Source organism: Marinobacter sp. (assembly GCF_041690455.1).
Classification (GTDB): Bacteria; Pseudomonadota; Gammaproteobacteria; order Pseudomonadales; family Oleiphilaceae; genus Marinobacter.
The window spans coordinates 1-52,491 of sequence record NZ_JAWLHI010000024.1; the positions used below are offsets into that span (position 1 = coordinate 1).

At 61.9% G+C, this 52,491-nt stretch carries 49 protein-coding genes; 30 read left to right on the forward strand and 19 right to left on the reverse strand.

All coding sequences use genetic code 11. The annotated features are described in order from the left end of the window. Positions 1-75 precede the first annotated feature (75 nt). The 10 genes from ACESMW_RS07555 to ACESMW_RS07600 all read left to right on the forward strand — a co-directional run bounded on the left by ACESMW_RS07555 (position 76) and on the right by ACESMW_RS07600 (position 9,130). Entirely contained in the window at positions 76-789 is a 714-nt protein-coding gene (locus ACESMW_RS07555; RefSeq protein ID WP_372986439.1) for a YggS family pyridoxal phosphate-dependent enzyme, read from the forward strand. 62 nt (positions 790-851) lie between these two features. Then, positions 852-1,685 (forward strand): pyrroline-5-carboxylate reductase, encoded by an 834-nt coding sequence (proC, locus tag ACESMW_RS07560; protein ID WP_372986440.1) that lies wholly within the window; start codon positions 852-854, stop codon positions 1,683-1,685. Between the two features lie 22 nt (positions 1,686-1,707). Next, complete coding sequence (locus ACESMW_RS07565; RefSeq protein WP_372986441.1) at positions 1,708-2,292, forward strand: YggT family protein; 585 nt, start codon at positions 1,708-1,710, stop codon at positions 2,290-2,292. A 254-nt stretch (positions 2,293-2,546) separates the two neighbouring features. Further along, positions 2,547-4,511, forward strand: coding sequence for a dynamin family protein (locus ACESMW_RS07570; RefSeq protein WP_372986442.1), 1,965 nt, complete (start codon positions 2,547-2,549; stop codon positions 4,509-4,511). A gap of 127 nt (positions 4,512-4,638) precedes the next feature. Continuing rightward, the gene (locus tag ACESMW_RS07575) at positions 4,639-5,787 is read left to right on the forward strand and encodes a homoserine O-succinyltransferase MetX (protein ID WP_372986443.1); all 1,149 of its coding nucleotides are present in this window, start codon (positions 4,639-4,641) and stop codon (positions 5,785-5,787) included. Further along, positions 5,784-6,389, forward strand: a complete 606-nt coding sequence (metW, locus tag ACESMW_RS07580) for a methionine biosynthesis protein MetW (RefSeq protein ID WP_372986444.1) — start codon at positions 5,784-5,786, stop codon at positions 6,387-6,389. Before ACESMW_RS07575 ends, metW begins: the two co-directional genes overlap by 4 nt. Beyond that, the gene (locus ACESMW_RS07585; protein WP_372986445.1) at positions 6,386-6,841 is read left to right on the forward strand and encodes a DUF4426 domain-containing protein; all 456 of its coding nucleotides are present in this window, start codon (positions 6,386-6,388) and stop codon (positions 6,839-6,841) included. Before metW ends, ACESMW_RS07585 begins: the two co-directional genes overlap by 4 nt. A 3-nt stretch (positions 6,842-6,844) precedes the next feature. Further along, positions 6,845-7,444: an RdgB/HAM1 family non-canonical purine NTP pyrophosphatase gene (rdgB, locus tag ACESMW_RS07590; RefSeq protein ID WP_372986446.1), complete on the forward strand. Its 600-nt coding sequence runs from the start codon at positions 6,845-6,847 to the stop codon at positions 7,442-7,444. A 4-nt stretch (positions 7,445-7,448) separates the two neighbouring features. After that, a complete protein-coding gene (gene hemW, locus ACESMW_RS07595) occupies positions 7,449-8,597 on the forward strand; it encodes a radical SAM family heme chaperone HemW (protein ID WP_372986447.1) in 1,149 nt (382 codons plus the stop codon). After that, complete coding sequence (locus ACESMW_RS07600) at positions 8,597-9,130, forward strand: hypothetical protein (RefSeq protein WP_372986448.1); 534 nt, start codon at positions 8,597-8,599, stop codon at positions 9,128-9,130. The genes hemW and ACESMW_RS07600 overlap by 1 nt, the downstream gene beginning before the upstream one ends. Positions 9,131-9,145: 15 nt before the next feature. Here ACESMW_RS07600 and trmB read toward each other — a convergent pair whose 3' ends face one another. The 3 genes from trmB to ACESMW_RS07615 form a co-directional block, all read right to left on the reverse strand. Next, the gene (gene trmB / locus ACESMW_RS07605) at positions 9,146-9,877 is read right to left on the reverse strand and encodes a tRNA (guanosine(46)-N7)-methyltransferase TrmB (protein ID WP_372986449.1); all 732 of its coding nucleotides are present in this window, start codon (positions 9,875-9,877) and stop codon (positions 9,146-9,148) included. Between the two features lie 70 nt (positions 9,878-9,947). Next, the gene (locus tag ACESMW_RS07610; RefSeq protein ID WP_372986450.1) at positions 9,948-11,480 is read right to left on the reverse strand and encodes a YifB family Mg chelatase-like AAA ATPase; all 1,533 of its coding nucleotides are present in this window, start codon (positions 11,478-11,480) and stop codon (positions 9,948-9,950) included. A 54-nt stretch (positions 11,481-11,534) separates the two neighbouring features. After that, entirely contained in the window at positions 11,535-11,786 is a 252-nt protein-coding gene (locus ACESMW_RS07615) for an accessory factor UbiK family protein (RefSeq protein WP_372986451.1), read from the reverse strand. A 381-nt stretch (positions 11,787-12,167) separates the two neighbouring features. On the opposite strand from ACESMW_RS07615, the gene glnK reads away from it, so the two are divergent. Continuing rightward, positions 12,168-12,506: a P-II family nitrogen regulator gene (gene glnK, locus ACESMW_RS07620; RefSeq protein WP_091997389.1), complete on the forward strand. Its 339-nt coding sequence runs from the start codon at positions 12,168-12,170 to the stop codon at positions 12,504-12,506. A gap of 72 nt (positions 12,507-12,578) precedes the next feature. After that, positions 12,579-13,850: an ammonium transporter gene (locus ACESMW_RS07625; protein ID WP_372986452.1), complete on the forward strand. Its 1,272-nt coding sequence runs from the start codon at positions 12,579-12,581 to the stop codon at positions 13,848-13,850. 111 nt (positions 13,851-13,961) lie between these two features. Here the strand turns inward: ACESMW_RS07625 and ACESMW_RS07630 are convergent, their stop codons facing one another. Both ACESMW_RS07630 and speE read right to left on the reverse strand, forming a co-directional pair. Then, the gene (locus ACESMW_RS07630; RefSeq protein ID WP_343814450.1) at positions 13,962-14,153 is read right to left on the reverse strand and encodes a DUF6316 family protein; all 192 of its coding nucleotides are present in this window, start codon (positions 14,151-14,153) and stop codon (positions 13,962-13,964) included. 104 nt (positions 14,154-14,257) lie between these two features. After that, entirely contained in the window at positions 14,258-15,139 is an 882-nt protein-coding gene (gene speE, locus ACESMW_RS07635) for a polyamine aminopropyltransferase (RefSeq protein WP_372986453.1), read from the reverse strand. Positions 15,140-15,340: 201 nt separating this feature from the next. Between speE and speA the strand changes: the two genes are divergently transcribed. The 3 genes from speA (at position 15,341) to ACESMW_RS07650 (ending at position 18,663) form a co-directional block, all read left to right on the forward strand. Continuing rightward, positions 15,341-17,251: a biosynthetic arginine decarboxylase gene (speA, locus tag ACESMW_RS07640; protein WP_372986454.1), complete on the forward strand. Its 1,911-nt coding sequence runs from the start codon at positions 15,341-15,343 to the stop codon at positions 17,249-17,251. Between the two features lie 177 nt (positions 17,252-17,428). Continuing rightward, positions 17,429-18,028, forward strand: a complete 600-nt coding sequence (locus tag ACESMW_RS07645; protein WP_343814442.1) for a sigma-70 family RNA polymerase sigma factor — start codon at positions 17,429-17,431, stop codon at positions 18,026-18,028. Continuing rightward, complete coding sequence (locus tag ACESMW_RS07650) at positions 18,025-18,663, forward strand: ChrR family anti-sigma-E factor (RefSeq protein WP_372986455.1); 639 nt, start codon at positions 18,025-18,027, stop codon at positions 18,661-18,663. The genes ACESMW_RS07645 and ACESMW_RS07650 overlap by 4 nt, the downstream gene beginning before the upstream one ends. 56 nt (positions 18,664-18,719) lie before the next feature. Here ACESMW_RS07650 and ACESMW_RS07655 read toward each other — a convergent pair whose 3' ends face one another. Further along, positions 18,720-19,457 carry an SDR family oxidoreductase gene (locus ACESMW_RS07655; protein ID WP_372986456.1) on the reverse strand — a complete coding sequence of 246 codons (738 nt, stop codon included), beginning with the start codon at positions 19,455-19,457 and terminating at the stop codon, positions 18,720-18,722. A 237-nt stretch (positions 19,458-19,694) separates the two neighbouring features. On the opposite strand from ACESMW_RS07655, the gene ACESMW_RS07660 reads away from it, so the two are divergent. The 3 genes from ACESMW_RS07660 to ACESMW_RS07670 all read left to right on the forward strand — a co-directional run bounded on the left by ACESMW_RS07660 (position 19,695) and on the right by ACESMW_RS07670 (position 24,294). Continuing rightward, positions 19,695-21,470: an acyl-CoA dehydrogenase C-terminal domain-containing protein gene (locus ACESMW_RS07660; protein WP_372986457.1), complete on the forward strand. Its 1,776-nt coding sequence runs from the start codon at positions 19,695-19,697 to the stop codon at positions 21,468-21,470. 135 nt (positions 21,471-21,605) lie between these two features. Further along, on the forward strand, positions 21,606-22,397 hold the full coding sequence (gene tcdA, locus ACESMW_RS07665; protein ID WP_091997406.1) for a tRNA cyclic N6-threonylcarbamoyladenosine(37) synthase TcdA: 792 nt from the start codon (positions 21,606-21,608) through the stop codon (positions 22,395-22,397). Positions 22,398-22,416: 19 nt separating this feature from the next. Then, complete coding sequence (locus ACESMW_RS07670) at positions 22,417-24,294, forward strand: cation:proton antiporter (protein WP_372986458.1); 1,878 nt, start codon at positions 22,417-22,419, stop codon at positions 24,292-24,294. 32 nt (positions 24,295-24,326) lie between these two features. On the opposite strand, the gene ACESMW_RS07675 is transcribed toward ACESMW_RS07670, so the two are convergent. From ACESMW_RS07675 to ACESMW_RS07690, 4 genes are all read right to left on the reverse strand, one after another. After that, positions 24,327-25,310: an NADP-dependent oxidoreductase gene (locus tag ACESMW_RS07675; RefSeq protein ID WP_372986459.1), complete on the reverse strand. Its 984-nt coding sequence runs from the start codon at positions 25,308-25,310 to the stop codon at positions 24,327-24,329. 85 nt (positions 25,311-25,395) lie between these two features. Continuing rightward, complete coding sequence (locus ACESMW_RS07680) at positions 25,396-25,869, reverse strand: acyl-CoA thioesterase (protein ID WP_372986460.1); 474 nt, start codon at positions 25,867-25,869, stop codon at positions 25,396-25,398. Next, entirely contained in the window at positions 25,866-26,954 is a 1,089-nt protein-coding gene (locus tag ACESMW_RS07685; RefSeq protein ID WP_372986461.1) for an SMP-30/gluconolactonase/LRE family protein, read from the reverse strand. Before ACESMW_RS07685 ends, ACESMW_RS07680 begins: the two co-directional genes overlap by 4 nt. Before the next feature lie 110 nt (positions 26,955-27,064). Next, positions 27,065-27,862, reverse strand: a complete 798-nt coding sequence (locus ACESMW_RS07690; protein WP_372986462.1) for an alpha/beta fold hydrolase — start codon at positions 27,860-27,862, stop codon at positions 27,065-27,067. A 391-nt stretch (positions 27,863-28,253) separates the two neighbouring features. Between ACESMW_RS07690 and ACESMW_RS07695 the strand changes: the two genes are divergently transcribed. The 3 genes from ACESMW_RS07695 to ACESMW_RS07705 all read left to right on the forward strand — a co-directional run bounded on the left by ACESMW_RS07695 (position 28,254) and on the right by ACESMW_RS07705 (position 31,518). Continuing rightward, positions 28,254-29,330 (forward strand): AraC family transcriptional regulator, encoded by a 1,077-nt coding sequence (locus tag ACESMW_RS07695; RefSeq protein ID WP_372986463.1) that lies wholly within the window; start codon positions 28,254-28,256, stop codon positions 29,328-29,330. Continuing rightward, the gene (gene cls / locus ACESMW_RS07700; RefSeq protein WP_372986481.1) at positions 29,330-30,760 is read left to right on the forward strand and encodes a cardiolipin synthase; all 1,431 of its coding nucleotides are present in this window, start codon (positions 29,330-29,332) and stop codon (positions 30,758-30,760) included. The genes ACESMW_RS07695 and cls overlap by 1 nt, the downstream gene beginning before the upstream one ends. 83 nt (positions 30,761-30,843) lie before the next feature. After that, complete coding sequence (locus ACESMW_RS07705) at positions 30,844-31,518, forward strand: GntR family transcriptional regulator (protein WP_372986464.1); 675 nt, start codon at positions 30,844-30,846, stop codon at positions 31,516-31,518. Between the two features lie 9 nt (positions 31,519-31,527). Here ACESMW_RS07705 and ACESMW_RS07710 read toward each other — a convergent pair whose 3' ends face one another. Both ACESMW_RS07710 and ACESMW_RS07715 read right to left on the reverse strand, forming a co-directional pair. After that, positions 31,528-33,609: a patatin-like phospholipase family protein gene (locus ACESMW_RS07710; protein WP_372986482.1), complete on the reverse strand. Its 2,082-nt coding sequence runs from the start codon at positions 33,607-33,609 to the stop codon at positions 31,528-31,530. Between the two features lie 140 nt (positions 33,610-33,749). Then, positions 33,750-34,352 (reverse strand): hypothetical protein, encoded by a 603-nt coding sequence (locus tag ACESMW_RS07715; RefSeq protein ID WP_372986465.1) that lies wholly within the window; start codon positions 34,350-34,352, stop codon positions 33,750-33,752. Positions 34,353-34,558: 206 nt separating this feature from the next. Here ACESMW_RS07715 and ACESMW_RS07720 point away from each other — a divergent pair, with 206 nt between their 5' ends. Beyond that, a complete protein-coding gene (locus ACESMW_RS07720; RefSeq protein WP_372986466.1) occupies positions 34,559-34,924 on the forward strand; it encodes a hypothetical protein in 366 nt (121 codons plus the stop codon). A gap of 11 nt (positions 34,925-34,935) precedes the next feature. Here ACESMW_RS07720 and ACESMW_RS07725 read toward each other — a convergent pair whose 3' ends face one another. Further along, a complete protein-coding gene (locus ACESMW_RS07725) occupies positions 34,936-37,725 on the reverse strand; it encodes an ATP-binding protein (RefSeq protein WP_372986467.1) in 2,790 nt (929 codons plus the stop codon). A 95-nt stretch (positions 37,726-37,820) separates the two neighbouring features. Here ACESMW_RS07725 and ACESMW_RS07730 point away from each other — a divergent pair, with 95 nt between their 5' ends. Beyond that, entirely contained in the window at positions 37,821-38,054 is a 234-nt protein-coding gene (locus tag ACESMW_RS07730) for a DUF2789 domain-containing protein (protein ID WP_372986468.1), read from the forward strand. Here ACESMW_RS07730 and xerC read toward each other — a convergent pair. The 5 genes from xerC to lptM are packed head-to-tail and all read right to left on the reverse strand — an operon-like array spanning position 38,048 to position 42,152. Continuing rightward, the gene (xerC, locus tag ACESMW_RS07735; protein WP_372986483.1) at positions 38,048-38,977 is read right to left on the reverse strand and encodes a tyrosine recombinase XerC; all 930 of its coding nucleotides are present in this window, start codon (positions 38,975-38,977) and stop codon (positions 38,048-38,050) included. The two genes, ACESMW_RS07730 and xerC, sit on opposite strands and share 7 nt — an antisense overlap. A 25-nt stretch (positions 38,978-39,002) precedes the next feature. After that, positions 39,003-39,749, reverse strand: coding sequence for a DUF484 family protein (locus ACESMW_RS07740; protein WP_372986469.1), 747 nt, complete (start codon positions 39,747-39,749; stop codon positions 39,003-39,005). A 17-nt stretch (positions 39,750-39,766) separates the two neighbouring features. Next, complete coding sequence (dapF, locus tag ACESMW_RS07745; RefSeq protein ID WP_372986470.1) at positions 39,767-40,681, reverse strand: diaminopimelate epimerase; 915 nt, start codon at positions 40,679-40,681, stop codon at positions 39,767-39,769. Positions 40,682-40,695: 14 nt separating this feature from the next. Beyond that, a complete protein-coding gene (lysA, locus tag ACESMW_RS07750) occupies positions 40,696-41,946 on the reverse strand; it encodes a diaminopimelate decarboxylase (protein ID WP_372986471.1) in 1,251 nt (416 codons plus the stop codon). 35 nt (positions 41,947-41,981) lie between these two features. Further along, positions 41,982-42,152, reverse strand: coding sequence for an LPS translocon maturation chaperone LptM (lptM, locus tag ACESMW_RS07755; RefSeq protein WP_372986472.1), 171 nt, complete (start codon positions 42,150-42,152; stop codon positions 41,982-41,984). A gap of 142 nt (positions 42,153-42,294) precedes the next feature. Between lptM and ACESMW_RS07760 the strand changes: the two genes are divergently transcribed. After that, a complete protein-coding gene (locus tag ACESMW_RS07760) occupies positions 42,295-44,736 on the forward strand; it encodes an EAL domain-containing protein (RefSeq protein ID WP_372986473.1) in 2,442 nt (813 codons plus the stop codon). Between the two features lie 21 nt (positions 44,737-44,757). Here ACESMW_RS07760 and argH read toward each other — a convergent pair whose 3' ends face one another. After that, positions 44,758-46,167 carry an argininosuccinate lyase gene (argH, locus tag ACESMW_RS07765; protein WP_372986474.1) on the reverse strand — a complete coding sequence of 470 codons (1,410 nt, stop codon included), beginning with the start codon at positions 46,165-46,167 and terminating at the stop codon, positions 44,758-44,760. Positions 46,168-46,222: 55 nt separating this feature from the next. Between argH and ACESMW_RS07770 the strand changes: the two genes are divergently transcribed. The 6 genes from ACESMW_RS07770 to ACESMW_RS07795 all read left to right on the forward strand — a co-directional run bounded on the left by ACESMW_RS07770 (position 46,223) and on the right by ACESMW_RS07795 (position 52,282). Further along, on the forward strand, positions 46,223-47,311 hold the full coding sequence (locus ACESMW_RS07770) for a sensor histidine kinase (RefSeq protein ID WP_372986475.1): 1,089 nt from the start codon (positions 46,223-46,225) through the stop codon (positions 47,309-47,311). A 13-nt stretch (positions 47,312-47,324) separates the two neighbouring features. After that, positions 47,325-48,101 carry a LytR/AlgR family response regulator transcription factor gene (locus ACESMW_RS07775; protein WP_372986476.1) on the forward strand — a complete coding sequence of 259 codons (777 nt, stop codon included), beginning with the start codon at positions 47,325-47,327 and terminating at the stop codon, positions 48,099-48,101. 78 nt (positions 48,102-48,179) lie between these two features. Then, entirely contained in the window at positions 48,180-49,121 is a 942-nt protein-coding gene (hemC, locus tag ACESMW_RS07780) for a hydroxymethylbilane synthase (RefSeq protein ID WP_372986477.1), read from the forward strand. Continuing rightward, entirely contained in the window at positions 49,102-49,914 is an 813-nt protein-coding gene (locus ACESMW_RS07785) for a uroporphyrinogen-III synthase (protein ID WP_372986478.1), read from the forward strand. The genes hemC and ACESMW_RS07785 overlap by 20 nt, the downstream gene beginning before the upstream one ends. An 8-nt stretch (positions 49,915-49,922) precedes the next feature. After that, complete coding sequence (locus tag ACESMW_RS07790) at positions 49,923-51,044, forward strand: uroporphyrinogen-III C-methyltransferase (RefSeq protein WP_372986479.1); 1,122 nt, start codon at positions 49,923-49,925, stop codon at positions 51,042-51,044. After that, positions 51,041-52,282 carry a heme biosynthesis HemY N-terminal domain-containing protein gene (locus ACESMW_RS07795; protein WP_372986480.1) on the forward strand — a complete coding sequence of 414 codons (1,242 nt, stop codon included), beginning with the start codon at positions 51,041-51,043 and terminating at the stop codon, positions 52,280-52,282. The genes ACESMW_RS07790 and ACESMW_RS07795 overlap by 4 nt, the downstream gene beginning before the upstream one ends. Positions 52,283-52,491: the final 209 nt, after the last annotated feature.

Genomic DNA, 52,491 nt, shown 5'->3' on the forward strand with positions numbered 1-52,491 from the left:
GCAAGCAGGTCAGTAATATCCATAGGGTTCCTCGGAGGGCTTTTTCTTTTAATCCATAAGCGGCAAACTCACAGTATGAGCAGCATAGCAGACAACATCGGGAGCGTAACCCGACGCATACAAAAAGCAACATTGCAGGCGGGGCGGGACCCCGGCAGTGTGCGCCTGTTGGCGGTCAGCAAGACCCGACCGCCGGAAGACCTGCGTGAAGCCTTCGCTGCGGGGCAGACCGCGTTTGGCGAAAATTACCTGCAGGAAGCGCTCGAGAAGATCGAGGCCCTGGACGATCTGGACGGCATCGAGTGGCATTTTATCGGGCCAATCCAATCCAATAAGACCCGGCAGATCGCCGCATCGTTTGACTGGGTGCACAGTGTCGATCGGCTGAAGATCGCACGCCGCCTCAGCGAGCAGCGTGCGGCGTCACTACCACCTCTCAACCTCTGCCTGCAGGTAAACATCGATGAAGAGGACACCAAGTCCGGCTGCACCCTGGAGGAGCTGCCCGAGCTGGTTTCGGCAATCGGCGATCTTCCCAACCTCAGCCTGCGGGGCCTGATGGCCATTCCGGATCCCGACCAGCCGGAATCGGAGCTCAGGTCCAGCTTCCGAAAACTGGCCAACGCCGTCAAATCCCTGAAGCAGGAATTTCCGGAAGCCGGCCCGCTGGACACTCTGTCCATGGGCATGTCCGATGACCTGGAAATGGCCATTGCCGAGGGCGCGACCTGGGTCCGGGTTGGCACAGCGGTGTTTGGAGCCCGGCCGCCAAAGGAGCCCCAGAGCTGAATCTCTCAGTTCCTGCTATCATCCGGTTCAAACTGTTAACCGATCAACCGTTGGAGTGAACCTTGAGCACATCACCCACTATTTCATTTATCGGGGCCGGCAACATGGCCAGCGCCATCATCGGCGGCATGCTGGACAACGGCTACAAGGCCGGTGATATCTGGGTCAGCGCCCCGGATGACGGTCATCTTCAGGCCATCCGCAAGCGTTTCGGCGTCAGCGTCACCACCGACAACCGCTACTGCGCCCAGCAGGCCGATATGGTCATCCTGGCAGTCAAGCCCCAGGTCATGGCCGATGTCTGTCGTGATATCGCCCCGGTCGTTCAGAACACCCGTCCCCTGATGGTCTCCATTGCTGCCGGACTCACTGCCGACACCCTGGACGAATGGCTCGGCGGCGGGCTACCCATGGTGCGGGTCATGCCCAACACGCCCTCGCTGGTGGGCAAAGGCGCTGCCGGCCTGTTCGCCAATAGCCAGGTGAAGGACGATCAGAAGAAGATGATCCAGGCAGTCTTTGAAAGCATCGGCTCCGCGCTTTGGGTGGACGACGAAAACCTGTTGCACGGGGTTACGGCCCTGTCCGGCAGTGGTCCCGCCTACTTTTTCCTGATGCTCGAAGCGCTTGAGGCGGCAGCCACAGAGGCAGGTATTGAACCGGCCACCGCCCGGGAACTGGCGATCCAGACCATGGCCGGGGCCGCTGAAATGGCCGCCCGCAGCGAACACGATCCCGCCCAGCTCAAGCGCAACGTCATGTCCCCCGGCGGCACCACCGAGCAGGCCATCAACACCTTCGAGGAAGGCGGGCTGCGAGACCTTGTCAAGAAAGCCTACGGCGCGGCATTCAAGCGTTCGGAAGAAATGGCCGAAGAACTGGCCGGCAAACAGTAACCGATAACGGAGACACAGCTTCATGCTGGCAGACATCCTGATCACCATCCTGCTGATCGCGTCCACCTTTTATCTGACGATTGTGCTGCTGCGTTTCCTGCTGCAGCTGGCCCGGGCCGATTTCTACAACCCGATTTCCCAGTTCGTGGTCAAGGCGACCAACCCGCTGTTACGCCCCCTTCGCCGCTTTATTCCGGGCTGGGGTGGCATCGACGGCGCCTCCCTCGTCCTGGCGGTCATCATCCAGGCGATCACATTCTTCTTCATCCTGGTCGCACTCAATGGTGGCATTCCGGCGATCAACCCCATCACCCTGATGGTCTGGGCGGTGCTGAACGTGCTCAGCCTGATCGTGAAAATCTACTTCTGGTCCGTCATTGCGGTAGTGGTGGTGAGTTGGATTGCTCCCCAGAGTGGTCACCCGGCCATCCAGCTGGTTGCCCAGATTACCGAACCGGTCATGCGGCCGGTGCGCAACGTGATGCCATCCATGGGCGGGCTGGATCTGTCACCGATCATCGTGTTCCTGATCCTGAACGTGATCTCGGTGGTGATCGACCACATGAAACTGGCTGCCGGTCTCGGATCCATCGGCCTCGGCATGTAAATCTGCCTTCCGGATATACATTCGGTAACACCCGGAAACGAAAAACAATGAAGCCAAGCCGCAAAATCATCTTGTTGATTTTGCGGCTTTTTATTGCCAAAAATTGTGACCTGTCCGGCGAAATGCCAAGGCAAGGTACACATGGATCGAGAAGACGGGATAGTATTACTACTTATTCATGAATTGCTGTAGTCCGCGCGCCCGGCTGGCAGCGGGCGCCGGTATACCGGGAAGTCGCGCAGAAGGAAACTCCAATGAACCCGCAGGGAACTCTGTCGCAGCAGGTAGAGGCTTACCATAACTGGAAAAAGGAACTGATCCGGCAGATCGGGCGCTATCGCCTCTGGCTGCAGGATAACGACCTGTTTTCCGACGACATCAGCACCCGCATTCGAAACGGTCTCGAACTGCTCATCGAGGATGAGCTGACCATTGCCTTCGTCGGCGAGTACTCCCGGGGCAAGACCGAACTCATCAATGCACTGTTCTTCTCGGAGTATGGTCAGCGCATGCTGCCCTCCCAGGCCGGCCGGACCACCATGTGCCCGACCGAGCTGTTCTTTGACCGTACAGCCAATCAGAATTACCTCCTGCTGCTGCCGATCGAAACCCGCACCGGCGAACTGTCCCTGCAACAACTCCGCAAACAGCCAGAACGCTGGGTCAAGCATGAACTCGATGAGCGCGACCCGGAAATCATGCGCGAAGTCCTGGCCGAGGTTGCCAGGGTCAAGAGCGTGCCACCACAAGAGGCACGAAACCTGGGCTTCGACGAAGCCATGCTCGAGCATGATCGCAACAACCCCGGTAACGTTCTGGTGCCAGCCTGGCGTAACGCCCAGATCAGCATCAGACACCCCCTGTTCGAACGCGGCCTGCGCATTCTCGACACCCCGGGCCTGAACGCGTTGGGTTCCGAACCCGAACTCACCATCAGCATGCTGCCCCGGGCCCACGCTGTGATTTTCGTGCTCAGCGCCGACACTGGTGTCACCGCCAGCGACATGACCATCTGGAAGGAGCACATCGACACCGAACACGCGGATCACCGGGCCGGCCGGTTTGCGGCCCTGAACAAGATCGACGTGCTTTGGGACGATCTGCAGGGTGAAAAGCACACCCAGGAGGCCATCGAGCGGGTACGCAGCTACACCGCCGACCACCTGGGCATCCGCCAGCACGACGTCATTCCGCTGTCGGCCAAGCAGGGACTGATCGCCCGTGTGCGCCGGGATGCCGACCTGTTCGAGCGCGCCAACATCGGCCAGCTGGAGCAGCTGATCATCAAGCGCATCCTGATGCACAAGGAGCAGCTGATCACCCAGAGCCTGATCAACGATCTGCTGGGTATGCTCCAGAACAGTCAGGCTGCGATGCAGACCCGGCTGGAGGCACTGGAAGAGGAACTCCAGGCCTGTTCCGGCGCCACTATGGACAAAGCGGCCCTGAGCCGGCTCGCGGAGCGGGCACAGAAAGATTATGACTTCTACTACAAGAAGCTCATTTCCCTGCGCTCCAGTCGCCGGCTGGTGGATTCCCAGGGCAAGACCCTCAAGAGCCTGGTCAGCGAGCAACGCTTCGAGGAGCATGCCGAAAAGATCCGGACTTCCATGTCGAAGAGCTGGACCACCGCCGGCATGAACCGGGCTATGGATCACTTCTTCGAGCTGCTGGAAGCTGACCTCACCAACCTTATGAGCGAAGGCCACCTGGCGGAGAAGATGGTGGGCGCCATCTACCGGCGCTATAACGAAGATACCCGGGCACGGCACCTGGAACCCATCCCGCTACGCGCAGGGCGGCATGTCATCGCTATCCGGGAGCTGCGCAAGAAAGCCAGGCGCTTCCGGATCAGCCCGAAAAACCTGCTGACCGAACAGTCCCTGCTGGTACGTCGCTTTTTCAATGTCATGGTGGGAGAGGCCCGCACCCTGCATAACCGGGTACGTAAGGACGTTGAACGCTGGCCCCACGAGGCCCTGCTCCCCATCATGCAATATTCCATGGAACAGAAGCAGCTACTGGAGCACCAGATCCGGCGCCTGCGTGACATGGTCAGAAGCGACCGGGACGGTCGGGCCGAGCGGGAGAAGCTGGAAACCACCATTGCCGACCTGCGTCGCCAGCTTGAACTGGCCGACGGCATGCAGCGGCAGATCCGCAAGCCGGCCCCGACCCTGATCCAGCAGAAGGTGGTAAACATTTCCGGGGTCGTTTAGGCCCTGCCTGCTGACACCCGCTCCCGGTTGCAGCCATCCCCACCCGGCTATAAACTGCTGGGCTGGCGATGGCTTTGCTGTCGCTGTTCCAGTTACTTACGGATCGAACCAGGAACCTGTCGCGCCGATGCCCGATTCCCTGCCCGCGGATTCTGTCGGGATAGTTACCCCACAGTCTTACCACTTTGACACTCCCATCGAGCTGGCCTGTGGCCAGGCGCTGGGAAACTACGATCTGGTGGTGGAAACCTACGGCGAACTGAACGCCGACGCCAGCAATGCCGTGCTGATCTGCCACGCCCTCAGTGGCCATCACCATGCCGCCGGCTACCACAGCATGGACGATCGCAAACCCGGATGGTGGGACAGCTGCATTGGCCCGGGCAAGCCCATCGATACCAACCGTTTCTTCGTGGTCTCCCTGAACAACCTCGGCGGCTGTCATGGCAGCACCGGCCCGAATTCGGAAAACCCGGCCACCGGCAAGCCCTATGGCCCGGAATTCCCGGTGGTTACCGTGAGTGACTGGGTGAAAAGCCAGGCCCTGCTCGCCGACCGACTCGGCATCCAGTGCTGGGCAGCGGTGGTTGGCGGCTCCCTGGGCGGCATGCAGGCGCTGCAGTGGAGCCTCGATTACCCTGACCGGCTCCGGCACGCGGTGGTGATTGCCTCCACGCCGAGGCTGACCGCCCAGAACATTGCGTTCAACGAGGTGGCGCGCCAGGCCATCACCTCCGACCGGGAATTCCATGGCGGCCGCTACTATGATTTTGACACCCTGCCCCGCCGTGGCCTGATGCTGGCCCGGATGGTCGGCCACATCACCTACCTGTCCGATGCCTCCATGGGTGAGAAATTTGGCCGGGAGCTGAGGGAAGAAGCCTACAAGTTCGGCTATGATGCCGAATTCCAGGTGGAGAGCTATCTGCGCTACCAGGGCGAGCGGTTTTCCGAGACCTTCGATGCCAACACCTACCTGCTCATGACCCGCGCTCTGGATTACTTTGATCCGGCCTATGAGCATGGCGGTGACCTGTCCCGGGCGATTGCCGCGGCCGAGTGTGAATTCCTGGTACTGTCATTCAGCACTGACTGGCGGTTTACGCCCCAGCGTTCGGAAGAAATGGTGAACGCGATGATTTCCGCCCGGAAGAAAGTCAGCTACGCCGAGATTGATGCGCCCTGGGGGCACGATGCCTTCCTGATCCCCACGCCACGGTATACGGACATTTTCACCGCTTACATGGATCGGGTAGCAAGGGAGGTAGGCGCATGAGACCTGACCTCGAAATCATCCAGCAGTGGGTCAAACCCGGTCATCACGTTCTGGATCTGGGCTGTGGTGACGGCACCCTGCTCGACTTCCTGCAGCGGGAACGCCAGGCCACCGGCTTCGGCCTGGAAATCAACCCGGACCACATCACCACCTGCATGAGCAGGGGTGTCGCCGTAATCGAACAAAACCTGGACACCCAGGGCCTGGACAATTTCGATGACGGCATGTTCGATATCGTATTGATGACCCAGGCCCTGCAGGCGGTGCGCCGCCCCGACAAGGTGCTGGATGAAATGCTGCGGCTGGGTCGGGAAGGCATCGTGACCTTCCCCAACTTTGCCCATTGGCGGCTGCGCTGGGGACTGGCCCTGAGTGGTCGTATGCCCGAATCCGAAGCACTGCCGTATAAATGGTATAACACCCCCAACATCCGCCTGTGCACCTTCAAGGATTTCGAGGCCCTGTGCCGTCAGAAGGGCATCAGGATCAAGAGCCGCCGGGTGGTGGACGGTCAGCACCAGAACAGCTGGTCTGCCCGATTGTGGCCTAACCTGTTGGGGGAGATCGCCATTTACCGCATCACACGGGAGAACGAGCAATGATCAAACAACTCCGGATTTTCACAAACTTTCTGGCGGGCATCCTCCTGACCATGGCAGCCTTGCAGGCCCAGGCTGCCGGCTCCAAGGACTTCGGCGACTACCAGCTGCACTGGAGCGTGCTTCCGAGCACCTTCCTGTCACCCGAAGTCGCCAGGGCCAACGACCTGCAACGGAGCAAGGGCATCGGCATCGTCAATATCTCCATCATGCAGGAGCAGGACAACGGTACCCTCAAACCTGTCGGTGGCCAGGTAGAGGGCAAGGTCAGTAACGATATCCAGCAGGTCAATTTCCTGGCGTTCCGGCGGATCCAGGAAGGCGATGCGGTCTACTTCATCGCCGAGTACCAATACCCCTCCGGTGAGCTGATGACCTTTAACATTACCGCCCATCCAACCGGCCACCAGCAGGACCTGTCGGTCCGGTTTGCCCACACCCTGTTCAGCGACTGAACCATGTCACAGCAACTCGTCATCGCCAGCAACAACAAGGGCAAGATTGCCGAACTCACCGAACTGCTCGCGCCCCTGGGCCTGACGCCAATCCCCCAGGGAGAGCTGGGTGTGGGTGAGGCCGAGGAACCGGCGGTTACCTTTGTTGAAAATGCCATCCTGAAAGCCCGGCATGCTGCCCGGGAAACCGGCCTGCCAGCGCTTGCCGATGACAGCGGCATTGCGGTGGACGCCCTGGGCGGCCTGCCCGGAGTCCGCTCGGCCCGGTTTGCCGGCGAGGATGCCACTGATCCGGACAACGTAGAGGCCCTTCTCGACGCCCTGAAGGGTGTCCCTGATGAAGATCGCGGGGCCCAGTTCCATTGCGTACTGGTCTATCTGCGCCACGCCGATGATCCGACCCCCATCATCTGCCACGGCCGCTGGCCGGGCCGGATTCTGCGCGAGCCCCGGGGCGACGGCGGTTTCGGCTATGACCCGGTTTTCCTCGCGCCAGAGCACGATTGCAGCGCCGCAGAACTCAGCCGGGCCGAAAAGGGCCGCATCGGCCATCGTGGCCGCGCCCTCGCCCAGCTACTCGAACACCTGAAGGCGGAGCTCTGAGGCCATGTCCGCCACTACCCCGGTGGCGGTAAATCCGCCCCTGAGCCTCTACATCCACGTGCCCTGGTGCGTGCGCAAGTGCCCCTACTGCGACTTCAACTCCCACGCGATCCGCGGCGACATCCCGGAAAAGGCTTACCTGGCAGCGTTGCTGGAGGATCTGGAGCAGGATTTGGCGCTGGTTCAAGGCCGGGCGATCCAGACGGTCTTTATCGGCGGCGGCACGCCCTCCCTGATGACGGGCGATTTCTATTTCCGACTGTTCGAAGCGCTTCGGGACAAGCTTGCTTTTGCTCCGGATGCGGAAATCACCCTGGAAGCCAATCCCGGCACCCTGGAACAGGGTCGCTTCGAGGCCTTCCGGCAGGCCGGCATCAACCGGCTCTCCATCGGCATCCAGAGCTTCAACCCTGAACACTTGCGAGTGCTTGGCCGCATCCATGATCGCAACTCGGCCCACCGTGCCGTGGAAGCGGCCCGAACTGCCGGCTTCGACAACTTCAACCTGGACTTGATGCATGGCCTGCCGGGACAGACCCCGGATCAGGCCCTCTCGGACCTGCGCGAAGCCCTGTCCCATGAGCCACCTCACCTTTCGTGGTACCAGCTGACCCTGGAACCGAACACGGAATTCTACAGTCGCCCGCCGGATCTGCCCGACGATGACCGGCTCTGGGACATCTACCGGGCCGGCGTTGACCTGTTACGGGAGAACGGCTTCGACGACTACGAAGTATCGGCCTGGTGCCAGCCCGGACGAGCCTCCCGGCACAACCTGAATTACTGGACTTTCGGCGATTACCTGGCGCTGGGTGCCGGCGCACATGGAAAGGTCAGCCTGGCGGATAGCAGCATCCGGCGCTACTGGAAAACCCGTCAGCCGGAGGCCTACCTCAATCGCATTGGCAGTCGCACCGCCGGCGTCGAAGCCATTGAACCGGACGAACGGCCGCTGGAATTCCTGATGAACGCATTGCGGCTGAAGGCCGGTGTGGCGGAATCGCTGTTTACGGAACGAACGGGTTTACCCCTGGGGTCAGTTAGGGTACAACTTGATCAATTACGGAAGGAAGGATTGCTGGAAAGCCACCGGTTGCAGGCAACGGAGCTTGGCCAGCGATATCTCAACAGCCTGCTGGAGCGTTTTCTCTGATGGACCCGGCACATGGATGGGCAGCCTTGCCAAAAACGCTGAAGACCAGTCTGATCACAACCGTAATCCTGCTGGGCGGCCTGATACTGGTCAATCAGCCACTTCAGACCGGCTCTGCGCCCCAGGGCATTGTCAGTTTCCAGTTCGCGGCCACCGCTGACCAGACCCATGCCATCCTTCGCAGCTGGCGGTCCGACGGCCAGTTCTGGGCCCGGGTTTCCCTGTGGCTTGATTTCCTCTTTATCGCGGCTTACCTGCTCGCCCTGCTGCACCTCACCCGCCACCTGATGCGGGACCGGCCCGGCGTCCGGGAGCGGGTCGTCGGGCGCTGGGTACGGGCGCTGTTTGTGGCAGCGAGCGCGGCGGATGTCACCGAGAACATCCTGCTGCTGAACAACTTCAACCCACCCACTGATGTGGTCAGCCTTTCCGCCACACTCTGTGCGCTGATCAAGTTTACCGGCCTGACCCTGGGCGTGGCCGGCCTGGTAATCATCCGGGCCGCCAGGCGACATCCCCTCGCCCACGGCTGACCCGGTAGCCGGGGATCAGTTGGTGCGGTGGAACAGCAGGTCCCAGACACCATGCCCGAGCCGCTCACCGCGCTTCTCGAACTTGGTAATCGGCCGGTCATCGGGACGCGGTGAGAACTCACCGGGTTCCCGGGCATTGGCAAAGCCTTCCGACTCACTCATCACTTCCATCATGTGTTCGGCGTAGTTCTCCCAGTCGGTCGCCAGGTGCAATACACCGCCAACCCGAAGCTTGTGCCGGAGACGCTGGACAAACTCCGGCTGAATCAACCGGCGCTTGTGGTGCTTCTTCTTGGGCCAGGGATCCGGGAAAAACACCATCACCCGGTCCAGGCGGGCATCCGGCAGGCACAGGTCGATGACATCATTGGCATCGATATTGTAGATGCGGACATTTTCCAGGCCCCGGTCCTCGATTTCCTTGAGCAGGGCACCAACGCCCGGCAGATGCACTTCCACCCCGATGAAGTCCTGCTCCGGTGCGGCCTCGGCCATCTCGGCCAGGGACTTACCCATACCGAAGCCGATTTCCAGGTTGAGCATGGCATCGCGGCCAAACACCTCACGGGGATCGATCATGCCATCCTCGCGGCTCAGGCCGTACTTGGCCCAGCCCCGGTCAAAGGCTTTCTTCTGGCCCTCGGTCATACGCCCCTGACGGAGCACAAAACTTCGAACACCACGGCGGGTGGTTACCGGCGAATCCGAGGCTTCCTTCTTGTCTTGCGGTTCATTCTGGTCAGTCATCTGGATTCCTTAACCGCAGGGTGCGGGTTGTGGTTGACAGTCTGGCCACAGTTTACCAGAGTCCGCCGGCTCAGGCGGATACCACCGAGTGCCGGCCCTGTTGCCGGTCGAGCTGACGGTAGCCAAGCGCTTCCACAAGGTGGGCGTAGGACACCGTGTCCACCGCCTCCAGGTCCGCCAGCGTGCGTGCCAGCCTCAGGATACGGTGCAGCGCCCGGGCCGACAGTCCCAACCGTTCCATGGCCCCGGCCAGCATCCGTTCGCTGTCGGCATCGAGGCGACAGGCATCCTGCAGGGCACGACCGGACAACAGGGCGTTGAGCTGGCCCCGTTCCAGCTGGCGCGCTCGGGCGCCTTCTACCCGGGCACGCACCGAGGCACTGGTTTCCCCTTCCGGTCCCGACTGCATCAATACCTCGCCGCTTTGCACCGGCACCTCCACGTGCAGGTCGAAACGATCCAGCAGGGGGCCGGATATTTTCGAGCGGTATCGCATCACCTGGGAAGGCGTGCACTGACAGTCGATGGAGGGGTGACCGCTGTAACCGCAGGGGCAGGGATTCATCGCCCCCACCACCTGGAAACGGGCGGGGAAACGCACCTGCCGGGCGGCCCGGCTGATGGCGATTTCGCCGGTCTCCATCGGCTCCCTCAGCACCTCGAGTACCCGGCGCTCAAACTCCGGTAACTCATCAAGGAAGAGTACGCCCCGATGCGCCAGGGAGATCTCACCGGGACGGGGGCTGCTGCCGCCACCCACCAATGCCACGGCCGAGGCGGTGTGGTGGGGTGCGCGGAACGGCGGCTCCCGCCAGCGTCCTTCCCGGACCGGCAATCCTGCCACCGAATGCACGCTCGCCACCTCCATGGCGGCCTCGTCCGTCAGCATGGGCAGGATGCCGGGCAAACGGCTCGCCAGCATGCTCTTGCCCGTCCCGGGCGGACCAAACAGCAACAGGTTATGGCCACCGGCTGCTGCCACTTCCAGCGCCCGCCGGGGCACCCGTTGGCCCCGCACCTCGGAAAGATCGGCCGCCGGCTGGCGGTCGTCCGCGGCCTGCGTCCGGGTCACACCGGGGACCGGAACCAGTCGCGCCCGGCCGGAGAGATGCTCGCTCACCGTCAGGATGTGGGCAGCCGCCAGCACATCATCCCGGCTCGCCAACGCCGCTTCTTCGGCGTTGGCCTGGGGCACCAGCAGCTGACGCCCCTCACTCCGGGCCGCCAGCACGGCCGGGAGAATGCCCTTGAGGGGGCGAAGCGCGCCATCCAGGGACAGTTCACCAACGAACTCGCAGCCCTCCAGGCTCTGCTCCGGAATCTGCCCGGAGGCTGCCAGGATGCCCAGGGCAATCGGCAGGTCAAAGCGCCCGCCCTCCTTAGGAAGATCGGCTGGAGCAAGATTGATGGTGATGCGTTTGGCAGGGAATTCGAAGCCGGCGTTCAGCAGTGCACTGCGCACCCGCTCCTTGCTTTCACGGACACCGGTTTCCGGCAATCCGACGATGGACAGGGCGGGCAGGCCGCCCGAGAGATGAACCTCCACGGTAACCGCAGGGGCCGACACGCCAATGCTGGCGCGGGAATGGACAACGGCAAGCATAATCACCTTCCATGGTTTGTTCCGGCGGGCATCCTGCCCACCAACAGGGCATTACTAGCCCTGGAGTTTCTGTTCCAGCTCGGCGACGCGGGATTCCAGTGCCTCCACCTTTTCCCGGGTCTTCATCAGTACCGCCTGCTGGGCATCAAATTCCTCGCGGGTCACCAGTTCCAGGCGCGACAGGACCGACATCACCGTGGCGCGGGCCTGGGTTTCAAAGTCTTCCCGGGCGGCACGGGCCATGTCGGGGACGAACTGACCGAATTGGCCCTGTAACTGAGCGAGTATATCCTGCGGACCTTTCACGTTTTACCTCACTGGTTCCCAAACTTGCGGATTCCGGCCTGGGCCGGACACCAAAAAGCAGTCCCGGGAGTGTATCACACACGCGGGCCTGCCATACTGTTGGCTGTCGGCTATATAATGGCTGCCGGCGCTGCGTGGCGAATGGCTCCAAAATGGACCGTCGGGCAGCGAGCCGCCCTGTTTTGGTGCACGCTTTTGCGCCAATCTGGGACAAGCAATCGATATCTTGTTGTTTTATAATTATTTTTTTGCGTTGGCATACCCGATGCTAGAACACTCGTACGCAATCCGCACAATTGGTGTGCGAGGTGGCAGCATCCCGAACTCAACAATCGGCCGACGGGCCCTCACTGTTGGGACGGCTTTACCAAGGAGAAAGCAATGAAACTTGTGACAGCGATCATCAAGCCTTTCAAATTGGATGATGTCCGTGAGGCACTATCCGAGATTGGCGTTCAAGGCGTAACCGTCACTGAAGTCAAAGGCTTCGGTCGGCAAAAAGGCCACACCGAGCTCTACCGTGGCGCTGAATATGTGGTGGATTTCCTGCCCAAGGTCAAGGTCGAGATCGCCATCGGCGACAACCTGCTGGACCAGGTTATCGAGTCGATCACCAAGGCAGCCAACACCGGCAAGATCGGTGACGGCAAGATCTTCGTGACCGAACTGCAACAGGCGATCCGCATCCGGACCGGTGAAACCGGCGAAGAAGCGGTCTGAACCTGATCTGACCAGACAGTCAGCCAACGCAAAAAACCTATAACCTGAAGAGCCTTGTGCGGAGGGCTTCAAATGGAAAGCAATCTTTTTCACCTGCAATACGCTATAGATACGTTTTATTTCCTGGTGTGTGGCGCATTAGTCATGTGGATGGCGGCGGGCTTTGCCATGCTGGAATCCGGCCTGGTGCGAGCCAAGAACACCACTGAAATCCTGACCAAGAACGTCGCGCTGTTCGCGATTTCCTGCATCATGTACCTGGTCTGCGGTTACGCCATCATGTATGGCGGCAGCATCTTCCTGTCCGGCATTGCCGACGTGGACGTTGCCGGTGTGCTGGGTGATTTCGCCGGCCGTGAAGACGGCTTCGAGGGTGGTTCCATCTACTCCGGCGCCTCTGACTTCTTCTTCCAGGTGGTGTTCGTTGCCACAGCCATGTCCATCGTTTCCGGTGCCGTGGCTGAGCGCATGAAGCTGTGGGCCTTCCTGGTCTTTGCAGTATTCATGACCGGCTTCATCTATCCGATGGAAGGTGCCTGGACCTGGGGCGGAGCCTCCGTGTTCGGCATGTACAACCTGGGCGACCTCGGCTTCAGTGACTTTGCCGGCTCCGGTATCGTGCACATGGCCGGTGCTGCTGCGGCCCTGGCTGGCGTACTTCTGCTGGGTGCCCGTAAAGGCAAATACGGCCCGAACGGCGAGATCCGCGCCTTCCCGGGTGCCAACCTGCCGCTGGCGACCCTGGGCACCTTCATCCTGTGGATGGGCTGGTTCGGCTTCAACGGCGGTTCCGTCCTGAAACTGGGCGACATCGCCAGCGCCAACTCCGTGGCCATGGTGTTCCTGAACACCAACACCGCCGCTGCCGGTGGCGCGGTTGCCGCCCTGATCACAGCCCGCCTGATGTTCGGCAAGGCTGACCTGACCATGCTGCTCAACGGTGCCCTGGCCGGGCTGGTGGTGATCACTGCCGAGCCCTCCACCCCGAGCGCCCTGACAGCCACCCTGTTCGGCGCCATCGGCGGCGTCCTGGTAGTGCTCAGCATCGTGACCATGGACAAGCTGCGTATCGACGATCCGGTGGGTGCCATCTCCGTACACGGTGTGTGTGGTCTGCTGGGTCTGCTGCTGGTGCCGGTCACCAATGGGGATGTCAGCTTCAGCGGACAGATCATCGGCGCGCTCACCATCTTCGTCTGGGTCTTCGTGGCCAGCCTGGTTGTCTGGGGCATCCTGAAGGCCGTCATCGGCCTGCGGGTCAGCGAGGAAGACGAGTACGAAGGCGTGGACCTGTCCGAGTGTGGTATGGAAGCCTATCCGGAGTTTGTCAGCGGCAAGCAGTAAGGCCGCTGTGAAGGAGGGGTCAGATGAAAGCGTTCATCAGACCCCGACGGTACCGCAGACTGGACGTGAATATGGGGTCGGATGAAAGCTTTCATCTGACCCCTTCTTTATTCAGACCCCCTGGAACAAGGCGTCGTCGGCATGGCGCAGATACAGCAGCAACTCCATCTCCGCTTCCCGCATGCTGTCAAATGGCCCCTCCATGGTTCCCTCCCGGGTCTGGAAGTACCACTGACCGTTGATCATTTCAAAGCGCTTACTGCGGAACCAGTTACGTTCCTGCTCTCCCTTGCGTACATCCATAACGACTTCCTCTGCAACTTCCTCTGGCTAGATCCAACGCGAATGATCGAAAGGCGATCACTGCCTAAAGTCTAGATCAGACTCCGGAAGTGTCTAATTTTGCGTCACGCTTCCTCTGGCGCAACCTGATCCTCCAGGGCATCCAGCATGAACTGCGGCATGGCCAGGGCACCGTGATGGACGCCCGGATTGTAATAACGGGTGACAAACGGACGATTCGCTGAATCCTCCTCGCGGAAATAACGCAACGGGTTGGCCTTGCTGGCCATGGTGCAACTCCACCAGCCGGTGGGATAGACCGGCTGGGGGAACGGCAGAGTCTGCACGTGTTCGAAACCGGCCTTGCGCATGTCCTCATGGATCGACTTGATGATGGTGTCGGTGTGCAGCAGCGGTGATTCACTCTGTTGCACGATGATGCCGCCCTCCCGGAGGGCCAGCATGGCATCCCGGTAGAAATCCAGGGCGAACAGGCCTTCGGCGGGGCCCACCGGATCGGTGCTGTCGATAATGATCAGGTCAACGCTGTTGGGCTCGATGTCCCGCATCCACTGGATACCGTCACCGAAAAAGAAGTTGGCGCGGGGATCGTCATTGGCCTCGCACAGTTCCGGGAAATATTTCTCGGACATGCGGGTCACCCGCTCGTCGATTTCCACCTGCCAGGCTTCTTCAACGCCCGGATGCTTCAGCACTTCCTTCAGGGTGCCGCAGTCACCGCCCCCGACAATGACGACCTTTTTCGGGTCCCGGTGGGTGAACAGGGCCGGATGGGTCATCATCTCGTGGTAAAGGAAGTTGTCACGGGTGGTCAGCATCACGCAGCCATCCAGCACCATCAGGTTGCCAAAGGTCTCGGTCTCGTAGATTTCGAGTTTCTGGAACGGTGTCTGCTCCTCATGCAGTTTTTTCTTCACCTGCAGGGAAAAAGCCGTACCCTGATCCTGAAAGACCTCGGTAAACCATCCCTCGTTCAATGCTGTCATCTGTTGCCTCCCGCTGTGCACCATGGGCTATGTTGAAAGGGGCGTATTGTAGGGCCGGGATCCCGGCAGCCAAAGTATTTATGGCTGCCCGGAAGCAGGTAATTTCCACATCCGGTTCTTTCAGCCTACGGAGGTTGGCCCTACAATGGCGCCCATATTTCCGGCACCCGTCCGGCCCGGTTTCCTGAAAGGATAGCAAGCATGAGCGAAGCCAGCGGCACCCCTGCCCACAAGGTATACAACATCGCCCACTGGAGCGACGGTTACATCGGCGTCAACCCGCAGGGTGAGGTCCTGATCAGGCCGGACCGGGGCCGCACCCCGGCCGCCATCAATCTGCCCGAACTGACCCGCAGCCTCGGCCAGTCGGGAGTGCAGCTACCGGTGCTCATCCGTTTCACCGACATCCTCCATGACCGGGTCAACACGCTCTGCAATGCGTTCAACCGTGTTGCAGCGGACCAGGGCTACCAGGGCCGCTACACCGCGGTCTACCCGATCAAGGTCAACCAGCAGCGCCGGGTGGTGGAAGAACTGCTGGCGGCAGAACCCGCTGCCTCCGCCGGCCAGATCGGCCTCGAGGCGGGCAGCAAGCCGGAACTGATGGCGGTACTGGCGCTGTCCCGCCAGAACGGCTCTGTGATTGTCTGCAACGGCTACAAGGACCGTGAATACATCCGTCTTGCCCTGATTGGCCAGAAACTGGGGCACCGGGTCTTTATCGTGGTGGAGAAACAGTCCGAACTGCCGCTGATCCTGGAGCAGGCCCGGGAGCTTGAGGTAACGCCACTGATCGGCGTGCGTGCCCGCCTGGCTACTATCGGCAAGGGCAACTGGCAGAATACCGGGGGCGAGAAATCAAAGTTTGGCCTCTCCGCCAGTCAGGTCCTGGATGTGGTGGAAACCCTTAGGTCTGCCGGCGCCCTGGAATCCCTGCAACTGCTGCACTTCCATCTGGGCTCCCAGATTGCCAACATCCGGGATATCCAGACCGGCCTGAAGGAATGCGCCCGCTTCTACGCCGAACTCCACAACCTCGGGGCACCCATCGGAACCGTGGATATCGGCGGCGGCCTGGGGGTGGATTACGAAGGCACCCGTTCCCGCAGCAGCTGTTCCATGAACTACAGCGTGTCTGAATACGCCTACAACGTGGTCCACGTACTCCAGGCCGAATGCGAGCGCCAGGGCATTCCGCACCCCGACCTCATCAGTGAGTCCGGGCGAGCCCTGACCGCCCACCACTCGGTGCTGGTCACCAACGTCATCGACCAGGAGCAGCCGGACAATCGCACCCCCAGCGAACCAGACGCAGAGGCACCGGCGCCCCTGCACGACCTCTGGCGGGACCTGGCCAGTCTTGAGGACAGCGAATCCCCCCGGTCGCTGGCGGAAATCTACCATGACGTGCTGCATGCCATGGCCGAAGTACACAGCCAGTTTGCCCACGGCCTGCTGTCCCTGACGGAAAGGGCCCAGGCGGAAACCCTGTATACCCGCTGCTGCCGGCTACTCAGGAGCCGGCTGGACAGCGCCAACCGTGCCCACCGGGAAATCATTGACGAGCTCAACGAGAAGCTGGCCGACAAGCTGTTCGTGAATTTCTCGTTGTTCCAGTCCCTGCCGGATGTCTGGGGCATCGACCAGATTTTCCCGGTGATGCCGATCAACGGCCTGAACCGTCCCCTGACCCGGCGGGCGGTCATCCAGGACATCACCTGCGATTCCGACGGCCGTATCGACCAGTACGTGGATGGCCAGGGCATCGAGACCACCCTGCCCCTGCCGGAGGAGAACTGCGACGGGCCGCTGCTGATGGGCTTCTTCATGACCGGCGCCTACCAGGAAATCCTGGGCGACATGCACAACCTGTTCGGCGACACCCACTCCGTGGACGTCCGCCTCGACGACCAGGGCGGTTATGCCATCGGCGACCCCATCACCGGTGACACTGTGGCCAAGGTACTGCGCTACGTGAATTTCGAGCCGGACCAGCTGCTGGAAGCCTATCGCCGGAAGTTCTCCGCCAGCGAGCTGCCTGAGAGCCAACAGAAGGCCTTGCTGGCTGAATTGGCCGCGGGGCTGGAAGGCTACACCTACCTGGAGGAATAGCGGTCGCCGCTGCGGCCCCGCGCGCCGGCCGCAGCGGAAAACTTTTCCGATTTTTTGTGGTCCCACTGATCCGGCATCTTCATGCCCTCGTAAATCCTGCGACTGACAAACCCGCGACGAGTGCATAGAATGATGACCAGAACAAGCTCAAGCCATGCGACTGTCAAGGAGCGTCCGGTGACAACACTGGATCCGAAACCAGCAAAACCCGAGGGCCGAAAGGACCCCTGGAGCCAGTTGCTGGACAAAGTGGGCAAACACCAGGACCGTGAGGCCTACCACGCGCTGTTCGAGCACTTTGGTCCGCAGATCAAGTACTACGCCATGGCCAACGGCCTGGCGAGCCACGCGGAAGAACTGGTGCAGGAAGTGTTTGTCTCGATCTGGCGGCGCTCCTGCCTCTATGACTGGCGGAAGGCGGCGGCCTCCACCTGGATCTTCACCATTGCCCGTAACCAGCGCATCGACATGCTGCGCAAGATGCAGAGATCCAGTGCCGAAATGCTGGTCGAGACCGAAGACCTCTGGCAGATCCCTGGCGATAACGAGGATGAACCGGTCACCTCTCTGCACCGTCTTATGTCTGAGCGGCGAATCCGCGAATCACTGAGTCATCTGCCCGAAGAACAGATCACAGTGATTGCCAAGGTTTATATGGAGAACAAGTCCCACCAGATGGTTGCGGACGAGCTGAACATTCCCCTTGGTACGGTGAAAAGCCGGGTTCGCCTGGCCCTGAACAAGCTGAAAGTGATTTTGCAGGATCAGAACGTATGACACGGCACCATCCCGACAGCCTGACTCTCATGGAGTACAGCGCAGGAAACCTGAGCGAGCCCCATGCCCTGTGTATCCGGCTCCACCTGGATAAGTGCCCGCACTGCAGGAGCCGTGTAGACACCCTGGACAGCCTGGGCGCAGTGATGATGGAAGAGCAGCCCAAGGTCAGTGTCTCGGAGAGCATCTTTGACAACATTCTGTCCCGCATCGACAGTGAGCCCGCCAGCGAACCGGTGCAACCGGCTCCGCCGAGGATGAGCGCACTGCAGAAGCTGCTTGGGGATGACCTGAACGAGCTGCCCTGGAAGCGACAACTGGGCGATGTCAGTGTATTGGACATCAGCGAGAAATTTCCCGGCCAGAGCGAACAGGTGGTATTACAGAAGCTGGCGGCTGGAGGCAAGGCACCCGCTCACACCCACCGGGGCAATGAAACGACGATTGTCCTGCAAGGTGCCTTTGCTGACCAGAACGGTGTCTTCAACCAGTGGGACTTTGTCGTGCTCAACGAGCAGGATGAACACAAACCGGTTGCGGTTGGCTGTGAAGACTGCATTACGTTGTCCGTTCTCAGCGCTCCGGTGAAGCTGACCGGCAGGTTTACCCGCCTTCTCAACCCATTTATCCGGTAGGTTGCTACTTTTGATTCTGCACCGCCCTGCCATTCGGGGCGGCGCAGAAGCTGACCTCACCAGGGCAACTCGCCCCCATCCCAGCTGAAGAAACGCCCGTTACTGCCCGCATCCAGTGTTCCGATCACCCTCAGCAAATTGGCCGCGGTTTCCCCGGGCTTGTGCACCTGCAGACTGGCCAGTGACTGCTGGAAGGGTTCGCTGAGCCCCGACTCGGTCGTTCCCGGATGCACGGCAACACAGCTCACCGGCCGACATCGCCTTGGCAACTCCACAGACAGGTTCCTGACCAGCATGTTGAGCGCCGCCTTGGAGCAACGGTAGGCATACCATCCACCAAACCGGTTATCTCCGATCGATCCGACCTTGGCCGAAATCGCGGCAATCCGCTTGAACCGGCGATGTCGCAAATGGGGCATGGCCGCGCGCATCACAGTGCCAAACCCGGTGCAGTTGACGGCAAAGGCGCGCGCCATCGCCCCGGGCTCAAGATCCTCGATCCGTTTCTCGGGAAAGATCTCGCTGTCGTGCAGCAAGCCGGCGGCATAGATTACGGTGTCCAGCTCGCCATCCGGACCCAGCATTTCCGCCAGGCTATTACCCACCTCTTCCACGCTGCCGGCTTCCGCATCCCACCGGGCCAGTCGCAACCGACTGTCCGGGATCCGCTCCCGCAGCGCCTCCGGGTTCCGGCACAGCCCAAAAACGGTCCGTTCGGGATCCGTATCGAGTAACTGGCGGGCCAGGGCGGAGCCTATCGCCCCGCTGACACCTGCAATCAAAACCTGCTTCATGGTGCGCTCCAACTGATTGAAAAGACTACCAAAGGGTTTTCAGAAAATCCCATTGATCGAACCCAACAGGTCGATACGTTTTTTTTTATGAAGTTGCGCCACTTTTTACCCGATTCGTGAAGACCAAAGTGTTCAAACAGCCGTATGAATCACCAGTTTGAAGACGAGAACCGGGTTGAGACGCCCGGGCCCATCACATCCAGGCTGACTGACCTGAAAACGACGAGGAGAGCGTCCATGCAATACCAGGCACCTGCGAATGACCTTCGCTTCCTGCTTTTTGATGTCTTGGGAGCAGACAAGCTGCACGAGCTGGAAAAGTACGCCGACGCCACACCGGATCTGATGTCTGCGGTGATTGACGAAGCCGGCAAACTGGCGGCGGAAATCATCCAACCCACCAACCAGACCGGTGACCGGCAAGGCTGTCAGTACGATCCGCAAACCCGGAGCGTGACGACTCCGGATGGATTCAAAGAGGCCTACCGCAAATTTGTTGACGGCGGCTGGACCGCCCTCGACGCGCCCCTGGAGTTCGGCGGCCAGGGCCTGCCTCACACCCTCAAGTTCGTGGTGGATGAAATGGTGTGCTCCACCAATCTGTCACTGGGCATGTATCCGGGCCTGACCCACGGAGCCATCAGCGCCCTTTATGCCCATGGTTCCGAAGAGCTCAGGCAGACCTACCTGGAAAAGCTGATTTCCGGTGAGTGGACCGGCACCATGTGTCTGACCGAACCCCAGTGCGGCACCGACCTGGGCCTGATCCGTACCCGGGCCACGCCCAACGATGACGGCAGCTACAGCCTGGAGGGGACCAAGATCTGGATTACCGGCGGAGAGCACGATCTGGTCGACAACATTGTGCACCTGGTTCTGGCCAAGCTGCCCGGTGCGCCGGATACCACCAAGGGCATTTCCCTGTTCGTGGTACCCAAGTTCCTGCCGGAATCCGGCGAGCGCAACCCGGCCTTCTGTGGCGGCCTGGAGCACAAGATGGGCATCAAGGGCTCCGCCACCTGCGTGATGAACTTTGAGGGCGCCAAAGGCTGGCTGGTGGGCGAACCCAATGACGGTATGCGGGCCATGTTCACCATGATGAACGAGGCCCGCCTGATGGTCGGCATGCAGGGCCTTGGCCTCGCCGAAATGGCCTACCAGGAGAGCCTCGGCTTTGCCCGGGAGCGCCTGCAGAGCCGTTCGCTCAGCGGCCCGAAAAACCCGGACGGCCCGGCCGACCCGATCATCGTGCATCCGGACGTGCGCCGCATGCTGATGCGCCAGAAAGTGCTGAACGAGGGCATGCGCGCCCTCGCCCTGTTCACCGGCCACCAGCTCGACCTGTCGGTGGCGCACCCGGATGCGGCCGTTCGTGAGTCCGCCGATGATCTGGTGCAGCTGTTGACCCCGGTGGTCAAGGCATTCCTGACCGACGAGGGCTTCAACAACGCCAACACCGGCTTGCAGGTCCTCGGTGGCTCCGGCTTCACCACCGATTGGCCGCTGGAGCAGCTGGTCCGGGACGGCCGGATTGCCCGCATCTACGAGGGCACCAACGGCATCCAGGCCATGGACCTGGTGGGCCGCAAACTGTCACTCAAGGGCGGCCAGCTGGTGCGTACCCTGTTTGGCACACTGACCGGCTACCTCAGGGACAACCCGGAGGCGCCCCATCGCGAGGAACTGAAAGGTGCGATCAAGGCATTGGAACAGGCCACTCTATGGCTTGCCAGCAACGCTCCCAAGGATCCCGAGCAGGCCGGTGCGGCCGCGACACCCTACCTGCGCCTGATGGCCCTGACCGTGATCGGTTACCTGTGGTCACGCATGGCCCGTGTTGCCGGCGAACAACTTGCCAGCGGCGAGGGCAACCAGCCGTTGCTCGAAGCCAAGCAGGTATCCGCCCGTTTCTATTTCCAGAAGCTGCTGCCGGAAATCGACTGGCTGCTCAGGGACATCGAGAGCGGCAAGGACAGCCTGATGGCATTTTCCGATGACCATTGGGCTGCCTGATGACCGGATAGCACCTCACGGCCACGCCGTCGGGCGTGGCTTTTTTGTCCCTGCTTTTCGTCTACCCTGGTTGCCTGGGTTACAATTGCCCCCTTTGATTCGCGCCGGCAAAGTCCGGCTACTGACGGAGGCTGAATGTCCGCGGACGATTACGCTTTTCGTTTCGGGGGAATCGAGCGGCTCTATGGCCGCCGTGCCCTGGACGCATTCCGGAATGCCCACATCGCCATCGTCGGCCTCGGCGGAGTCGGTTCGTGGGCGGCCGAGGCTCTGGCCCGCAGCGGTATCGGTACCCTCACACTGATCGACATGGATGACATCTGTGTATCCAACACCAACCGACAGCTGCATGCCCTGGAAGGACAATACGGTCGCACCAAGACCGACGCCATGGCCGATCGGCTGAGAACTATCAACCCCCATGCCGAGGTACGGGTTCATTTTGGCTTCCTGACCCCGAAAAATGCCGCCGAGCTGATTACCCCCGAGATGACCGGGGTGGTGGATGCCATCGACAGCGTCAAGGCCAAGGCCGCCCTGATCGCCCACTGCCAGCGACGCAAGATTCCACTGGTCTGTGCCGGCGGCGCCGGTGGCCAGATGGATCCCACACAGATCCAGGTGGCAGACCTTGCCAAAACCACCCAGGACCCGCTGCTCGCCAAGGTCCGCAACCTGTTGCGGCGGGAATACGGTTTCTCCCGCAACCCCAAGCGGCGATTTGGCATAGAGGCCGTATACTCACTTGAGCAGCTCACGTATCCTGCGGGAGATGGTGAAGTGTGCCTGCAGAAACCGGCCAGCAACGGCCCGGTCCGGCTGGACTGCGCCTCCGGCTTCGGGGCCGCCAGCCCGGTGACCGCCAGTTTCGGATTTATTGCGGCGTCGCGCCTGCTCAACCGTATTGCCAGGCGCGCCAACCTGTAATTCAAAGGACCTGAAACCTATGCCTCTCAGCACTGTCATGCTTCTCGCCAGCATCGGCGTCCTGTCCCTGTTCTGCCAGTGGCTGGCCTGGCGGGTCCGAATGCCGGCCATCCTGTTCCTCCTGGCCGGCGGTATCGCCGCGGGACCGCTCTTCGGCTTCCTGGTACCAGAGCAGGTATTCGGGGAACTGCTGTTCCCGGTGATTTCACTGGCGGTGGCCATTATCCTGTTCGAGGGCAGCCTGACCCTTCGCTACGAAGAGATTCGCGGCCACGGCAAGATGGTGCGTAATCTGGTGCCGGTCGGCTCCATCGTCACCTGCCTGATCGGCACCCTGGTGGCACGCTGGGCTCTCGAGGTGTCCTGGGAAGTTGCACTGCTGTTTGGTGCCATTTCCATTGTTACCGGTCCTACCGTGATTGCACCCCTGTTGAGATCGGTCCGCCCGAAGTCCAAGCTGGCCAACATCCTGCGCTGGGAAGGCATCATCATCGATCCGGTGGGGGCCCTGCTTGCGGTACTGGTGTTCGAGGGTATCGTTTCCTGGGGTCAGGGCAACGTCTTCAGTCATTCTCTTTATATTTTCGGCAAGACCCTGATGGTGGGTTTCCTGATCGGGGCGGCGGCCGGCTACCTGAACGGTCTGGTGCTGCGCAAGCACTGGATTCCCCAGTACCTGCACAATGCCGGCACCCTGACCTTCATGCTCGGGGTCTACGCCATTTCCAACGAACTGGCGCACGAATCCGGCCTGCTCACGGTCACCATCATGGGCATCTGGATGGCCAACATGAAGCGGGTACCGATCGAGAGTATCCTCGAATTCAAGGAATCCCTCAGTGTCCTGCTGATCTCCGCCCTGTTCATCATCCTGGCTGCCCGTGTGGAGTTCGCGGCCATTGCCGAGCTTGGCTGGGCCCTGGTCGTGGTCCTGGCCGCCCTGATGCTGGTGGCCCGCCCGCTGAGCATCTTCCTGTCGGCCATCGGCACCGACCTCAACCTTCGGGAAAAACTGTTCCTGAGCTGGATCGCGCCCCGGGGCATCGTGGCGGCCGCGGTCTCGGCGTTGTTCGCATTCCAGCTCCAGAAGCTCGGCTATGAAAGCGCCGGCACCCTGGTGCCACTGGTGTTCATGCTGATCATTGCCACGGTCACCCTGCAGAGTCTGACGGCGCGACCAGTGGCACGGCTGCTCAAGGTCGCGGAGCCGGCCGAATACGGCTTCCTGATCCTGGGTGCCAACAATGTCGCCCGGATGATTGCCCAGGCTCTGAAGAAGCATGAGGTCCCGGTCACCCTGGCCGACACCAACTGGGAGAATGTTCGCCAGGCCCGCATGGATAACCTTCAGGTCTACTTCGGGAACCCGGTGTCCGAGCACGCCTCAACCCACCTGGACCTGACCGGCGTTGGCAAGCTGCTGGTCATCTCACCCTACAAGCACATGAATTCACTGGCCACCTACCATTTCCTGGACTGGTTCGGGAAGAACTGTGTGTTCAGTCTGGCCGAGGGAGACCAGGACCAGAAGGCGCGCCACCAGACGGCAGAAAAAATCCAGATGACCCGGGGACTGTTCGACGGCGTCAGCTACGCCAAGCTGGCAAGCCTCGCCAGCCAGGGCTATACGGTACGAACCACCCAACTGAGCGAGGAGTTCAGCTACGAGGATTTCCTGGAGAAATACCAGCGCCAGGCCCTGGTACTGTTCGTGTTCGACAGCAAGGGTTACATCTCGCCGGTCTGCAAGATGGAAGACCTGAAACCGGAGCAAGACTGGGTGCTGATCAGCCTGGTACCGCCCCAGCCGCAGAAGGAACGCAAGGAGAAAAACAACGGAGGGAAAGCTGCAAAAGCGGCAGCCGAAAAGGCCGGGGACGCGGAAGATCAAGACTGAGGGCCGGAGCCCTCAGCGGTGGTAAAGAGCCCTCAGCGACAGTCCAGCACCAGCTTGCCCCGGACATGCCCACCTTCAAGCGCTTCGTGGGCTTCCCGCACCTGATCGAGGGTAAATTGGCCGTCCACGTGCACCCGCACATCGCCGTCCTCGATCAGCTCGGCAATCTCCTCCAGGTGGAAGACATCCGGGCGTACGGTCATACCGTGGGCCCGCAGCCCCATTTCTTCGGCGATGCTGATAATCTCGTCCGCGGTTACCGTGGGAATGGTCACCAGGACACCGTTTTCACCCAAAGTGTGCAGGGAACGCTTGCCCACATCGCCGCCCATCAGGTCCAGCACCATGTCCAGGCCGTAGCAGTCGTCGGCAAAGTCGGTGGTGTGGTAGTCGATCACTTCGTGAACCCCCAGCTCCGCCAGAAAATCGCGGTTTCGCGCGGAGGCCGTGGCAATCACATGGGCACCCCGCTCCAGGGCGAACTGCACCGCGAAATGGCCGACACCACCGGCACCGGCGTGGATCAGGATCTTCTGGCCGGATTCCAGCTTGCCCATCTCGAACAGCCCCTGCCAGGCAGTCAGTGCCGCCAGGGGCACACCTCCGGCCGTCACCAGGTCGAGTTCCTCGGGCACGATCGCCAGCTCATCGGCCGCGGCCAGGGCATACTCGGCGTAGCCGCCGCCGGCGGCCGGGAACCCCACCATGCCCATCACGCGGTCTCCCGGCGCCAGGGTGGTAACACCGTCGCCTACGGCAACCACCTCGCCGGCCACATCATAGCCGGGCGTCCAGGGCAGCGAGTTCTCGATCTGGCGCGCCGCAAAGCCCAGCCCCTTGCGGGTCTTCCAGTCAATCGGGTTCAGGCCGGCGCCATGAACCCGCACCAGCACCTGGCCATCGTCAGGCTGTGGCACCGGGCTCTCGACCACCTGCAGGACATCCCGTTCACCAAAACGGTCATAGACCACGTGGCGCATGGAAGTGTCGATGTTATTTTCGTTAGTGGGTTCCATGGGTCTCTCCAGACTTCGGTGGTAATGGTCGGTGCTAACTGAGGCAGACGCTTTCAGACTAGCAGAAAACGGGCTCCGGGGAAGCTCAGTCCGGGGCCAGGCCCTTGCCGCCGCTGACCGAGGCCGCCGACAGGATCTCGGCAAACACCTGCGGTGCCCGGGACGGTCGCTGGGTTTTCATGTTGACGCAGGCATGGGTGGAAACCGCCCGCACCAGGGTTTTGCCATCCGCCGGGCGCACCAGCTGGAACTGGCGGGAAGAGCGGAAGCGCCCGTCAAACCCGGTCAGCCAGGTACCCAGGATGAGCCGGTCCCCCGCGTTGGCGGAGGCCAGGTAATCGATCTCGGTACGGGTGATCGCCATGGCTTTACCGGTGGACTCGTGCAGCTCCCATGTCATACCCAGGCTCTCGATGTGGGCCCAGCTGACGTCTTCCAGCCAGCGGACGTAAACCACGTTGTTGGCGTGCCCGAGGCGATCGGTGTCCTCCTCGCGCACGGTAATCTCGAGGGTGAAGGGATCCGGCAGATCCCAATCAATGTTCTGGTCGGCGGTCATTCGTCAGTGTCTCCGAGCCCCGGAATGGCGTGCAACGGTAGCCGCCCGATACGGTCGTTGTGAAGTGAACCAAAGTATAGAACCCCGTCGTGGGGATTCACCGAGGTGATTTCCTGCAAGTGAGTGCCGCGGGTATCGTGCAGACTGGTAATGGGATTACCGTCCCGGTCGAAGGCCACCACCAGGCCATATTCCTGGGGCGCCGGTTTCAGGCTGTCCGGGAGCTTTGCGACCAGATCCTTGAGCCACGGCGACCGGTGCAGGGCATCCACCTGGGCATTGCGCAGTGTGGGGAACGCTACCCAGAATCGGCCTTCATCATCCACCGCCAGGTTATCCGGGAATCCGGGCAGGTTGTCGGCAAAGACTTCGGCCCGGCCGGCACGGGGGCCTTGTAGCCAGTAGCGCAGGATCCGGTATTTCCAGGTCTCGTTGACCAGAACAAAGTCTCCGTCCGGCGAAACCGCGACGCCGTTGGCGAAGTGCAGGTTACCCAGCAGGACCTCGGCCCGACCGGTGCGGGGTGAATAACGCAGAAGACGACCGTGGGGGCGCATCTCCAGCAGGTCGAGCCGGTAGTCCGGCTGATGGAAGCGTGAGCTGGCATCGGTGAAATAGATGGTGCCATCCGGACCGATGTCGACATCGTCGGTAAACCGGAACGGGGTGCCTCCGGCTTCCCGTGCCAGCACGGTCATGGTCTTGTCCGGCGCGATGGATAGCAATCCCTTCCAGGCATCTGCAACAATCAGGTTACCCTTCTGATCAAACACCATCCCCAGCGGCCGGCCACCGGTCTCCAGCCAGCTCTCCATGCGCCCGTCCGGGAAGACGCGGACGATGAACCCGTCCTGGGTACCGCTGTACAGAACGCCGTCCGGTCCGACCGTGGTGTCTTCCGGGCCATAGACCTGGCCGCGGGCCAGCAGGTCCGCCAGCCGAAGCCGTTCGTTGGGCGCCAGGATCCCGGTCAGCGGTGGTGGCGAGGGCGGTTCCCAGGCCTTGCTGTCAATGGGCGACGGCGTCAGCAGAAAACTGCCGAGCAAAAGAAACACCACCAGCAACCCGATCAACAACCACTTCATAGAGTGCGTCCGCCCGTTGTTATTTTCCAATTTCCCCGCGAGGACAATGGCCTAACCATAGCAGACAGGGGCCAGACCATGAAAACGGCCCGCGTCAGAAGGCCACGGATTCAGTCTTCGTTCTCGAGGAAACGGCGGCAAAGGGCGGCAAAGGTATCGGCTTTCTCGGCATGCAGCCAGTGGCCGGTGTCCTGGATGATACGCAGCTCGGCCGACGGAAACAGCTGCATGATCTGGTCCCGGTGCTTTTCCTGGATGTAGGCAGATTCCGCGCCCTTGAGGAACAGGACCGGGCCATTGAAGGGGCCGTCCCCCTCCGGCGCTTTGGCCAGGTTTTCATAACAGGCATCGATCACCGGAAGGTTCAGCCGCCACCGGAACATAGGGCTGTCGGCAGTCTGCTCCTCGCTGGGCACCCGCTCCAGGTTCTTGAGCAGGAACTGCCGGACGCCGGGGGTCTCGACGAACTCCGCCAACAGCTTGTCGGCATCCTGACGGGAGCGCACGGCGGACAGGTCGAGACTTCTCAGCCCCTCGAGAATGGCGTCATGACGGGGTTTGTAGCTGACCGGTGCGATATCGGCGACGATCACTTTCTCTACCCGTTCCGGCGCCATCAGGGCAATCTGCATGGCTACCTTGCCTCCCATGGAATGGCCCAGGATCGAGGCTTTATCCAGCCCCTGGGCATCCATGTAGGCCAGAACATCTTCGGCCATAGAGGGGTAGTCCATGGTATCGGTATGTGGGGAGCTGCCGTGATTGCGTTCGTCCAGGGCGTGGATCTGCCATTCATCCTGCAGCCGGCGCGCGATCCCCCCGAGGTTTTCCAGTGACCCGAACAGGCCATGCAACAGGATCAGGGGTTTGCCTTCGCCGGTAATTCGATGATTCAGCTCGACACTCATGGACAGACAGCCTCCGCATTGGAAAGGATTGTTCTCGGAGCGGATACATTACCATTGCCAGCCCAGCGAGCAAGGCAGGCGAATGTCGGGACGAAAAAAAGCCGGGGGGATACCCGGCTTAAGGTCATAGGCTGAACGCCTGTCTGATCAGCAGTAGAAGATGCTGTCCAGGTATTCCGCAAGAGCAATCACGTTTTTGCGTTCCTGCTCGCTATGGGGCACAAAGATTTCCTGATCCATACAACACCTCCATCAAGTGTGCATTCATTACTCCAACCTGATGTGTTGATGCTATCGTTGTATGGCAAAGAGGCCGTTGACAAGTTGTCCCATACGCTTGACATTTTGTACCAGTGTCCATGACAGCCTGTTAACTTTCAGAAGGAATGTTGTGAGTTCCTCGCACCCGGATACCCCTACAGCCCCGACTCCCGGCGTTGCCGCCTCCAGCACGTTGGCGCTGGTGCATTACCTGGAGCGCCAGGGTGTGCTGGACCGGAGCCGGATCGCCCGAATCATCGGGCTGGGCACCGGTGAGCTCGAAGATCCTGACCGCCGGGTGCCTGCCGAGGCCCATTACCAGCTGTGGGAGTATGCCGAACAGATCACCGGGGACCCCGGTGTCGGACTCCATGCCGGCAAGCTGGTCGACCCGGAACGTATGGGTCTGGTGGGGCACGTGTTTTTCAACTGCGACACCCTGGGCGAGGCGGTGACCCAATATGTCCGCCTGCACCGGCTGATCAACGAATCGGTCATCCTCACCTTCGAGCAGAGCGGCGACACCGCCATCCTGACCTGGCAACCGGATGCCCCGGAACACTACTGTCGCCAGGATATGGACCGGACCCTGGCCGCCGCCATGAGCCGGACCCGGCACTTCATCCACCCCGGTTTCCAGGCCGAATGGACCGAGATCGCCCATGAAAAGCCATCCTACGCCAATGAATACGAGGTCCTGCTGGGCGACCAGGTGAGTTTCGGGCATGGCATCACCCGCGTTGCCTTTGATACCCGGCACCTGAGCCATCCGATACCTCACCGCAATCCCTATGTGTATTCGGCGGTTCTTCGCCAGGTGAATTTCCTGCTGGCCCGACTGCAGACCCGCCGCTCCTTCAGCCGGAAAATCCGCCGGCTGATTTCCCGGCAGATGGCGACCGACCGGATTGATGCCGACACCCTCGCCCGCCAGTGTCACATGAGCCGCCAGACCCTCTACCGCAAACTCAAGAAGGAAGGGCTGGGCTTCCACGAGCTGGTTGAGGAGGTGCGCAAGGACAAGGCTCTGCGTTATGTTGCCGCCGACCATTACGCGCTGGGTGAGATCGCCTTCCTGCTGGGCTTTTCCGAGCTCAGCGCCTTCAGTAGGGCGTTCAAGCGTTGGACCGGCCGGGCGCCGGCCCAATACCGGGCCGAACACCTGGGCGCCGGCACTGGCAGCACGAACCCGGGGAGTACACAATGATGGAGGGCTTTTCGCTGATCGCCATTGCTATCGGCCTGCTTTACCTGGCGGCACTGGCATGTATCTACAGGATCCTGCTGACCTACCGCACGTCCCAGGGCGCCATCGCCTGGATCATAGGTTTACTGGGTCTTCCGTACCTCACTGTGCCCCTGTTCCTGCTGATCGGCCGGAACCGGTTCGGTGGTTACGTCAAGGCCAGACGGATGGGTGACGAATCCCTGACCGACCTGCTCAATCGGTTCGAGCAGCAGACCACATCCATCCCGGCCCCCGGCAATGACCGCTTCCAGGATGAATTGCAGGTGTTGTGCAAACTTGGCCGCCAGCCCTTCACCGCTGGCAACCAGTGCACCCTGCTGCGCGACGGCGAAGCCACCTTCGAAGCCCTGTTCGAAGCCATGGAGGATGCCCGCCGCTACATCCTGCTCGAATTCTATATCGTCCGCTCGGACCGGGTCGGCCAACGCATCAAATCGATCCTGGAACGGAAACTGGCACAGGGCGTGGAGGTTTGGTTCCTGTACGATGACATCGGCAGCGTCTTCCTGCCCCGCCGGTACCTGCGGGAAATGTCCCAGGCCGGCGCACGGGTCGCCTCGTTCGGCGACGGCAACATCCGCCGGCGGCGGTTCCAGATCAACTTCCGAAACCACCGGAAGCTGCTGGTGTGTGACGGCAGGGTGGGTTTTGTCGGCGGCATCAACCTGGGTGATGAATACCTGGGCACCGCCATGGACCAGGATCCCCTACGGGACACCCACTGCCGGATCGAGGGCCCGGCGGTAAGCGGCCTCCAGCTGGCCTGGCTGGAGGACTGGAATTGGGCCAGTGACGAGCTGCCCAACCTGGACTGGAGTGCCGGCGAGCACACCCCGGGCGACCAGGAAGTGCTGATCCTTCCCACCGGACCGGCCGATACCTGGGAGACCTGCACCCTGTTTTTCCTGAACTGTATCAACAACGCCCGGTCCAGGATCTGGATTGCCTCACCCTACTTCGTCCCGGACTTCCAGATCATGAATGCCCTGCAGCTTGCGGCACTTCGGGGCGTCGATGTCCGCATCCTGATCCCGGAAACCCCGGACAATCACCTGATCAAACTGGCCGCCTACTCCTACCTGGTGCAGGCCAGTCAGGCCGGCATCGGCATCTATCGCTATCAGCCGGGCTTCATGCACCAGAAGGTGGTGCTGGTGGATGACCGCTATGCCGCCGTGGGTACTGCCAACCTGGACAACCGTTCCATGCGCCTGAACTTCGAGATCACCGCCATCAACACCGACCGACAATTCGTGTCAGATGTCGAGCAGATGCTGGAGGAGGACCTGAAAAGTTGCCGGCTGATGACAGAGCGCGACTACCGGGACCGCTCGATCCTGTTCCGGCTGACCTGCCGGGCCATCCGCCTCAGCGCCCCCCTGCTGTGACACCGGCCTCAGACTGGCTCCCGGCCACTGGAATGTGCGAATATGCGAGCAATTCCAATTCCATGCAGTAGCCGTAAACCGACATGAACGCTTTCAAACCCCGTGAGACCCTGACCGAGCAGGTCGCCCGCCACATCGAAAACCTCATCGTTTTTGGCCAGCTTCGCTCCGGCGAGCGTATTTACGAGGGCTCCATGGCCAAGCAGATGAATGTCAGCCATGGATCAATACGGGAAGGGTTACTCCTGCTGGAAAAGCGGCACCTGGTGCGCAACGTCCCACGCAAAGGCGCATTCGTCACGACCCTTGACGACTACTTTGTGCGGAGCCTGTACGAGACCCTCGAGCTCTACCTCACCCACACGGGACGAAAGCTGGTGCGCCAGTGGCAACCGTCAGACATGGAGCGGCTTGAGTCACTGCACCGGCAGATGAAAGCCTGTTACCAGAACAATGACCTGATGAAGTTCCTCGAGCTGGGCATCGAATACACCAAGGCGTCCCTGGTCTACGCCGACAACTACTTCATCGTGAACGCCATTGATGACCTCTGGCCCTCAGCCCGGCGTTGCGCCTTCGCTGCGTTCCAGCACGGTGGCAGCCAGGTGCTGGAGGACAACCTCGCCAACATGGAAGAGTCCATCAGCGCGATCCGGGACCGCGACGAAGAACGCCTTGCCGGCATCCTCCACCGTTTCGCCCTGCAACAGTGCCAGCAGGTACTGGACGCCATTGCCGGGAACGAACAGCGGAGCTGACCGGCCTCCTCAATAGAACAGCTGGGTGAAGGAGAAGCCGATGTTGAGGTATGCGCTCCAGTTGTCCTCGTTGTTGTAGGCACCCGCCAACTGGACCGGTCCAAGGAACGTGTCCACCCCCGCAAACAGGCTCCAGGACCGGACCGAACCATTCCAGCTGGCATCACCCAGGGAATCCCAGGCGTTACCTGCCTCGACCCCGACACCGGCAAACCACGGCATCAGCGGACCGCCAAAACTCTGACTGGCATAGGCTGCCGCCATGGCGGCGCTCTCGCCGGTAATCTGGCCAGGGGCAAACGCTGACAGGCGCCGGAAGCCACCCAACCGGACATGGTTCTCAACCCCGGCCTCGCCCCGGGTCACATCCTCCGCAAACATCAGTCCTGTCAGGGTCAGGCCCTGCCAGCTTCCGGTGCCAAGAAGCAGCGTGGTCACCGAGTCAAAATGACGGTCCGACCCGAGGTCTTCCCGTTCAAACCGGGCCTTGACGCCGGCAAAGGCCCCGGCGGTGGGGAAAAACGAATCGTTCAGGGAATCATGGACCAGTCGCAGTATCACGTTGCCCTGGTGGATGGCGTCTTCCGGCGCGACCGGCTCCCCCAGTTCCTCATCCACCGTGGCGTAGCCGCGGGTGTAGGTCAGCCGGGCTTCGGCATCACCGCCCAGCTCCATCCCCAGGACCAGATCCGCGGATCGGAACGTAACATCCACCTCGGCGATCTGCCGGCCGGCTTCGTCATAAACGCCGAAACTATCCCGGGAATACTCACCACCCAGGACCAGGAAGCGGTCGTAGCCATAGTCCAGGGGCTGATACCACTGGGTCCTGACCCAGGGTTCGGTGCCCAGTTGCAGGCCGGTATGCCACTCGCCCCCCAGCCGGTTGAGTTCGGTCATGCGCAATGCGGAGGCGATATTGAACCGGGTTTCGCCATCGAAATTGTCCTCGTAGCCAAGCCCGAAGGACAGGTAATTGGGCCCCCAGGTCTTTTCCCGGGGCTGGATAACCAGCACGGTGCCATCCGGAGAGGGAGACAGCGAGTAGGAAACGGTTTCGTAATAGCCAAGACCGTAGATCCATTTAAGATCCTCCTCCAGGGCCGGGACATCCAAAGGCTCACCAACGGGCTGGCGAATTCTCTCCCGCAGGAAATCCCGGGCGAGCCGTCCACTACTCTCAATCTCGATGCGGGCAATCGGGCCGGCACTGAAGGCCCGGCTGGCCATCCGCGCCTTGTAGGCGGTCCAGTCGGTGCGTGAAACCTGTAATGGTCTAAGCTCGCTGGCATGGTTGCGGGCAGCGGTCGCACCCAGCTCGAACAGCAGCGGCGCCTGGTAGAAGTCCGCCGAGGAGTGCCCCGACAGGTCCGGCCGGATCAGGATGTCCTGCTCACCAAGCAGGTCCAGCTGCTGGTCCGTATTGCGGCGGGTCAGCAGGGTGGTGAGCTGGCCCACCACGGAAAAGGCCTCCCGCAGGTCATCGGTGTCCATGAGCGGATCAGTGATATCCACGGCGATGATCACCTCTGCGCCCATATCCCTGGCCACACTCACCGGCAGGTTGTTGGCGACACCGCCATCCACCAGCAGGCGGCCGTCCAGCTCCACCGGGGCGTAGACACCCGGAATACTCATGCTCGCCCGGACCGCCTCAGCCAGGTTGCCGCGGCCGATGACCACCTGCTCCCCTGTGCCCAGGTCGGTAGCCACGGCCCGGAACGGAATCGCCAGCCGGTCAAAGTCCTCGACCAACGCAGCATTACGGGTCAGTTCGTTAAGAATGAAACCCAGGTTCTGACCGGCGACAATCCCGCCACCGACATGAAAACCATCGGCACGGACACCGAGACCGGGCAAGACCGGAAACCGCCAGTCATCTTGCTTGCGCCGGATCGGTTTGTAGGCCCGGCCCGGGTCATCCCGGAAACTGGACAGCCAGTCCATTTCGATGAACCGCTCCTCGATCCTGGCAACCGACATGCCTGAGGCATAAAGGGCACCGACCGCAGAACCCGCGCTGGTGCCCACCACCACATCCACCGGAATATTCATTTCCTCCAGCACCCGGAGTACCCCGACATGGGCCATGCCCTTGGCCCCGCCACCGCTGAGTACCAGGCCCACGCGGGCACGCTCGCGCTCTTGCGCCAACAGGGATACCGGCACCAGCAGACACAGAAGCAGGATAATCAGAGTTTTCAACGGACGCGTCCTGTTACCAGATACACTCAGCGTTTGTCCTTGTCATCCTCGTCGACCAGGGACAGGTGCGAGACATCCGGGACCATGGGCGGCGGCAGCTCCCGCTCTACCCCGAGGTCCGAACCCGCCGGCGCCAGGGTCCAGTCATCCAGGTGCTCGAACATCGGCGCCTCGGCTTCCTGATGCTCTACCAGGTTCACCCCGACGGGATCGAGGTTGAGACCACTGCCAGCGAGGATGTCGTCCACCTTCTCTCCGGCTACCGCCAACCGATCCCCCGGTTCTACCTTCGGAGTTGCACCATCGCTGGCCGGCGCAGGGGCGCTTGCGGTCGGTTTGGGTGCCGGCTCGCTGCGCACCGGAGCCTCGGCCCCGGAGCGTGACGGCTCTGGCGCGGGCCGGGCACCGGGCATGGGTTGCACATAGGCCACCATGCCATGCTTTTTCAGCACCGCCCGGTACTTCTCGGCCTGAGCCTCCTTGAGCTTGTTGCGTATGACCACAGGCTGGCCACTGAACATCCGTTCGACCTGCTCCACAGAGGCCTTGAACAGCGCCCGGGCGTTGTTTCTTGCCGTCTGCTCATCGGTTCCTGCAACACACTCGCCTTTGAATACCAGCTGAAACATGATGGCTCTCTCCCTACCGTTTTCGCTCTTGAAAGAATAGTTGATCCGCTCGCCCGGAGCAGCCCCGCCTGCCTGTATACAGACTGCAAACAATTGAAAAACTTTTGCCACCACGGGCGCAAATGGCGGCACACTCTGCAATAATGGCCTGCAACGAGATGTTACACTTTGTTACACTACCCAAAAGGAAACCAGGGAGTGGACACATGAGCCTTCGAACCTTCCCCCGCACCATCATCGCCGGCCTTCTCCTGGCAGCGCCCCTGGCGCACGCCGAAAACATTGACGTGCTGATGAGCCAGGTCTTCCCCCAGCAGCAGGCCACCTACATCGGCTATGAAAGCATCATCCGAGAGGATATTCCGGTGGCGGCAACGGTGGATCGCAAATACCTGATCGTGGATTTCCGCTTCGCGGCGGGCGAACCGCCCACCGAGCAGCTGCAGGCCAGTGTCCACAAGGTCTGCATGACTCTGCTGAAGGACCGTGACCTTGTCCGCAACCTGTCCGAATCCGGCTATGACATGGTGTCCGTCGCCTTCGACCGGCGCTCCCAGTTCGACTGCCTGTAATCAGCGGCAGGTCAGCCCTGCCGCCCCAGCAGCTTCGGAAATACCTCCAGCGCACTGTTCACCGCATCCAGGTTGAACGCCTCCACATCCGCCAGCAGTTTTTCACCGTAACGGGTGACCGACGGTGACCGGTGCCGCTGCCCCCAGGCCACGATCCGGCGGGCAAAATCCTTCATCTGTTCCGGGTCCCCACTCTCGCGGACCGTTTTCCACTCATCGCCAAAATCCCGGGCCAGCTGCTGTCGCAGCCAGCCTCGCTCCTGCATGCTCAGGGTCTGGGCCAGCAAGCGTTCCTCCTCTTTCGGCTCGCCATCCTCTTCTGCCTGCTCCACCGTCGCCTCGACTTTCGGCAGCGTCACGGTGAATACCGAGCCCACACCGGGCTCACTTTCCACCGCCAGATCACCGCCCATCATGCGCGCCAGCTTGCGGCTGATTGCCAGCCCCAGGCCGGTGCCGCCGTAACGCCGGGTGTTCTGCCCCTCCTGCTGTTCGAAGGCATCGAAAATCCGGTCCAGCTGGTCCGAAGGTATCCCGATCCCGGTATCACTGACCCTGACCACCAGTTGATAGAACTGGCGCTCCGTCGCTTTGCCATCCTCGTCCGGAACATTTTTCAGCGGTTTTGCCGTGGCGCGGACAGTCACACCCCCTTCGTGGGTGAACTTGATGGCATTGCCCACCAGGTTAAACAGGACCTGGCGCAGCCGAGTCTCGTCCAGCATCATTGCAGCGGGCATTCTCGAATCCACGCTCACTTCCAGGGTAATGCCCTGGTCGCGGGCGCGAAGATCGAAAATATGCCGGACATCGCTCAGCAAGCGGCGCACCGATACCGCTGAATAGTCCAGGCGCATCTTGCCGGCCTCGATCCGGGACAGGTCCAGGATGTCATTGATCAGCATCAGCAGGCTCCGGCTGCCAGCGCGAATGGCGTCCAGGTAGCTGCGCTGCTGGGGATCGGTCACGCTGTTACTGAGCAAATCGCTGTATCCGATCACGGCGTTCATGGGGGTCCGGATCTCATGGGACATGTTGGCCAGGAACTCGCTCTTGGCCCGGCTTGCGGCCTCGGCCTCCCGGGCCAGCCGCTCGGCCTCGAGCTTGGCTGCTCGCAACTCGTCCTCGCTCCGGCGCAGGGCATTTTCAGAGCGGATCCGCTCGTCCACCTCCCGGGACAACTTCCGGTTCCAATACAGGAAGATCAGCACCACCACGATGGCGATCAGCACCACCCGTCGCACGACGGTGTAGTCGGTTTCCTGTTCGATATCCAGGTGAATCCACCGGTTATAGATAGACTCGGTTTCCGACGCCTCCAGGTTCGACAGGCCCTTGTTAAGGATCCGGTGCAGCTCCGGATTGTCCTTGCGCACCGCCAGCCTGAGATCGTACTGGTAGGGGGTAATACTGGTAATCCGGAGATTGGACAATCCCAGGCGAGCGACCGTGTAGCTGACCGCCGGGATGTGGGTCACCATGACGTCCAGATCGCCATTGGACAGCGCCAGCAACCCCTCCTCCACATCCCCCATGGGATACAGGTCAAGGTTGGGGTGGTTGATCAGCAGGTAGTCGTGGGCGGCATGGCGATTGACGACACCCACACGCTCACCCCGCAACTCCCGAAGGTCGCCGATAAAGCGGCCATCATCGCGGATCACCAGGGCAATGGGTACATTCAGATAGGCGCGTGTAAACAGGTATTCGTTTTCGGTACGGGGCGTTCTGGAAAGACCGGGAAGGATGTCCACCTCGCCGTCCACCAGCTGCTGTTCCGCCCGGGAGCGATCGCCTGCCAGGCTTCGACTGAAGCGGATGCCCAACTCGGATTCCAGCCGGGTGACCAGATCCGCCACCAGGCCGGTGGGCCTTTCATCCTGCTCGTATTCGAACGGCGGCCAGTCCGAGCGGAAGGCTACCCGCAGATTGGGATTGCGTTTGAGCCAGTCCAGATCGGTGGCCGAAAGTTCGACGCCACTGCGTTCCATGGATGGCACATCCGCCTGCAACCAGGACTGACGGATCACCCGGTGCTCGTTATGGCTGATGGCGGCAATCGCGCTGTCGAGAACCCGGAACAGACGGTCCTGCTTCGCCGGCACCTGGAGCGTCACATCCACCTGTTTGTCATCGAGCAGTCTGGCCAGGCCGATGCCATTGATCATCGCTGACTGCAGATAGTCGGACACCACCGGCACCGGCCCCACAAATGCCTGTGCCTGGCCGGAGAGCACGGCGCTGACTGCCTCACCGATCCCGTTCACCGGCACCGGCTGGAACTCCTCCACCGGCTCCAGCATCGCGTACTGATTGGTGTCACCCTCGATGATGGCCACCTGGCTCCCCTCCAGATCCGCGAGGGACTGGATGGCGGCATCACCGGCACTGACAAACAACCCGTATGTCAGCGTCATCAGTGGCTTGGTCATGCGCTGGCCGCCGGCGATCCGGGTTCCCGGTGCGTGGGTGGTCAGCAGCGCATCGGTCTCCGGTGGTACGGCACCGGGTTGTTCACTGTCACCCAGGACCACCGGATCCACCGGCACACCCAGCTTGTCGGACAGGCGGGCCAGGTAATCGATGTAGGTTCCGGCCAGCACGCCGTCGCCGGTATCGAAAACCAGCGGCACCTGCCCGCCCCGGACGCCCACCACAAACCGTTCCTGCTGTTGCAGCCACTCAAGGTCAGACTGGCCAAGCACCGGCGCTGGCGAGGGCTGGGGAGGATCCGCCAGGACAGGGGATTGAAACAGGCCGAACAGGCTGCATAGTAACAGGGAGCGAAGGACGACCTTCACTGGATATCCTCCCGGGATTCGCTAAAGTTCAGTGAACAATACCTGCAAACGTTGGCGATTTCATTCAGACACCCTCAACCAGGAGACAGTACTCCATGGACACCAGCAAACATTCCCTGAGCACCCTGTTCGAGCAACTAGGCATGGCGTCCGATAACAAGAGCATCGAGGACTTTGTCGCCAGGCATTCCCCGCTCCCGCGGGAGATTGCCCTTCAGGACGCTCCGTTCTGGTCGGAAAGCCAGTCCCACTTCCTGGAAGAAGGGCTGGAGGAGGATAGTGACTGGGCCGAAATCATCGACGAGCTGGACGCAATGATGCGTCACTGATCGTCCGGACCGGGTCCGGACTTGTTGCGCCGGGCCCGGGGATGACTCTGGTCATAAACCCGCGCCAGATGCTGGAAATCAAGGTGGGTATAGACCTGGGTGGTGGCTATGTCGGCGTGGCCCAGCAGCTCCTGTACCGCCCTCAGATCGCCACTGGATTCCAGCATATGACTGGCGAAGGAATGCCGTAACAGGTGCGGATGCAGTTTCTGGTCGGCGCCCCGGGTAATACCCCAACGCCCCAGCCGCGACTGGATACTGCGGCGACTGAGCCGATCCCCCCGACGGCTGACAAAAACCGCCTTCTCGCCTTCCGGCGCCAGCTCCGGTCGCACCGCTAACCAGGCCTGGATGGCGTCCACGGCCTTGCGCCCCACCGGCAGCACCCGTTCCTTGTTACCTTTACCGACCACGCGCACTTCCCCGGCTCGCAGATCCAAAGAGTCAAGGTTGAGATTCGCCAGTTCCGACAGCCGCAAACCGGAGGAGTACATCAGCTCGAACATGCACAGATCCCTTACCTCGAGGGGGTCATCAGGACTGGCATCGAGCAATTGGCTAAGCTGGTCCACGTCTGCCACCCGGGGCAAACGCCGGCCGCTTTTAGGGGCACGGATATCCACTGCAGGGTTATCCGTCACCAGCCGTTCCCGCAGCAGGAAGTTATAGAATCGGCGAATGGCCGAAAGATGACGGGCTATGCTGCGGCCGCTCAAGCCTTGCCGGCTGAGGACCGCTACATAACGCCGCAGGTCATGGCTGAGCAGCAACCGCCACTGGTCACGGCCGGACTCCGCCAGCCAGAGAGCGAGCCGGTTCAGATCCCGCTCATAACTGTCACAGGTACGCGGCGAATGGCGCTTCTCGGAGGCCAGGTGGCGCACGAACCGGGACAGCGGTTCCTCCAGGGAATCGGGCAGCATCGTGGCGACGGCCCCCGCTGACACGCTATCGGGACTCCGCGCTGATATCGGCCACCGGCGCACTGCCGGTGTGACGCTGGATCATGGGGGGCAGCAGTCGACTGAGGGTGTCGCTGATGTAACTCAGGAACAGCGAACCCATGCTCTGATCGAAGTAACCGGGTTGGCAGCTTCCTACCGCAAATACGCCCACCAGTTCCTCACGACGCAGGGGCACCAGGGCAACCGAGGCAATCGGCTCTTCCCGATCCGGGAACAGGAATTCCCGCTCGCTCTCCCGGAACTGTCCACAGACCGCCCGCTCGCCGTCCAGCAGCATACCCAGCCGCTCCCTCGCCAGCTCCGGACCGACCACGTGCAGGGCACCCTGCGACGCTTCCGGCAGGTCCTGATCGGTAAACAGCAGGACCGAGGCAGCATCCAGGCCGAAGTCGCCCCGGATGGAATCATCGATGGCGGCCGCCATGTCATTGAGGGTTCGGGCCTCGATCACCTGCATCAGCAGCCGCTTGCTTTTCTCGAACAGTCGGTCGTTATGACGGGCGATGGAGACCAGCTCAACCAGTTCGCGGCGCAGGGTATCGCGCTGCTCGCGAAACAGGTGGACCTGTCGCTCCACCAGGGAGATAGCGCGCCCGCTGTCATGGGGCAGGGTCAGGCTGCGCAACAGCTCATCCTGCTCAACAAAGAAGTCAGGATTGGCCCTCAGGTAGTCGGCCACCTGTTCTGGCGTGAGGTCTTCGGCCTTCTTGCGGACCGTCTGTTCTGTCATCGCGTTCTCCCGGGCTGTCAGGACCGTTGTCTGTTGGAACGACCGCTCTTGCGGCGGCGGGCATGGTTGTCACCTGGCAGTCGCAACTGCCCTTCAAACACTGTGGTCGCAGGGCCTTCCATCATAACAGGCGCCCCCTCACCCTGCCATTCGATGACCAGCTTGCCACCGCGCAGCTCCAGTTCCACCCGCTGATCGAGCAAGCCGCGGATATTGCCAGCCACCACGGCGGCGCAGGCACCGCTGCCGCAGGCCAGGGTCTCACCGGAGCCCCGCTCGAACACCCGTAAACGGGCGTGGCCACGGTCGAGGATCTGCAGGAACCCGATGTTGGCCCGGGCCGGGAAACGGGGATGGCGTTCCAGCAACGGCCCCAGGGTTTCCACCGGCGCCGTATCGACGTCATCCACCACCAACACGCCGTGGGGGTTGCCCATGGATACGGCGCTGAGCTCCACCGTCTGGCCGTCCACATCCACCGTGTAGACCTCCTTGCGACGGTCCGCGGCAAACGGGATTGCCGGCGGATTGAGCTCGGGCACGCCCATATTGACCATGACCATGCCATCCTTCCCGATCCGAAGTTCGATCACACCCCCGGCGGTCTGGACCCGGATGACCTTCTTGTTGGTCAGGCGCTGGTCCCGCACGAAACGGGCGAAGCAGCGCGCACCGTTGCCACACTGCTCCACTTCCGAGCCGTCGGCATTGAAAATGCGGTAACGGAAATCCACGTCCGGCAACCCGGGTGGCTCAACCACCAGCAACTGATCGAAGCCGATGCCGAAATTCCGGTCCGCCAGCTCCCGGATCATCTCCGGGCGCAGCCGGAACGGCTGGCTGATGGCATCCACCACCATAAAATCGTTGCCCAGCCCATGCATCTTGGTAAACCGGAGGGTCGGACCCTGGCCGCGTCGCTGCTGACTCATCTCCTGCTCCCCGGTCATTCCGGCAGACAACTTTCAGGGGCGAGCTGGTCCTCCAGGGTTTCCCGGCGGCGCACCACGTGAACCTGGTCACCGTCCACCATCAGTTCGGGGGGACGGTTGCGGGTGTTGTAATTGGAGCTCATGACAAAACCATAGGCGCCGGCGGAGCGAACCGCCAGCAGGTCTCCGGCCTGCAGGCGCAAATGCCGGTCCTTGCCCAGGAAATCCCCGGTTTCGCACACGGGCCCAACCAGGTCCCAGGCTTTCTCCTCGCCGTCCTGGTGTGGTCGGACCGGAATGATGGACTGCCAGGCGCTGTAAAGGGCCGGACGAATCAGGTCGTTCATGGCGGCATCGATAATGGCAAAATTGCGGTGTTCGGTGCACTTCAGGAATTCGACACGGGTCACCAGGATCCCGGCGTTGGCGGCAATCGAGCGCCCCGGCTCGAGGATCAGTTCCAGGTTACGATCCCCCAGGCGTTCCGCCAGGGCCTTCACATAGTCTGAGGGCTGGGGCGGCTGCTCCTGGTCATAGGTCACCCCAAGGCCGCCACCCATGTCCAGATGGCGGATCCGGATACCCTGCTCCGCCAGGGTATCGATCAGTGCCAGCACCCGGTCCAGGGCATCCAGGAACGGCGATACCGAAGTCAGCTGGGACCCGATATGACAATCCACGCCATGGATTTCCAGATTCGGAAGGGCCGCGGCCCGGGCATAGACCTGCGGTGCCTCGGCGATATCGATGCCGAACTTGTTCTCTTTCAGACCAGTGGAGATGTAGGGATGGGTCCCGGCATCGACGTCCGGGTTGACCCGCAGGGAAACCGGGGCTTTCACTCCCAGCTCACCGGCCACCTGGTTCAGGCGGTCCAGTTCGGTATCCGATTCCACGTTGAAACAGCGAACCCCCGCTTCCAGGGCGCGCTTCATTTCCCACTCCTGCTTGCCAACGCCGGAGAACACCACCTTGCCGGCATCGCCGCCGGCCCGGAGTACCCGCTCAAGCTCACCCACAGACACGATATCGAAACCCGCCCCCAGGCGGGCCAGCACATTCAGTACCGCCAGGTTGCTGTTGGCCTTGACCGCATAACACACCAGGTGCGGACGGCCCTTGAGCGCATCGTCGTAGGCCCGGTAATGGCGCTCAAGGGTGGCCCGGGAATAGATGTAGGCAGGTGTGCCGAAGCGCTCGGCGATTTCGGAGACAGGGACGTCTTCGGCGTAAAGCTCGCCGTTACGGTAGTTGAAGTGGTCCATGGATATCCTGATTCGTTAAGCGGGTGCGCAGTTGCTCAGTTATCACTATGTTCACGGTCTTCGTCGGCCTGGCCGTCGGTCACGGCCCGGACCGCCTCGCTGGTGGCGGCTCCGCCCTGGTCACGGTACAACGGGCCCTTCTGGCCACAGCCTGCCAGCGATAGGGTAAGCACGAGGCTGAAGATCGCAAAAAGTCGAAAAGGCATGGGCGCCCCCGGAAAGTTGCTTTGGCGCAGTATACCTGACACCCATGGCGGCGGGCGAGACACCGCAACCGACCCGGACCTTCTTTTCCATGGCAGTATCAGTATCATGGAGCCACTGTCCGACACCTGAGGCTACCCGCACGTGAAAGAATTCGTGATTCGCCGCTACCGGCCAGACCAGACACCACAGGACGGTCGCCAGACCCTGCTGAGAATCGACGACGAAGGCACCGTGGTCCAGGTCGACCATCAGTCCGAGGCGGTCCTGGGATATGAGGCCGGGGAGCTGGTGGGGCAACCGGTCCATCGCATCCTGGCTTCCCGCCAGGACGACCCGTTTGCACCGGTGAACCGGCATCAGATCGAGGGCGGGCAACAGATCCTGGTGACCTTCCGGCACCGGGACGGTTTCTTCTTTACTGCCCAGCTCAGCCTCAAACAGGCCATCCATGACTCCGACCAGGCGGCCCGGGCCACCATCGCACTGGCCGACGCCGCCCGCGTGGATCCAGGCCTGCTCAAATCCGCTGAAAATCTTGCCCGGTTCGGACTCTGGGAACTGGACATCACCAGCAACGAGATGACCTGGAGTGAAGGCATCTACCAGTTGTTGGAGCTACGGCCGGGCCTGGACATCACGCCGGATCAGGCGCTGTTCTACTGCCAGACCGGCCAGTCCAGGGTCCGGGCCCTGTTCCGGCGCTGCATGCGCACCGGCCAGGCATTTTCCCTGGAGCTGAACGTGCTGACGGCACGGCAGAAGCAGTGTCGCATGACCCTGGACGGCCGGGCACTGCGCAAGGGTGGTCGCATCCACCGCCTGGTGGGCACCCTGGTGGATCGCACCGCCATCATGGAACAAGAAAAAGCTCTGGACCATTGCCATCGGCTGATGGAAGCCACCGGTCAGGCAACCCCCGACCTGGTGGCGGCGGTAGACACGCGTCTGACGCTCCTGCACTGCAACCAGTCCTACGCCAGCCAGTTCGCCCAGACCTTCGGCAAGGCACCGGCCGTCGGTGACAATCTCAGAGAGCTGCTCCGGGAACACCCCAACGAACGCCGGCTGATCGAACGGCTCTGGCAGCGGGCGTTCGAGCGGGGCAGCTTCGTGGTGGAAATGCCCCTGGCCCACCAGAATCGCGACCTGCCCATCCACGAGTTTCACTACCAGCGTCTGACCAGCGTCCAGGGCGACATCCTCGGCGCCGTTCACGTTGGCCGCAACACCCACACCCGGATCAGCCAGAGCGAAGCCGGTGACCGGATCCGCCGTGACCCGGTCACCGGCCTGATGAATCGGCGGGAATTCCTGGCCCGCCTGCTCCGGACCCTGGAACAGAAAACCCACCGGGACAGCGTCGACAGCCTGCTGTACCTGGACCTGGACGATTTCAACCGCTTCAACGAAACCGCCGGCAGTGGCACCTGCGACCGTTACCTGCGGGAGCTGGCCGGCAATCTGGGGGTGCGGATACGGCAACGGGACGCCCTGGCCCGGTTATCCGGGGATACCTTCGTACTGCTGATCGAGAACTGCCCCGAGCCCCGGGCCCGCAAAATTGCCGACGATATCCGGGAACTGGTCCGGGGGTTTGTTTTCGAATGGCAGGGCAGCAAGCTGCAGACCACTGCCAGCGGCGGTCTGCTGGTGATGGAGAAAGAATTCCCCGGGGATCCGGAAAAGCTGCTGGCCCAGGCCGCGGACCTGTGCCATACCGCCAAGACCTCCGGACGCAACCGGATTCACACTGCCCGGGCAATTGCCTCCGACATGGATGAGAACCTGATTGCCCAGCGGCTGGAACAGATCCGGGAAGCCCTGGACAACGATCGACTGCTCCTCGAATACCAGGCGTTGAAACCCGTCGCCAGCGCGACCTGGGGCGACCATATTGAAATCCTCTGCCGCATCCCGGCGCTCCGGGATGGCCAGAGCCAGCTCCAGCCGGACCAGTTCCTGCCGGTCACCGAACGCTTTGACCTGGCCAAGCGCCTGGACCGCCAGGTCATCCGCCAGACCCTCGACTGGCTGTCGCAACACAAGCTGCTGGAGCCACGCATCAAGTATTGCGGCTTCAACCTGTCCATCACCAGCGTGCTCGATGACACCTTCCCCGACTTTCTGGAAGCCGAATTGGCCAACTCGCCGTTCTCGCCGGAATACTTTTGCCTGGAAATCCGCGAGGAACACGCCACCCAGTATCCGGACGATGTCGCCATCCTGTGCGACGCCCTGCACAAGATTGGCTGCCGGGTGGCGCTGGAAGGTGCGGGAGCCTCGGTGGAAAGTTACAGCCTGGCGGCAAAATTGCCCGTGGACATCATCAAGCTGGACCGCAGGATGATGGAAAAGCTGGAGGAGGACCCGGTGCAACAGGTGATGGTGGAAGCCTTGCACCGGATCGCCGAGGCGGCGGGGAAAACCACGGTCGCCACCCACATTGAAAGCGACCATACCTTGCGCAGAGTGCGGACCCTCGGGATCCACTTCGGCCAGGGCTCCCACCTGGAAGATCCCCGGCCACTGGAGGACCTGACGCCGGCGGTGGTCGGCCTCTCATCCGGTCACCCGGTTGGCTGAGCCGGGCGCCGGAGATCCCGCTCAGCCCCGAAGTTTTCGGGCCCGGGCGACGGCTGCCCGTACCTGCTCCGGCGCTGTGCCGCCCAGATGGTTGCGGGCCTGGACCGAGCCTTCGAGGGTGAGCACATCGAATACGTCTTCACCGATCACATCCGAGAACTGCCTCAATTCCTCCAGGGTCATCTCTGACAGGTCACGTCCTTCCGCCACACCAAAGGCTACCGACTTGCCGACGATCTCGTGGGCATCCCGGAACGGCACACCTTTCTTGACCAGGTAATCCGCCAGGTCGGTGGCGGTGGAGAAACCGCCCTTGGCCGCCACCCGCATATTGTCCGCCTTGGCGCGGATCGCCGGAATCATGTCGGCGTAGGCCTTCAGGCAGCCCTTGACGGTATCGACGGTATCAAACAGCGGCTCCTTGTCTTCCTGGTTGTCCTTGTTGTAAGCCAGCGGCTGGCTCTTCATCAGGGTCAGCAGGCTGATCAGGTGACCATTGACCCGGCCGGTCTTGCCACGCACCAGTTCCGGGACGTCCGGGTTCTTCTTCTGGGGCATGATGGACGAACCGGTGCAGAAGCGGTCCGGCAGATCGATGAAATCGAACTGGGCGGAGGTCCACAGCACCAGTTCCTCGCTGAAGCGGGACAGGTGGGTCATCAGCAGCGCCGCGAAGCTGCAGAACTCGATGGCAAAGTCCCGGTCACTGACCGAATCCAGGCTGTTCTCGGTGGGCCGGTCGAAGCCCAGCAGCCGGGCGGTCATGTCCCGGTCGATGGGATAGGTGGTACCCGCCAGGGCGGCGGCGCCCAGGGGCATCACGTTGACCCGCTTGCGGCAGTCCTGCAGGCGCTCCCCGTCCCGGACCAGCATCTCGTACCAGGCCAGCAGGTGATGGCCGAAGGTGACCGGCTGGGCGGTCTGCAGATGGGTGAAACCGGGCATGATGGTGTCGGCCTCGCGCTCGGCCAGGTCAAGCAGGCCGGCCTGCAGGCGGTCGAGCTCTTCGGCGATGACATCGATCTCATCGCGCAGGTACAGGCGGATGTCGGTAGCCACCTGGTCATTCCGGCTGCGACCTGTGTGCAGTTTCTTGCCGGTGATGCCGATACGATCGGTCAGCCGTGCCTCGATATTCATGTGCACGTCCTCGAGGCTCACAGACCACTCGAAGTTGCCGGCCTCGATGTCGGCCTTCACACCCTCCAATCCCTCGATGATCTGGTCCCGCTCTTCGGTAGTGAGCACCCCCACTTCCGCCAGCATGGTGGCGTGGGCAATCGAACCGGTAATGTCGTGATGATACAGGCGCTGGTCAAAGCCCACGGAGGCGGTGAACCGCTCGACAAAGGCATCGGTGGGCTCGCTGAAGCGCCCGCCCCAGGGTTTTTCGGAGGATGTGGTCTGGTCAGACTTTTTCTGATCCGTCATGGTCTATCTTTCCTGCTGACGGCCCGGCATCATCTGCGGGCAACGGGTACATTTGATGTGGCGGGATTATAGCATTCTGACCGGTGCAAAGGAGACACCCCTGAACGGCGACAAAAGTGTGAGCAGTCCTGATTTCTTCGTCCCGGACCTGTGCCGGGTGCGGGCCGTATTCCTGCTTCTGGTCACCAGCGAACTTTTCGTGCTGGTGCTGTCGATCGTGCAGACCGAGACCGGCTGGATCGACTGGAACTACTTCGGCCTGCTGTCCCTGTTCGTGCAGTGGACCACCCTCACCAGCGTCGCCCTTATCTGCCTGCTTCGCAGCCGCCTGGCGCGGATGACGATCACCCGTTCGACCCTGCTCATCGTTGCCATTGTGCTCGCTGACGTTCTCGCCTTCAGCCTGTTTGCCGACCGGGTCCTGCATCCCGAGCCCGGCGTCACCAAGTGGCAGGGCATTGCCAAGAAGCTGCTGGTGGCATTGCTGATCGTGCTCATGGTGTTGCGCTACTTCTACCTCCAGCAGCAGTGGCAGGCCCAGCGGGAAGCCGAGATGGGGGCCCGGCTGGCGGCACTGCAGGCCCGGATCCAGCCGCACTTCCTGTTCAACAGCATGAACACCATCGCCAGCCTGATTGCCACCCGTCCCGAACAGGCCGAGGAGGCGGTGCTGGATCTTTCCGAACTGTTCCGGGCCAGCCTGCGCACCTCCGACCAGCTGATCCCGCTGGCCCGGGAACTGGAGCTGTGTCGGCGCTATCTGGCCATCGAAAGCCTGCGCCTGGGGGATCGCCTTCAGGTGGACTGGGTCGTCAGCCCCGGCCTGGAACACCAGGCCATTCCGCCCCTGACCCTGCAGCCGCTGATCGAGAACGCCATTTACCACGGCATCCAGCCACGTCCGGAAGGGGGTACCGTCCGGATCGAGATTTCCGCCCGGGGTGAGTTTGCCTACCTGATGGTGCAGAATCCGAAACCGGAACAGGACCAGCGTCGCCACCGGGGTAACCGCATGGCGCTGGCCAACATCCAGTCACGGTTGCAGGCGCTGTTCGGCGAGCCGGCCGTGCTCAAGCACAGTCATCAACACGAAACCTACACCGTGACCCTTCGCCTGCCCCGGCGGAAGGCAAGCCAACAGTAATAAATGAAAACCAATGAGCAGATCGGACGTCATGACCGAAAACGGCAACCATAACCTGAACATCCTGATTGCCGATGACGAACCCCTTGCCAGGGAACGTCTCCGGCGACTGGTTGACGCCCTGCCCGGCTATCGCATCTGCGGCGAAGCCGCCGATGGCGACAGCACCCTGCAAAAGGTCGCCGAAATGGAGCCGGACATCCTGTTGCTGGACATCCGCATGCCAGGCATGGATGGCATGGAGGCGGCGGCTCGCCTGAGCCAGCTGGAGCACCCGCCGGCCCTGGTTTTCTGTACCGCCTACGACCATTACGCCATCCAGGCATTCGGTGTGCAGGCCACCGCCTACCTGCTGAAACCGGTGCGCAAGGAAGCCCTGGCCGAAGCCCTGGATCGGGTCGGCCGGGTCAACCGGGTCCAGCGCCAGCAGCTGGCCGGCAACAAACACAGGAATGACCAGCTGGCGGTCCGGACCCACCGTGGCACGGAGCTGATTGACCTGGCGGATATCCTCTACTGCGAGGCGGATCAGAAGTACGTCACCATCCATCACCTGGGCGGCGAGACGGTCTCCGACTATACCCTCAAGGAGCTGGAAGCGAGCTATCCCGAGCAACTCCTGAGGGTTCACCGCAATACCCTGGTGGGCGTGCGCTTCGTCAAGGCACTGGAGCGCACCGCCGAAGGCCAGAGCCGGATCATCCTGCGGGACAGGCCCGAGCGTCTGGCGGTCAGCCGACGCCACGCCGCCGATGTGCGCCAGTGGTTGCAGGAGCACCAGCCCGGCTGACTGCGGTTTTCACCACGGGACATTTCTGCCGTCACGCGTTAACCTTGGCGAACATTTTCCCAACCGACAGTGAGTGCCATGTCCAAACGTACCCTTCGCATCGCAACCCGCAGCAGCGCCCTTGCGCTCTGGCAGGCAGAACACATCAAGGCCGAACTTGAGCGCCTGCACGACAACGTCAGCGTTGAACTGGTCAAGATCAAGACCCAGGGCGACAAAATCCTGGATGTGCCGCTCGCCAAGATCGGGGGCAAGGGACTGTTCGTGAAGGAACTCGAGGAAGCCATGCTCGACGGTCGTGCCGACCTGGCGGTGCACTCCATGAAAGACGTGCCCATGGAGTTCCCGGAAGGCCTGGGACTGGTGGCTATCTGCGAACGTGAGGATCCGACCGATGCCTTCGTCAGCAACAAGTACGAGACCGTGGATGCCCTCCCGGACGGTGCCGTGGTCGGTACCGCCAGCCTGCGCCGGGAAGCCCAGCTGCGGGCCTACCGCCCCGACCTTCAGATCAAGGTCCTGCGGGGGAATGTGAATACCCGGCTGGCGAAACTCGATGCCGAGGAGTACGACGCTATCGTGCTGGCGAGCTCCGGCCTCAAGCGTCTGGGCTTTCACAACCGTATCCGTTACTGCCTGCCGGACACCGTTTCCTTGCCGGCAGTCGGCCAGGGTGCCCTGGGCATCGAATGCCGGGTGGACGACACCGAACTGCTGGAACTGATCGCACCCCTGAACCACACCGACACGTGGGACCGGGTCAGGGCCGAGCGGGCACTGAACCGTCGCCTGGAAGGTGGCTGCCAGGTGCCCATCGCCGCCTACGCGCTGCTGGAAGACGAAGACACGCTCTGGTTGCGCGGTTTGGTAGGCGCCGTCAACGGCGAGCAGATCTTCCGGGTGGAAGGCCGGGCACCCCGGAGCGAGGGCGAACGCCTGGGCCGTGAGCTCGCTGAAGACCTGCTGGCCATGGGGGCAGACAAGGTACTGGCGGAAATCTATGGTCACACCCCACGCTGATTATCCCGATCTGACCGGCCGGCGGGTCCTGATCTGCCGGCCGGAACCGGAAGCCGGGCGTCTTGCCCGGGCCTTCGAATCCGCCGGCGCCGAAGTCCGGGTCCTGCCGCTGATCGACCGGGAGCCACTGCCGGAAACCCCGGAAAACCGCACCACGGTCCTGAACCTCGACCAGTTCACCCACGTTATCGCCGTCAGCCCCTACGCCGCCCGCCGGCTGCTGGAGGAAATCGACACCTGGTGGCCCCAGATTCCCATGGGCATCCGCTGGTATGCGGTCGGCGCCGGCACCGCAGCGGTGCTGGCCGGCCACGGCCTGTCGGTGCGCCGGCCGGCGAGCGGCTGGACCAGCGAAGCCCTGCTGGAACTCCCCTCCCTGGCCCGGCCGAACGGAGAGCAGGTGTTGATTGCCCGGGGCGAGGACGGGCGTGAGCTGATCCGTCAGACCCTGGAATCGAGAGGCGCAAGAGTCACCGTGCTGCCCCTGTACCGACGGTTCTGCCCGGACTACTCTCAGGAGGAAGTAAACCTTGCCCTCGGCCAGTTTGCACCGGAGGTCATCGTGGCACTGTCCGGGGAAACCTTGAACAATCTCATCGCACTATGTGCGAAGAGCGGCCATAATCTATACGATAGGTTACTGATCGTTCCCGCCGAACGTGTGGCCCAGACGGCCCGGGAGGCGGGATTCGAAAGACCGTGTGTACCAGGAAGTCTTGCCGATAATGACATCGTGGCCACTGTTGCAGCACAGCTTTATGGCAGAAACGGTGGCGCCGCAAATAAAACGTAAGGACGCCCGTGACTGAAACAACCGATCAACTGCCCGCTCCCATCCCCCGGGAACAACCCAGCCGCCAGAAACTCTGGCCCCTGTGGTTGCTCGCGATTGTTGCACTGGTCGTCGCCATTGCCCTGGCCCTGTGGAGCTGGCAGCAATGGCAGGCGCACCAGGCCACTTTACAGACTCTCGAGAGCCTGCAACAGGATACCCGTCAGCTTGAAGACCTTTATGGTGACCGGGGCAGCCAACAGGCCCAGAGAATCCAGTCCCTGGAGGAGAAACTTGCCGCCCAGCGCGAACTGATTGCCACCCAGCAACGCCAGATTGACCACAACGCCCGGGAATTACTCGAAGCCGGTAACCGCACCCGCACCGACTGGCTGTTGGCCGAGGCGGAATACCTGCTGCGAATCGCCAACCAGCGCCTGCAGATCGAGAAAGACATCGGCGGCGCCATCTCCGCCCTGCGGGCCGCCGACGAGGTGCTGGCCGAGTCCGATGACATCGGCGTCTACCCGGTGCGCCAACAGCTGGCCCGGGAACTGCTCGCCCTCAAAGGCATTGAAAACGTCGACCGGACCGGCCTTTACCTCACCCTCGAAGCCGGTATCGACAGCGTCAACCAGCTCACGGATCAGGCCCTTATCCACGAGTCCGCGCCCGGATTCGTGGGCGAAGACGGCGGAGCTACCCTGGACGCCACCGAAGGCGGTCCGGGCCTGCTCGCCCAGGCCTGGAACCAGTTCACCGACACCCTCGGCCGGGTTGTGGTGGTACGCCGGCTGGATGAGCCCGTCAAACCCCTGCTGTCACCGGACCAGAGTGCTTACGCCCGGCTCAACCTCCAGCTGATGCTGGAAGAAGCGGAAATGGCCGTCTTGCGTGGCAATCAGGCCCTGTACGAGCGCGCCCTCGCCAAAGCCCGGGCTGCTGTCAGCGACTGGTACAACCCGGAAAATCCCCGGGTGAAAGCGCTGTCGGATACCCTCGCAGAGCTGGCCACCCGTAACGTCGATCCGGAACTGCCGGACATCAGCAAATCCCTCGATCTTCTCAAGCAACGCCTGGCTGGCCGGCTCGATGGCAATGGCGAAGACGGCGAGGAGACCAGTGCCGGCGCCGGAGGCACGGAATCATGATCCGCCTCCTGCTGATTATCCTGATTGCACTGCTGATCGGCACCGGCCTGGCGCTGGGCCTGCAATATGACCTTGGCTATATCCGGGTCAGTCTGGGCCACTACCTGGTGGAAACCAATTTCTGGGTGGGCCTGGCGCTGTTTGTGGTGCTGGTGGTACTTACGGTTGTCGCCATCAGCCTGATCCGCCGTTTTCGCCAGGGCACCGGCGTGGTGGCTGGCTGGATCGCACGGGGCAACGAGCGCCGCGCCCGGCGCCGCACCACCCAGGGGCTGCTGGCACTGGCCGAGGGTAATTGGCCCAGGGCCCGGAAACTGCTGACCTCCGCTGCCGACAAGGCCGATACGCCGCTGATCAACTACCTGGCCGCAGCCCAGGCGGCCTTCGAGTCCGGCGACCATGAGGCGGTGGATGACCTGCTGCGCCAGGCCTTCGAGAGCACCCCGGGCTCGGATCTTGCCGTGGGTATCACCCAGGCCCAGCTACAGCTGGCGGGCAACCGCCTGGAACAGGCGCTCGCCACCCTGATAAGGCTGCGCAAGCAGTCACCGCATCATCCTTTTGTACTGAAGCTGCTGAAGAATACCTACCTGAGACTCGAGGACTGGCGCGAACTGTCCAGGCTGTTGCCGGAACTGCGTAAGCGGGATGTCCTGCCCGAAGCGGAGTTTCACGAGCTGGAACGGGAAGTCTGGCACAACCTGCTGGAACGGGCGGCCGAGGAGTGTGAACGGGCCCGCAAGGAAGACCCGAAGGCCTCCCTGGAACCTCTCACCCGCTTGTGGGACGAACTGCCCGGATTCCTGCGCCGGGATGAATACACCATCCGGGATTACTCCCGCCTGCTGGCCAAACTGGGCGACGAGGCCCAGGCCGAAACCCTGCTGCGCAAGGTGCTGCGGAACCACTGGAGTGACGAGCTGATCAACCTCTATGGGCGGATCGAAGGGCAGAAAACGGATGAGCAGCTGTTGCTGGCCGAGCAATGGCTCAAGGACCGCCCCAACAATCCCGAACTCCTGCTGGCCCTCGGACGTCTCAGCCTGCGCAATGAGCTGTGGGGCAAGGCCAGGGAGTATTTCGAGACCAGCCTGCGCCTGCGCCGCAGCCGCGAGGCCCTGGCCGAACTGAGCCGGCTGAATGCCCACATGGGCGAGGAAGAGCTGAGCATCAAACTGATGATGCAGGGGCTGGCCCATGATAACGGGCTGCCGGAGCTGCCGATGCCGAAGGCCTGAGCTTGGGGGCATACCCAGGAAGGGGTCAGATGAAAGCGTTCATCTGACCCCAAATTCATGCCCGGCCGCTGATTGAAGTGACCCCCGAAAGTTGGACACCGACTTTCGAAGGGTTACATGAAAAGAACCTACAGCAAGACCTTCAAAATACAGGTGGCGCGGCTCTATCTTGAGAATGAGATCAGCCTTCACCAGGTCGCCAGACATTA

Excerpts from the sequence above, each read along its gene's own strand:
- ACESMW_RS07770 (WP_372986475.1), top strand. The coding sequence starts at position 46,223 with ATGTGGCGGGATTATAGCATTCTGACCGGTGCAAAGGAGACACCCCTG.
- ACESMW_RS07565 (WP_372986441.1), top strand. The coding sequence starts at position 1,708 with ATGCTGGCAGACATCCTGATCACCATCCTGCTGATCGCGTCCACCTTT.
- lysA (WP_372986471.1), bottom strand. The coding sequence starts at position 41,946 with ATGGACCACTTCAACTACCGTAACGGCGAGCTTTACGCCGAAGACGTC.
- ACESMW_RS07610 (WP_372986450.1), bottom strand. The coding sequence starts at position 11,480 with ATGCTTGCCGTTGTCCATTCCCGCGCCAGCATTGGCGTGTCGGCCCCT.
- ACESMW_RS07685 (WP_372986461.1), bottom strand. The coding sequence starts at position 26,954 with ATGAAGTGGTTGTTGATCGGGTTGCTGGTGGTGTTTCTTTTGCTCGGC.
- cls (WP_372986481.1), top strand. The coding sequence starts at position 29,330 with ATGGAGGGCTTTTCGCTGATCGCCATTGCTATCGGCCTGCTTTACCTG.
- ACESMW_RS07570 (WP_372986442.1), top strand. The coding sequence starts at position 2,547 with ATGAACCCGCAGGGAACTCTGTCGCAGCAGGTAGAGGCTTACCATAAC.
- ACESMW_RS07730 (WP_372986468.1), top strand. The coding sequence starts at position 37,821 with ATGGACACCAGCAAACATTCCCTGAGCACCCTGTTCGAGCAACTAGGC.
- ACESMW_RS07655 (WP_372986456.1), bottom strand. The coding sequence starts at position 19,457 with ATGAAGCAGGTTTTGATTGCAGGTGTCAGCGGGGCGATAGGCTCCGCC.
- ACESMW_RS07650 (WP_372986455.1), top strand. The coding sequence starts at position 18,025 with ATGACACGGCACCATCCCGACAGCCTGACTCTCATGGAGTACAGCGCA.
- ACESMW_RS07670 (WP_372986458.1), top strand. The coding sequence starts at position 22,417 with ATGCCTCTCAGCACTGTCATGCTTCTCGCCAGCATCGGCGTCCTGTCC.
- ACESMW_RS07600 (WP_372986448.1), top strand. The coding sequence starts at position 8,597 with ATGGACCCGGCACATGGATGGGCAGCCTTGCCAAAAACGCTGAAGACC.
- ACESMW_RS07690 (WP_372986462.1), bottom strand. The coding sequence starts at position 27,862 with ATGAGTGTCGAGCTGAATCATCGAATTACCGGCGAAGGCAAACCCCTG.
- ACESMW_RS07585 (WP_372986445.1), top strand. The coding sequence starts at position 6,386 with ATGATCAAACAACTCCGGATTTTCACAAACTTTCTGGCGGGCATCCTC.
- ACESMW_RS07740 (WP_372986469.1), bottom strand. The coding sequence starts at position 39,749 with ATGACAGAACAGACGGTCCGCAAGAAGGCCGAAGACCTCACGCCAGAA.
- speE (WP_372986453.1), bottom strand. The coding sequence starts at position 15,139 with ATGACAGCATTGAACGAGGGATGGTTTACCGAGGTCTTTCAGGATCAG.
- dapF (WP_372986470.1), bottom strand. The coding sequence starts at position 40,681 with ATGAGTCAGCAGCGACGCGGCCAGGGTCCGACCCTCCGGTTTACCAAG.
- trmB (WP_372986449.1), bottom strand. The coding sequence starts at position 9,877 with ATGACTGACCAGAATGAACCGCAAGACAAGAAGGAAGCCTCGGATTCG.
- rdgB (WP_372986446.1), top strand. The coding sequence starts at position 6,845 with ATGTCACAGCAACTCGTCATCGCCAGCAACAACAAGGGCAAGATTGCC.
- ACESMW_RS07680 (WP_372986460.1), bottom strand. The coding sequence starts at position 25,869 with ATGACCGCCGACCAGAACATTGATTGGGATCTGCCGGATCCCTTCACC.
- glnK (WP_091997389.1), top strand. The coding sequence starts at position 12,168 with ATGAAACTTGTGACAGCGATCATCAAGCCTTTCAAATTGGATGATGTC.
- ACESMW_RS07630 (WP_343814450.1), bottom strand. The coding sequence starts at position 14,153 with ATGGATGTACGCAAGGGAGAGCAGGAACGTAACTGGTTCCGCAGTAAG.
- ACESMW_RS07625 (WP_372986452.1), top strand. The coding sequence starts at position 12,579 with ATGGAAAGCAATCTTTTTCACCTGCAATACGCTATAGATACGTTTTAT.
- ACESMW_RS07660 (WP_372986457.1), top strand. The coding sequence starts at position 19,695 with ATGCAATACCAGGCACCTGCGAATGACCTTCGCTTCCTGCTTTTTGAT.
- ACESMW_RS07575 (WP_372986443.1), top strand. The coding sequence starts at position 4,639 with ATGCCCGATTCCCTGCCCGCGGATTCTGTCGGGATAGTTACCCCACAG.
- hemW (WP_372986447.1), top strand. The coding sequence starts at position 7,449 with ATGTCCGCCACTACCCCGGTGGCGGTAAATCCGCCCCTGAGCCTCTAC.
- ACESMW_RS07555 (WP_372986439.1), top strand. The coding sequence starts at position 76 with ATGAGCAGCATAGCAGACAACATCGGGAGCGTAACCCGACGCATACAA.
- ACESMW_RS07775 (WP_372986476.1), top strand. The coding sequence starts at position 47,325 with ATGAGCAGATCGGACGTCATGACCGAAAACGGCAACCATAACCTGAAC.
- ACESMW_RS07705 (WP_372986464.1), top strand. The coding sequence starts at position 30,844 with ATGAACGCTTTCAAACCCCGTGAGACCCTGACCGAGCAGGTCGCCCGC.
- ACESMW_RS07710 (WP_372986482.1), bottom strand. The coding sequence starts at position 33,609 with ATGGCCCATGTCGGGGTACTCCGGGTGCTGGAGGAAATGAATATTCCG.
- argH (WP_372986474.1), bottom strand. The coding sequence starts at position 46,167 with ATGACGGATCAGAAAAAGTCTGACCAGACCACATCCTCCGAAAAACCC.
- ACESMW_RS07715 (WP_372986465.1), bottom strand. The coding sequence starts at position 34,352 with ATGTTTCAGCTGGTATTCAAAGGCGAGTGTGTTGCAGGAACCGATGAG.
- tcdA (WP_091997406.1), top strand. The coding sequence starts at position 21,606 with ATGTCCGCGGACGATTACGCTTTTCGTTTCGGGGGAATCGAGCGGCTC.
- speA (WP_372986454.1), top strand. The coding sequence starts at position 15,341 with ATGAGCGAAGCCAGCGGCACCCCTGCCCACAAGGTATACAACATCGCC.
- ACESMW_RS07675 (WP_372986459.1), bottom strand. The coding sequence starts at position 25,310 with ATGGAACCCACTAACGAAAATAACATCGACACTTCCATGCGCCACGTG.
- lptM (WP_372986472.1), bottom strand. The coding sequence starts at position 42,152 with ATGCCTTTTCGACTTTTTGCGATCTTCAGCCTCGTGCTTACCCTATCG.
- ACESMW_RS07720 (WP_372986466.1), top strand. The coding sequence starts at position 34,559 with ATGAGCCTTCGAACCTTCCCCCGCACCATCATCGCCGGCCTTCTCCTG.
- ACESMW_RS07785 (WP_372986478.1), top strand. The coding sequence starts at position 49,102 with ATGGTCACACCCCACGCTGATTATCCCGATCTGACCGGCCGGCGGGTC.
- metW (WP_372986444.1), top strand. The coding sequence starts at position 5,784 with ATGAGACCTGACCTCGAAATCATCCAGCAGTGGGTCAAACCCGGTCAT.
- ACESMW_RS07795 (WP_372986480.1), top strand. The coding sequence starts at position 51,041 with ATGATCCGCCTCCTGCTGATTATCCTGATTGCACTGCTGATCGGCACC.
- xerC (WP_372986483.1), bottom strand. The coding sequence starts at position 38,977 with ATGCTGCCCGATTCCCTGGAGGAACCGCTGTCCCGGTTCGTGCGCCAC.
- hemC (WP_372986477.1), top strand. The coding sequence starts at position 48,180 with ATGTCCAAACGTACCCTTCGCATCGCAACCCGCAGCAGCGCCCTTGCG.